The following is a 57,671-nucleotide window of genomic DNA, read 5'->3' on the forward strand; positions in this document are numbered from 1 at the left end:
ATGAAGGTGTGTTATTTGTAGAAAACACAAGTGGAGACTTCTCGTACAGCAAGGGATACGGTGGCAAGGAGTTAGACTCCCCTCTGCTTATGGCTAGCATCACGAAGCTGTTTACGACTACCTGCATATTGGCTTTACTAGAGCAGGGTAAGTTGTCACTTGATGATAAGGTTACAACGTATTTTGATCATTCTGTGTTAAGTGGCATTCATGTCTATGGTGGTGAGGAATATTCCTTTGACTTGACGATATCTGATTTACTATTTCAGATCAGCGGGTTACCGGATGTATTTGAAGAAGGAAAAGAGAGTGCTAAGATCCGTGGCATCAATGAAGATTTCTACACTACTTTCGACGACATGGTGGCTTTGGTAAGGAAGTTAAATCCTCACTTTGCACCGCGTACCACAAAAAAAGCTTACTATGCTGATATAAACTTCGACATGCTTGGTGAAATTATTGAAAAGGTAACGAATTTAACATTGGCAGAAGCATATAAACAATTTATTGTTGAACCACTAACACTTAAAAATACATATCTCCCTGAATGCGAAAATGATTTTGTACCGAATATCTATTATCAGAATAAAGCAATCTATCGTCCTAAATTCATTATGAGTAGTCGTGCAAGTGGAGGTTGTATCACTACCGCTCGTGAGTTGATGATATTTATGAAGGCTTTCTTTGGAGGTAATCTGTTTAATAAAGCTCTCTTTGAGAAGCTACCATTATACAACAAGCTGCAAGCTTCAATGGGACCTATTTATTATGGTAGCGGATATATGAGAATTCCTTTGAACGGCTTGATTACCCTCTTTATGGGTAAAGGTGAGTTAATGGGTCATTCTGGTTCAACCGGCTCGTTTGCTTTTTACTATCCTATCACAGATTTGTTTTTTGTAGGAGATCTCAACCAGATGGGAAACCCTGCACTTCCTATCAGATTATCCATGAAACTTGCTATGATGACGAAATAAATATAACTTCTCGTGTATGTGCAAGTAACCGATGAATCCCACCAGAAAAGCAACCTAGTAGATTATAAAAGAAAGATGTGAAATTCAATGAACTTAGATTCTCCATTAAGATCTTTAGTGATTATCCTTCACGAAATTTATGGTGTTAATGATCATATCCAATGTATCAGCGAGGTTATGATTAATGAAGGTTTTGATGTACTTACGCCTAATTTATTGAACAGGGATTCATTCTCTTATCATGAAGAAGATGCTGCATACCATTATTTTATGAATGAAGTAGGTTTCAATAAATCAATAGATGAAGTTAATCGAATAGTACAAGAAAACAGAGAGAAATATGAGCAAATATTTATTATTGGATTTAGTATTGGTGCAACAATGGCATGGATAAGTAGTGAATATGAAGTTGATGGAGTAATTGGATATTACGGTTCTAGAATTAGAAATCATGTGGAGATTGAGCCGAGATGTCCAAACTTATTATTCTTTGCAAGAAATGAGAAGTCATTTGATGTCTCAGATTTAGAAATGAAACTAAAGACTAAGAAGAATACTGTAATAGAGATTATTGAAGCCGAACATGGATTTATGAATCCATTTCACACAACCCATAAACCTAAAGAATATAGAGATTGTATAGAGGTTAGTATTGATTTTCTTAAGCGAATTGAAAAAGGTTAAGTCATCCGATAACAACGGAGGTTGGTATGATTAATCGAATACATATATTTGGTGCCTCAGGTTCCGGAGCGATGACACTTGGAAGTGAATTGTCTTTAGTGCTTCCTCATGTACTCTTTGATGGTGATGATTACTAAAGAAAGAGTGGACATTGTAATCAATTATTTGAATCCAAAAAAATTCGGAAATCGAGGTGTCAAGATTGATCATATGGATTAATGGAGCATTTGGCTCTGGAAAAACTCAAACTTCTAGTGAGTTATTTAGGAGAATTCCTAATTCGTTTATTTATGACCCTGAGAATACTGGATATTTCATTAGAAAGAACATTCCCAAACCAATACATAAAGGCGACTTTCAAGATTTCGTTATGTGGAGACAATTCAATTATTCTATGTTAAAAACAATACATGATGAATTTAGTGGAACGATTATTGTGCCTATGACAATAGTAAGTCCTGAGTATTTCAGTGAAATCGTTGATAGGTTACGAGAAGATGGGATAACGGTGAATCATTTTACGTTATGTGCTTCTAAGAATACTTTACTGAAGCGCTTGAGAAGTAGAGGTGAGGGTAAAAATTCATGGGCTGCTCGACAAATCGATAGATGTATTGCTGGATTATCTCATGAGGTTTTCCAGGATCATCTAGATACAGACGAAATGTCAATTGAAGATATCGTCGAACAGATCGCTGCCTTAACCAATAGTACACTATTACCTGATCGAAGAAGTAGATTGAGAAAAATGATAGATCGGTTTATCACGAAGTTAAAAGGATGAGGTGAAGGTATGGATAGAGTAGCGCATATTAGAACAGAAGAAAGGAAATATCATGATTTGTGTTTTGAGAATTATAAACTATTTGAACCTGGTTCTTGGTTGCACAAACCCGTTAAATCCGTAATGGATGTCTTGGAGAAATTCAACGACAGATAAAATATGAATGTGCTCGATCTGGGATGTGGAATTGGTAGGAATAGCATTCCAATGGCAGAAACACTGAAGAATAGAAATGGTAGAATCGTTTGCGTTGACTTATAGAATCAAATGTAGAATTGGATCCGATGTTTGAAGTGAATATAACCACCGATCATATGTTGGGAATATTGCATCAATAAGAAGTTCTTAGTAGTATTGTTAAACCATTGGAGTTCGACATTGATCGTAATGGTCTACCTGTAAAATTGAGTGCTGATTGTATAACATTTGAGGCGAGAAGAATTTAGAGTAATAGGGAACAAGCCAACCAAAGATAGGGATTGATACACGGAAAAGTAAGACAATAATTTAAGTTCAAAAAAGGATGTGAAAGATATGGGTTACATCATGGAATTAAGAGGATTAGTAGGCACGCGTCCTATAATTATGACAGGTGCTTGCGTTATTCTATTAGATTGTGATAATCGATTATTATTACAACAAAGAACGGATAATGGAATGTGGGGATTACCAGGAGGTTCTATGGAACCGGGGGAAGAAATGAAAGAAGTTGCAGGACGAGAGCTTTTTGAAGAGACAGGTTTAATAGCGCAAGAACTAGAATTGCTTGATATCTTCTCCGGACAGGAACTTTATTATCAATATCCTCATGGGGATGAGGTCTTTAATGTTGTTGTAGCTTATGTGTGTAGAGATTATGTTGGCGTCATTAAAGGTGATGATATGGAAGTGCAAGAAATTCGATTTTTTAATTTAGAAGAGATTCCAAACCAAATAAGTCCTCCAGATATTCCTGTAATAATAAGGTTTTTAAAAGAGATGAAACCAAAAGAAGATCATAACCAATAAGGATTAGGTTAGCATACTAAAGATTGGGAACATAAGATCAGATAAGTTAGATCGAACATGGGGTTAAAAGCACATATCAAAGTCTGAGAGAGGGGATTGTTCATGCTCACGAAAATAAAGGAAGAAGAACTAATGTATGATAATATCGCCTGGATTTGTATCATGCCATTCATACTTAAAATTCAAGGGAAGAGTATGGAAACTAAATTTGATCTGTATTGGAAATTAAATGATGGGCAAAGAGGGCTGTATATGTTTTATTCATATCATAATCATACCAAGTCTATCTTTGAGTTTTTTTGGTTTGCTTTTTATTTCATGAGTGAAGTTAGATCTTGGATTGGATTGAAGAACGGAATGAGCTTCTTCAATGAACCAGAGATCATTAACATTTATGAAGAATTAGAGACGCTGATTGAATCAAAGTACAAGAGCGTTGATGGAACTTGGTTAAAAGCATCGCCCTCTGATATAGAGAAGGATAAAGAACTATTTGTATCCGTAAATAAACTTTATATTAGATACAATACGCAGGTCCCTCATACAATTAAAGAAATGAATTCATACATTCGTAATCATAAAGAAGAATTTATTGAGTTTGAATGAGGCATCATTTATTCCTAATGGCCATAAAATATAGAGTAAAAAAACACCAAATTGTATAAAGTAATGGGTAAGAAAATCCAATAAAGAAATACTATTGCGAATTTATAGGCTAATATGCTATTATAAACGCAAGCAATTGGAAACGTTACCGATAACGCTACCGACTTTTAAGTAAGCGCTGTCATAATCTAACGAAGAAATTAGAAACCGTTTTCAAAAATGTTGTAAGGAAACAAATTTAAAGAAAAGAAGGGGAAACCAATGAACAATAAGTTAAAAAAAATGTTGGGACTCGTGCTTGTATCTACTATGGTTGTTGGATTGGTAACTGCATGTGGTAACAAAACAGAAGACACAAATTCGGCAGCAGGTAAAGGTGGAGAGATTTACTTCTTGAACTTTAAACCTGAAATTGCAGAGACATATGAGAAAATTGCTAAAGATTATGAAGCAGAGACAGGTGTTAAGGTTAAAGTTGTTACTGCAGCTGCAGGTACGTATGAAACTAAATTGAAGGCAGAAATTGCGAAATCTGATGCCCCTACAATTTTCCAAATGAATGGTCCAGTAGGTTATGAGTCTTGGAAAAATTATACTGCAGATTTGAAAGATACTAAATTGTATAGCTACTTGTCAGATAAAAGTTTAGCAGTAACAAGTGGTGAAGGCGTTTACGGTATTCCTTACGTCGTTGAAGGTTACGGTATCATTTATAACGAAGCTATTATGAAGAAATATTTTGCGTTAGCAGATAAAGCAGTAACCATTTCATCTACATCAGAAATCAACAATTACGCTACGCTTAAATCAGTAGTTGAAGATATGACTGCTAAGAAAGACCAACTAGGAATTAAAGGGGTATTCTCTTCCACTTCATTAGCTGCTGGTGAGCAATGGAGATGGCAAACTCACTTAGCTAACATTCCTTTGTTCTATGAATTCAAAGACAATACGAAATTTGATAACACGGTAATGGCTGGTTTAGATACCCAAGAAATTTCTTTCAAATACGGCGATAACTTCAAAAATATCTTTGATTTGTACATCAACAATTCTGTTTCAAAAGGTGCGCTTCTAGGTAGTAAAACGGTAACCGATTCTATGGCTGAATTTGCACTTGGTCAAACGGCAATGGTGCAAAATGGTAACTGGGCTTGGTCTCAAATTAGTGGAGTAGATGGTAACGTAGTAAAAGCAGAAGACATTAAGTTCATGCCTATCTACACAGGTGTTGCTGGTGAAGAAAAACAAGGTTTAGCTATTGGAACAGAAAACTATTTTGCTATAAATAGCAAAGTGTCCGCTGAGAAACAACAAGCATCTATTGCTTTCTTGGAATGGTTATTCTCCAGTGAAAAAGGTAAGAGTTACGTAACGAATGACCTAGGTTTCATTTCACCATTCAATACGTTTAAAGATAACGAAAAACCAGCTGATCCACTTGCTAAGGAAGTATTAGCATGGATGGAGAAAGATGGCGTATCATCCTTGGCTTGGACATTTGCAGCATTCCCAAGTGAAGAATTCAAAAATTACTTCGGTGATGCATTGTTAGAATATGCTCAAGGTAAGAAGACTTGGGATGAAGTTGCAACGATCGTTAAAGATTCTTGGAAAGCTGAAAAAACAAAATAATGATTCGTAATATAATTGAATGTAAGTAATAATACCTTCAATTATCATGAATAATATTTATGCCACTGCATACCGAATGGTACACAGTGGCTAAATATCATGGATGAGTGTTAACGTTGTCTGACTCATCATTTTTAGATACTCAGTTAGGAGAAGACAATATGGAGAAATCGATCAAAAAGTACTTTGCTCTGTTTGCATTACCAACTTTAATAGCTTTTTCAGTAGCATTTTTAATACCCTTTATATTAGGGATCATATTATCTTTCACAGAGTTTACGACCGTTACCGATGCAAAATGGGTAGGTTTAAGTAATTATATCAAAGCATTTTCTAACCAAGAATTTATAAATGCACTGTGGTTTACAGTTAAGTTCACTGTGCTATCCGTCATAACAATAAATGTATTTGCTTTCCTTCTTGCGACGTTATTAACCAGAGGAAAGAAAGGTACTAACATATTTAGAACAATATTTTTCATGCCTAACTTAATTGGTGGTATCGTATTAGGGTATATATGGCAACTGATTCTTAACGGTGTTTTGTACTACTTCGATGTTACGTTGACGTTTGATGCAAAGTATGGTTTCTGGGGTTTAATCATACTTATGAATTGGCAATTAATAGGGTATATGATGATTGTCTACATTGCAGGTATTCAGAATATTCCTAAGGATATAATTGAAGCAGCAAAAATTGATGGAGCTCCACGTTTCCAAATATTACGTAATGTGACCATCCCATTAGTGATGCCAGCCATTACAATATGTTTATTTTTAACATTGTCTAACTCATTCAAGCTCTTTGATCAGAACTTAGCTTTAACAGCGGGTGCCCCATCTAAGCAAACTACGATGTTAGCACTAGATATTTACAACTCTTTCTATAGTAAAACGGGTTGGGAAGGTGTAGGTCAGGCGAAGGCAGTCGTATTCTTTATTCTAGTCGCATTGATCGCATTGGTACAACTTGTCATTACTAGAAGAAAGGAGATTGAGAACTAATGGAGACTAAACCATCAAAGATTAAAGATAGTCTTAGTTTTATCGTTTTGTTTTTGTTATCTATTGCATTTTTGGCACCTATATTCATCGTTCTAATGAACTCGTTTAAAGGGAAATTTTATATTAGTGATACACCATTTCTATTTCCTAATAGTACGACATTTAGTGGTTTAGAAAACTATGTCGGTGGTATTGCGAAGACGGATTTCATGAGTGCATTTGGAATGTCAGTGTTCATCACAGTGTGTTCTGTTGCTGTAATTGTTTTATTTACTTCAATGACGGCATGGTATATTACACGTGTGAAGAGTAAATTTACAAGTATGTTATACTATGTGTTTGTATTTTCAATGATCGTACCATTCCAAATGGTTATGTTCACGATGTCTAAGGTAGCTAACATCATTCACCTGGATAATCCAATCGGGCTAATATTAATCTATCTAGGATTTGGATCTGGATTATCCGTGTTCTTGTTTAGTGGATTTGTCAAATCAATACCGATTGAGATCGAAGAAGCAGTTATGATGGATGGATGTAATCCAGTTCAAGCTTTCTTTTCAATCGTATTACCAATTCTTAAACCTACCGCAATGACAGTAGCTATTTTGAATGTCATGTGGGTATGGAATGACTATTTGTTGCCTGATTTAATTATAGGTACCGAGTACAAAACGATTCCTATTGCGATACAATATCTAAAAGGTGGATACGGCTCCATAGATATGGGCGCGATGATGGCAATGTTAGTATTAGCTATTGTGCCGATCGTAATATTCTACTTATCATGTCAAAAGTATATTATCGAAGGTGTTGTTGCAGGAGCTGTTAAGGGGTAGATTGATATTTCTTGCTAACAGACCCGCCATTCTCAGGATGCTATTCAAAGAGTAAGCTGATTTCTAGGTGACTTGGACACCCCGAGAATACTCTACTCTTTTTGTTTATCTGATTTTGTGTAAGAAACTTACATGCTAGTGTATAATTGAATTTGTTTAATAATTGTAAGTATTTACATGTAAATTCCCTTGTTTGATTGTCTTATGCAACATTAATTGCTATATTATGATAATTGCTTTGTTGTTTTATCTAAAGGCTTGCTGCACTCAATGAGAATGCCTTGTTAGTGAAATTAGATTTAGATTTCAAGGGATTTGTTAGATGAAACTACGGTGTAAGGGAAGAGTTTGATATGGAAAGAATTACAATTATTGATATTGCGAAAATGTGTGGCGTAGGTGTAACAAGGGTATCAAGAGCTATAAATAACCATCCTGATATCAATGAAGAAACAAAAACGATGATTATGCAGGTCATTAAAGAAAATCATTATATTCCCAACAACAGTGCTAGGAATCTAAAACGTGCTGCTTCAAAAACAATAGCTGTTTTGATCAAAGGGATTACCAATCCTTTTTTCAATCATATGATTAAAGTGTTTGAAGAAGAAATTAAAAGAAAAAAGTATTCGTTTTTTCTACAACGAGTTGATGAGAATCAGAATGAAATCGATGTTGCGATAGAACTAGAAAAAGAAAAGCGTTTAAAAGGGATTGTATTTCTAGGAGGATATTTCTCTCACTCTAAAGAAAAGCTAACACAATTAACGGTACCATTTGTCCTAAGTACGATAGGAATGGCAGAAGATGTTGAACCTAATGAGTATTCTTCTGTTTCCGTTGATGACTTTAAAGAAAGCTATAAATTAGTAGATTATTTATGTAATCTGGGACACACGAAGATTGCTACAATAACTGCAAATATGGAAGATGTAAGTATCGGGAAATTAAGGTTGGAAGGGTATAAAAAGGCTTTAGAAGCTCATGGATTGGACTATAATCCGAATTTGGTAAGGTATATGAAAGAAGAAATTGAGAGTTATACGATGGAAAATGGATATGAAGTTGCTAAAGAACTATTAGAATCCAAAGAAGAGTTTACAGCTATATATGCTATTTCCGATAGTCTGGCTATTGGAGCATGTAAAGCCATATTTGAAGCTGGCAAGCGAGTGCCAGAAGATTATTCAGTAGCTGGCTTTGATGGACTGGACATTTCATTCTACTATAATCCTTCGATAACTACGATAAAACAACCTGTGGGAGAAATTGCACAAGAGACCATTAGAATTCTCTTTGATTTGATCAATAAAAAAATTACACATGCACATAAAACGTTCCCAGCAGAATTAATCATTAGAGACTCTACTAGGCCCATATTAGTAAGTACCATTAACCATCAAGTGTGAAACCGCTTGATGGTTTTTTTTGTGTACAAAGGAAGTAATCTATTTACCTCTAATTCTTCTAATTGATATAATAGATAGAAATTGCTGAATAGGAGGCTACATCCATTGATTATTCTTGGGGATAATGAGATTAATATCAGACAACTCAGACCTGCAGATGCTAGCCTTTTGCTGAAATGGCTTTCTGATCCAAGGGTGTTGGAATATTATGAAGGTCGTGATCATCCACATGATATGGCATTAGTCCAAAAGCATTTTTACGAGAACAGAGAAGGCGTCACGTCTTGTATCATTCAATACAAGGGTAAAGAGATCGGTTATATTCAGTTCTACCTCATTGATGAAGAAGAGAAAGAAGAGTATGGGTATGAGGAATTTGATGGTAAAATCTATGGGATGGACCAATTCATAGGCGAAGTAGAGTATTGGAATCAAGGAATCGGTTCACTTATGATCAAAGAAACGCTAAGCTACCTTATTGCAAATAGAGAGGCAAAGAAGATCGTTATGGATCCGCAAACGTGGAATACAAGAGCACTGAGAGTATATGAAAAGAATGGGTTTATAAAGAAAAAGCTTCTAGAAAAACATGAATGGCATGAAGGAGAACTAAGGGATTGCTGGCTTATGGAATATGAGGAGAATAAAGTAGAAACGTAATGTCTGTGAGGGCGTTATTACGCGGAAGGGGTGATATTGTTGAAAGGAATTAATTATCTAACCATTGCTATCTTAAATTTCTTAGCGGCTATAGCTTTTGTAGTTACAGATGTGATCTCAGATCATAGTAATTGGAAAATAACTTATGGATTTGGTTTCGTTGCATTATTATTTGCCATAACTGGTGTAGCAAATACGGTAAATCACTTCAAGAAAAAATAAATGAATAGCGGTTATCAAGGAACTATTTCTGCAATACCTGTTTTTGGTATTAGTGAATCGCCAAGAAAGCGCCTTAGAGCTGGGAATATCGATCATTTGTTCACAAGCTTAGTCGTATCTGATGAAGTTGGGATTAGAAAACCACATAAAGAAATCTTTGATATGAAGATATTAAACCGAAATACACGGTCTCAAATCTTATGGATATTGTACATGTTGTGAGATTATAGCGATCAGGTAGAATTTAGTCGTAAGGATATATATAAAGAGCAGATGCCGTTATGGTAGCTGTTTTTATTTATTTTTATGTTGAATATACAATCATATTATTGTATATTTATTCATCATTATAAGCTTGAGGAGTGTTGTACGGATGAGCAAAACAATAGAAGAATACTCTTTAAATGCCTGGCCAGCAGTACAGACACTGACCCAAGATGGCTGGCTATTGCGATTTGCTGATGGCTACACGAAGAGGTCCAACTCTATTAATGCTATATATAAAGGAATAGACGATAATTTACATACGAAAATCAAGAATTGTGAAGAGATCTATTCAAGATCTAATCTAGACGTTGTTTTTAAAATAACACCCTTTGTACCAGATGCGTTAGATCAAGCATTGGACGATAGGGGTTATGGTATTGTAGACCCCTCAAGCGTACAAACATTAGAAAGCTTAACAGATATTAAAGTTCCTTTCGTTAAAGAAGTAGAGATTTCCGAATATTTGAACGATAAGTGGCTCGAAATCATGACAGAAATGAAGGGTCTCTCCGAGAGAAACAGGTTAATCACACAGAAGTTATTATCGGATTCTAAGCTAAGGCAAGCGTATTGCATTCTGTATGACAATGCTGTTCCAGTCGCATGTGGGCTAGGAGTAGTTGAAGGAGATTATGTAGGATTATATGATATTGTCACAGATAAACACTATAGAAATAAAGGGTATGGAGAACAAGTAGTTCTTCATATTTTACATTGGGCCAAGTCGATTGGAGCAACAAAAAGCTATATATTAGTTGTTAAGGGTAACGCGCCTGCAATCCAATGTTAAAAACTAAACTATAAAGAAAAATACTCATACTGGTATCGACATAAGAGTATGTTCTGATTGTAATGGCAGCTTGCTGATATGAAAAATTTATCATGTTTATAAGCACTAGCGATGATTTTATACACCAAATATGCAATTAGAACTGTCCTATGAGGAGAATTCATTTCATTATTTAGCTTGACAATCTGCGATGAACTTATGTTATATTGTACCAATCTAAAATAAGTTAAGCTCTGATCAAAGACATGATTTCCTTTTCCGGACTGCCCAGAGAGAGAAGTGATTGCTGCAAACTTCTACTGTACCGGTTGTGAGATGACCCCTTTGTAGCTGTGATGTTGAACCCGTGTGATCCTAATGATGGACTCACGGTTGTATATATCACCGTCTTATCTACGTTATAGGATACTAATTATTAATGAAGGACCTTGTTTCTAACATGTTGTGGCGAATAGCCCAGCTTGTGTTTGTGACGGGTTGAATTAGGGTGGAACCACGAGCTTAAACGCACTCGTCCCTTGGGGGATGTGATGCGTTTTTTTGCGTTCAAAAATATAGAAGAAACAACAACTTATAAGAAATGGAGGCTAATCATGATGAATGAGATTAACGTAACGCTGCAAGATGGAACAGTTAGGAGGTATCCGCAAGGCACCACAATATTAGAAGTAGCAGAATCAATTAGTACAGGATTGAAAAAGAACGCGGTGGCTGGAACAACGAACGGCACACTCGTTGATCTTAATCACTCGATTGAGCATGATTGCCTCGTTGAACTGGTTACATTGGATAGTAAGATAGGATTGAACATATATAGACATACTACTGCACATGTGATGGCACAAGCGATTAAACGTTTGTACGGTTCCAAATCCGTTAAACTTGGAATTGGACCTACTATCGAAGATGGATTCTATTATGATATCGATATGGAGCAACCATTTTCTATTGATGATCTTGCAGCGATAGAGACTGAGATGGAGAGAGTTATTCAAGAAAATCTACCTATTGTACGTCGAGAAGTAAGCCGAGAGGAAGCCTTCCGAATCTTCAAAGAGATGGAGGATCCATACAAGCTAGAACTGATCACAGACTTACCCGAAGATGCTGTTATTTCGCTTTATGAGCAAGGGGAATTTGTAGATTTATGCCGTGGACCCCACTTACCGTCTACGGGTCGAATTAAAGTGTTTAAGCTATTAAGCGTAGCGGGAGCATACTGGCGCGGGAACTCTGATAATAAAATGCTACAGCGTATCTACGGCACTTCTTTTGTGAAAAAGGCAGACCTCGTGGAACATCTGTATATGTTGGAGGAAGCGAAGAAACGAGATCACCGAAAGCTGGGTAAAGAACTCGAACTGTTCATGTTCTCTGAAGAAGCACCTGGAATGCCATTCTACCTACCTAAGGGTATGGCGATTCGTAATGGTCTTGAACAATTCTCTAGGGAGTTACAACGAAAATGGGGTTACGATGAGGTATTTACTCCACTGATGATGAACAACCGACTATGGGAGCAATCCGGACATTATGACCATTATCGAGAGAACATGTATTTTACGAATGTGGAAGATACTACATTTGCGCTCAAACCGATGAATTGTCCGGGGCATATGCTTATATTTAAAAATGGTCTGCATTCTTATCGTGATTTACCCATTCGTCTGTCTGAATTTGGTCAGGTACACCGCCACGAATATTCGGGGGCGCTAAATGGTATGATGCGAGTTCGTACATTTTGCCAAGATGATGCCCACATATTTGCACGTCCAGATCAGATTGAAGAGGAGATTGGTCGCGCAATTGCTTTGATTGATCACATCTATAACGTATTCGGGTTCGAATATAAGATTGAGCTATCCACTCGACCAGAAGATTACATGGGATCAGATGAACTGTGGGATATAGCTGAACAATCTTTACAAAATGTTCTAGATCAACGTGGCATTCATTATCGTGTGAATGAAGGGGATGGTGCTTTCTACGGTCCCAAAATAGACTTTCACATTCAGGATGCACTCAAACGAAGTTGGCAATGTGGAACGATTCAATTGGACTTCCAAATGCCAGAGAAATTCGATCTGTCATACGTAGGGGAGTATAACCAGAAGCATCGTCCTGTTGTCATACACCGAGCTATATTTGGCTCTGTTGAAAGGTTTATCGGTATTTTAACGGAGCATTATAGTGGTGCATTTCCAATATGGCTTGCTCCTGTACAGGCGAAGATCTTGCCCGTGTCCGAGAACTACAACGATTATGCCTTCCAGGTGAAGAAATCGTTAGAAGAGGCAGGAATTAGAGTAGAGTTGGATGTACGCAATGAGAAGCTTGGATACAAGATCCGTCAGGCACAGCTAGAGAAAGCACCTTACATGCTCGTACTTGGTGAGAATGAGAGGCATTCAGATAGCGTATCGGTACGTAAGCGCGGCGAAGGCGACCTTGGCATGAAGAGTGTGGCAGAATTCATTGCGTTAGCAAGCGAGGAATCCCACCACGAGCTAGACTAAAGGTATAGATCCAGCGATATTACAATATGAATCATAACTCACAACGAAGAGACCGCAGATGATTTGCTAGGAATATTAGCAAACCATCTGCGGTTTTTTGATGAATTGAAGTCGTTAGATGATGTACACAAATAGGATAATTTCCATTATTTGATTGACTGAATGATCGAGCCTATGCTATTTTTAAACAATGATAATGATTATCATTTTCGATGAAAACAATTAATTTTCATATATTGATTTACAAACCCAAAGGAGGGTCTTCATGCTTCCAGACAATGAAAATGAACTGCTTACGGAAATAGGTCTAGGCACGAAAGAGTCGCATCCTAAAAAGAGTCTGATTGAGATCAGAGAATTCATAAATCAGTACTATCACGAACCCCTTTCTATAAGACAATTAGCAGAAATGGCGGATATTAGTCCTAAATATTTTGGAGATCTTTTTAAGAGAACATTTGGCATGAGCGCTATGAATTATTTAACGAATATTCGAATCAATCATGCGAAGCGGTATTTAACTCAATCCAATGAGCTATTGCGGGATATCGCCTTAAAGGTGGGGTATGCCGATGAGTTTTATTTTAGCCGTATATTCAAGAAAGCGGTGGGAATGCCCCCATCGGATTATGTCAAAAATGCTAAGCAACGCATATCCTCATGCTCATCATCCGTTACGGGGCAACTGATTGCTCTAAATATCATACCGATATCAGCCCCTCTTGATCCGAAATGGACGGACTACTACTATAACGTTTATAGCACGCAAATTAAGTCACACCTAAATCTAAGTGATCCCTACATACGCTCTAAATTTGAAGCGAATCTGAAGAAATTAGCCCATGATCGACCTGACGTAATAATAGGTACGGATCAGTTCTGTCCCGCGGATAGGACACTATTGATGGAGATTGCTCCTTCTTTTTTTGTCCCGACGGAGAACGTTGGTTGGAGGGATCAATTGATGATGATTGCGCAATTTCTGGATCGGGAGGATAGGGCAAAATTATGGATACAACGGTATAACCATAAGGTTCAGACGGCTAAGGATCAGATTAGCCAAGCGTTAGGAAGTGATAGAATTCTAGTGTTACGAATCTATGGTAACAACATCCATATGTATTGGAATCGAGGATTAGAGGACGTGCTATATCAAGACCTGAATCTCGAAATACTTAAGCGGGGTGAGGGTTCATCTAACATAGTGGTAACGCTAGATGAATTGGCAGATCTCAACCCAGAACGTATTCTGCTGGTCGTGTGTCCCGAGGCTTCATCTAGGTCATATTGGTTAGCTCTACAACATTCAGTGGAATGGATTCAGTTGAAAGCAGTAAGACAGAGGCATGTATATCACATTCTTTCAGACCCATGGTTTGAATATTCAGCGGTTGCAACAATTCGAATGTTAGATGAAGCTTTACTCCTCTTTACGGGAAAATGTCCAAATGCATTTCAGGATAATGTCCATGGTGAATTCGATAGGATATAACATATAATAATTCTCAGTGATAATCATTATCAGAGGAGGAAGAAATTATGTTTCACATCAACACCAGATTGTACAAGGTTATGAGAAAGAGGACTTCTGTATTACTGTGCTTAGCGCTTGTAGGAAGCTTGCTAGCTGCCTGTGGTTCTAACAGTGTGGAAACGACAGCACAGAAAACTACTGAGCCAACAACAACGGAAGCACCTGTAGATGAGAAGAAAACGGTGGAACCGAACGCTGAACGTATTTTTAAAGATGATCTTGGCAACGAGGTGAAACTCCCTGCAACACCTCAGAAAGTGTTCGCACCCTATCTCGAGGATTCTCTTCTTAAGCTAGATGTAAAACCCGTGATTCAATGGTCGAATGGCAAAATGGCACATGAGTATTTGAAAGAGGAATTAAAAGATGTTCCGAAGCTTGATTTCTCAGGTGGACTGCCATCGCCAGAGGTGTTAATGTCCTTCAATCCCGATCTAATTATTCTGCACACAGCAAGTTATGCGAAAGATGGCATATACGAGAACTATGCTAAGATCGCACCGACGTATGTGTTTAGTAATGCCGCTGGAGATATAGAGAAGACACTTGGAACGCTCGGGGAATTGCTCGGGAAATCCACTGAAGCTGATGCTGCTTTGAAGGCCTATGACCAGAAAGTGAACGAGGCGAAGGAAAAGATAGCTGCATCAACTGGCGGTAAAAAGGTTGCTATTATCCGCTTTGCACCTAGAGGTGTTAGTTTGATGGGTGGAAATTATTTCTGTGGATATGTCTTGAACCAACAGTTAGGCATTGAGATGACCAAACTGACGGAAAAAGAGAATAGTCTAGATGTTTCGATGGAAGTGCTCCCTAAAATTGATGCAGACTACATATTTGTAATTAATGCTTATGATCAAGGTACAGAGCGTTTGAAGGAGATGACGGATAGCGCTATTTGGAAGAGTATCCCTGCCGTGAAGGAAGGACATGTGTATGAGGTGAACGATGAGTATTGGCTTGGAAGTGGACTCATTGCTTATGAAAAAATCATTGACGATACGGTCAAGATACTGACTAAATAATTGCAAATAAATCTTATCTTCTCCCTTAAAGGTGTACAGGTGAAATGGCATTGAAAAGATGACTTTATCATGTAGCTTTTAGGGGAGATTTTTTATACAGAAAAATAGGGTGGTGTTGGGTCATTGTGAGTATTCAGTTAAATAGACAAGATGGAATTACGATCCAAGACATCGCACGTAGTAGGGTTGATATTCCCCGTACCGAACAATGGGTTATGCAATCACGTGTAGAAAATCGTAAATATAAAATTATGGTGGCGATACCTTCCGAAGCTGCACCACCTTCGGGATATCCAGTTATTTATTTGCTAGATGGGAATTCAGTCTTCACAACGATGGTAGAGGCGTTACGAATGCAGTGTCATCGACCAGATAAGACGGGGGTTGTACCTGCAATCATCGTGGGCATCGGTTATCAGACGAATCGACCATTTGCTCCAGATCGATATTATGATTACACGCCAGTTCCATCGTTTGAATATCAGCATAAGTCTGACGGAACTCCTTTACCTGAACAAGGTGGAGCTCAAGCGTTCTTATCATTTATCGAAGAGGAATTGAAACCACACATCGAACAGGAATTCAATATCAACAGTAACAGACAAACGATATTTGGTCATTCTCTTGGAGGGCTTTTCGCGTTATACGTCCTGTTTACTAAGCCTGCTGCTTTCCAGCATTATATTGCTGGTAGCCCATCTATTCATTGGAATAAAGAATTTCTCCTTGAAGAAGAGCAGAGGTTTGTAGGTCGCTTAGAGCAGGAATCTATCAACGTTGAACTACTGATTGGGATGGGACAATTGGAGAATAGTCACGTTTCTCGTAATCTTTATCAAGCGAAGGAGCTATCAGATCGACTCTCTATTCACTCAGATCGAGGAGTAAATGTAACATTTACAGAGTTTGAGGATGAAGGGCATGTATCTGTATTGCCCGTGTTGATTAGTCGGGCTTTGCGGCTTGTGCTGAAACCTGAGAAGTAAACGATAAATGGATTATTGAGAAGTGAGAGGAAGATTCCAGGGCAATACATGTTTGCAAAGTAGGGGAGGGAAGGATCAGGTGCAATTTACGGGAATCGAAGGTAAGGTGGCTCTTGTGACTGGTGCTGCTCAGGGTATTGGAGAAGCCGTAGCACGGGCATTAGCTGAGCTGGGAGCTATAGTCGCAGCAGTGGATATGAATGTCGATGGACTTAAGGAATTGGTAACAGATTTGAGTAGTCATGATCATCATGCTAAGGAATATCCAGTAAACGTAGGTGACAGCTCAGCCGTCGAGGGGATTGTGGACCGAATCGAACGTGAGTTGGGACCGATAGAAATTCTGGTTAATGTGGCAGGAATTCTTAGGATCGACCCGATTGAATCTCTAAGTGATGAAGATTGGGCGGAAACGTTCAACGTGAACACGAATGGTGTCTTTTATGTATCTCGTTCTGTTGTAAAGCGTATGGTATCACGGAAGAAGGGGTCCATCGTGACAGTGGGTTCCAACGCAACACGAGTACCTCGAATGTACTTGTCAGCCTATGCCGCATCGAAGGCAGCGGCAACGATGTTCACCAAGTGCTTGGGGCTGGAACAGGCCCATAACCATATTCGATGTAATGTTGTATCCCCAGGTTCCACGGATACAGCTATGCAGAGAGCGTTATGGCACAGTGATGACGGAGCTCAAGCTGTCATCACGGGTTCAATTGATTCGCACCGGGTGGGAATCCCACTTGGCAGATTAGCGATGTCCTCGGACATTGCTGATGCAGTAGTTTACCTGCTTTCTGATCAGGCGAGGCATATTACGATGCAAGATCTATGTATTGACGGCGGCGCTACTTTGGGAAGCTGATAAATTAAAGGGAGATGACGATAACCATGTTGAAAAATGAAGTTGCTCCAGCGGTAGCGACACAACTTCTTGAAGATTACAGAGAAGGTTCTTCTTTTTTTTGGGCTTCGCCAGAGCGAACCCTTTTAGCAAGAGGTGTACATGCTAGATTAATATCGGATGGTGAATCCAATAACTTGGTAAATCTACCGGAGCGCGTTGCAAAACTTCTTGCTCACACGAAGAAATCTGGACATGAACTATCGGTAATTGTTGGTGCAATCCCATATGATCACACGAAACCAAGCGAACTTATTGTACCACTGACTGCCGAATGGGCTGGTCCATTAAATCTCAATTCAGAGATAAAGATGAATAGCCCACTTATTACTGACTATGAGGTTCAAGCGGTTCCAGAGGCTTCTGAATATGCCAAAGGCGTAAATAAGGTATTAATGCGTCTTGCACAAGGCGACGTTCAAAAAGTAGTTCTATCCAGATCCATTCATATTACGTTGCCGACGGTAGTGGATACGCATGGTTTACTTCGAAATTTGGCTCAGAACAATACGCATGGCTATACCTTTGGTATGAGTCTGTTGAAAGAAGGTGTGGATGATTCTTTAAATAGGGGATCGTCTGTGAATAAGGATCATCATACGTTGGTCGGTGCAAGCCCGGAATTGTTAGTGAAGAAGGCAGGTACCCAAATCATAGCTAACCCATTGGCGGGATCTGCTGCTCGTAGTGAAGATCCGATCGAAGATGAGCGGCGGGCGGTTGCGTTACTGGCTTCATCCAAGGATAGACATGAGCATGCTGTGGTCGTGGCCGCAGTGGCAGCAGCACTTCGTCCATATTGTACGACATTAGTCGTTCCAGATGAACCATCACTTGTGCAGACCAATACGATGTGGCATTTATCGACGGAAATTGTTGGTGAGCTTGCTGATATTCGTACTTCGGTTCTAGAGCTTGCTGTGGCGTTACATCCAACTCCCGCTGTCTGTGGTACACCCACGGATCTAGCAAGAGAAGTAATTAAGGAAATTGAGCCATTCGAACGGGGCTTCTTCACTGGATTGGTCGGCTGGTGTGATTCGAATGGGGATGGAGAATGGGCAGTTACCATCCGATGTGCTGAGGTAGCGGGTCGTACGCTTCGTCTGTTCGCAGGAGCGGGAATTGTAAGCGGATCGAGTGGAGAAGCAGAACTTGCGGAGACTTCAGCCAAGTTACAAACGTTGTTTTTGGCTATGGGTCTGAAGCAACAAGAAGATGAGATGGGGGAGTGATACATCATGTTGTCAGGATGCCCCACATGGCCTAAAGAGTTTGCAGAGCAATATCAGAATGAGGGGTGCTGGCGAGGCGAAACATTTGGTGGAATGCTTCGACAACGTGCAGCAGCATACGGAGAACGTATCGCAATTGCCAGTGGTGAACGCCGAATAAGCTATGCAGATTTAGATGCTAGGGTAGATCGATTGGTGCAAGGATTTCACAATTTGGGTATTCAGGCACATGATCGAGTCGTTGTACAGCTTCCCAACATCCCAGAGTTTCTAGAAGCTTGTTTTGCCTTGTTTCGCTTGGGAGCACTGCCCGTATTCGCATTACCGTTACATCGAAAGAGTGAGATTACCTATATATCCGAGTTTTCAGAGGCGGTTGCTTATATTATTGCGGATGTGGATTCTGGATTCGATTATCGGGATCTTGCCTTGCAAGTCAAAGCTAATGTTCCGACCTTGCAACATGTCATTGTGGCAGGCGAACCAGGCCCATTTATCGCGCTCAGTGATTTGTATACAGAACCAGTAAGTCAATGGCAAGAGCCAAGTTCAAGCGAGGTGGCATTCCTACAGTTATCAGGTGGGACGACAGGATTACCGAAACTAATTCCTCGCACACATGATGACTACATCTACAGTTTAAGGTTGAGTGCCGAAATATGCCTTTTGGATGAGAATACGGTTTATCTAGCGGTACTTCCCATTGCGCACAACTATCCGCTCAGTTCACCTGGCGTACTAGGGACGATGTATGCCGGCGGTCGCGTTGTTCTTGTCCGAGGTGCAAGTCCGGATGAAGTATTTCCGCTGATATCCAAAGAACAGGTAACCATTACGGCTGTCGTACCACCTATTGCTTTGATATGGCTTGATGCAGCAGTATCGAGACGTCCTGATCTATCCCATCTTCAGGTGTTGCAAGTTGGTGGAGCGAAGTTCAGTGCAGAGGTAGCAAGGCGAGTAAGATCAACGCTAGGATGTTCGCTCCAACAGGTATTTGGAATGGCTGAAGGACTTGTTAATTATACTCGGCTTGATGATCCAGAAGACATTATCGTGAATACACAGGGGCGACCGATGTCACCTTATGATGAGATACGCATCGTAGATGAAGAGGATCGTGAGGTTGAGTTAGGGAAAGTAGGACATCTGCTAACTCGTGGACCCTACACGATCCGTGGATATTATAAGGCGGAGGAACATAATGTAAAGTCGTTCACAACAGACGGATTTTACCGTACGGGAGACCTCGCGAGTCTAAATTCAAGCGGCTACTTAGTTGTAGAAGGTCGTGATAAAGACCAGATCAATCGAGGTGGAGATAAGGTCGCAGCTGAAGAGTTGGAGAATCATATCTTAGCACACCCCGGCGTGCACGATGTGGCAGTAGTGGCGATACCAGATGAATTTCTTGGTGAGCGTACGTGCGCATTCATTATTCCGCATGAATCATCTCTTACGGTCACTGAGATTAAAGTGTTTCTGAGAGAACGAGGATTAGCACCCTATAAGATTCCAGACAGAGTCGAGTTCATTGATACGTTTCCTAAGACCCGAGTAGGTAAGGTGAGTAAGAAGACACTTCGTGAACAAATAAGTCAGAAGCTCAGCTCTCTTTCGAATTCCTAATGATAATGAAATCACTATATTAATATTGAAAAGAGGAGATAACTTGGCTATTCCAAATATATTGCCATATCCAATGCCTGTAGAATCTGACTTACCAACAAACAAAGTAGGTTGGACGATCGATCCGAAGCGAGCGGTGTTACTCATTCATGATATGCAACAGTATTTCCTGGATGCGTTCGATGTTAAGAAATCCCCTGTTGTAGAGCTAATTGCGAACATCCAAAATCTCCGGAAGTATGCTACCGAGCTTGGAATACCTGTGATCTATTCGGCACAGCCTGGAGGGCAGACGCCTGAACAACGTGGATTGTTGCAGGATTTCTGGGGATCTGGTATTAATGGTGGCCCAGATCAGAAGCAAATCGTAGAAGAACTTTCACCAAGGCAAGATGATATTGTTCTGACGAAATGGAGATATAGTGCATTTCAGAAGACGGATCTGCTGAAGTTGATGGAGCAGCAAGGCCGAGATCAGCTTATCGTGTGTGGGATCTATGCCCACATCGGCTGTCTTTTAACTTCCTGCGAAGCATTCATGCAAGATATTCAACCCTTCTTCATCGCAGATGCAGTAGCAGATTTCTCATTGGAGAAGCACAGCATGGCAATGACCTATGCATCCGAGCGATGTGCAGTTACTATAACGACGCAACAACTGATTGAAGGGCTGAATCGGAAGCAGTTGACAGGGGATCTGAGTTCTGCGGACACCGAGATACAAGCGCCGATCACACTGGAGTCATTACGTGAAGAGGTAGCTAGGATCATTCAAGAGCAACCCAATCATATTGGAATACATGATGATTTGATCAACATATGGGGAATTGATTCAATTAGAATCATGAGTCTAGTTGAAGGGTGGCGCCGTAGGGGGATTGAGATTACTTTCGTAGAGTTGGCTGAGCAGCCGACGATATCCGATTGGTGGGCGTTGATGTCTTCAGAGGAGGACAGTAACTTGCCAAATGTAGATTATTTCAATGTATGAAAGTGGGGATGAAAAGGAGATTATGATCATGTCTGATGAAAGTATTCGATTTACTTTGACCGGAGCACAATCCGGTATATGGTTTGCTCAGCAGCTTGACCCGGATAATCCGATCTTCAACACTGGCGAATGGATTGAAATTCATGGTCCAGTAGACCCTGAACGATTCGAGCTTGCGTTGAGGCAAGTTGTGATGGAGGCAGAGACGTTACATCTTCGATTCGGGGAGGATCAAGATGGACCATGGCAGACAATTGATCCATCTATCGACTGGCATTTACATCTTATAGACGTTAGTGGGCAGAAGAATCCACACGAAATGGCAGAAGCTTGGATGAAAGAGGATATGAGCAAGCCAGTTGACCTGTACCGAGGCCCCTTGTTTACGGAAGCTTTATTTAGACTAGCTCCAGATCGGTTTTATTGGTATCAACGAATCCATCATATTGTCATTGATGGGTATGGATTCTCATTAATCGCACGAAGAGTGGCTCAAATCTATACAGCATTAGGACGGAACCTCTCTATTGATAAGGGAAGATTCGGAACATTACAGTCCATTATGGATGAAGAATCGAAATATCTTGGTTCGGAGCAAATTGAATCGGATCGTCAATTCTGGACATCACGCTTTGCTGACGAACCTGAGGTGGTAAGCCTAGCGAACAAGGCGTCGAGAACTTCACGAAGTTTTATACGACAGTCAGCGAAGCTAACCCCAGCGGGGATAAATGGTTTGCAAGTAGCAGCAAGTCAGACAGGATCAAGTTGGCCTGAGATTGTCATGGTAGCTACAGCCATTTACGTACATCGTTTGACTGGAGCAAGCGAAGTCATTCTTGGATTGCCAATGATGTGTCGTTTAGGTTCCGCTTCACTTCGCATTCCAGGAATGGTTATGAATTTGCTCCCACTTCGTGTGGTTGTCCGACCAGAAATGAGTCTGTCTGAACTCATACAACAAGTTATTAAGGAGATAGGTGAGATAAAGCGACATCAGGGATATCGACAACAGGATCTACGTCGAGACCTTAAATTGTTAGGAGACCAGCGAAGATTATTTGGACCTGTCATAAATGTGATGCCGTTTGACTATGACCTGAGTTTTGATGGGTATCGAGGAACAACAAGCAATCTTTCGGCTGGTCCTGTAGATGATTTGTTAATTAATGTATATAACAGATCCGATGGAAGTGGCCTACGAATCGACTTTGATGGTAATCCTGCAGTATACAGTACAGACGAGTTGGAATCTCATCATCGACGTTTCCTTTATCTCTTAGACAAAATTTCAGTTGCTGAAATCGACGAATCAATCTCACGAATCGACTACCTTCTATTAGAGGAACGTCAACAAGTGTTGACGAAGTGGAATGCAACCACTCATCCCGTGTCAGAGATCTATCCGTGCATTTTATTTGAGGAAAGAATGGCAGAAACACCAGATGCTACGGCTGTATTCCTTGAAAGGAAATCACTAAGCTATGCAGAGTTGAACAGACGAGCGAATCGTCTCGCTCATTTCATGATTGCACAAGGGGTTAGACCAGAAGGTATTGTTGCACTCGTACTGTCGCGTTCGATAGACATGATAGTCGCAATCTTAGCTGTCCACAAGGCGGGTGCTGCATATCTTCCAATAGATCCAGATTATCCAACGGATCGGATTGCTTATATGCTGGATGATGCTGCGCCTATGTATGTCATTACGGATTGTCTGGTTAGATCCAATCTGTCCGAACTGTATGTTGTGCCTACGCTCACAATAGATGAACCTGTTATCATAGATATTCTAATGCGGTACCCCGATCATAATCCTGACGATGCCGATCGCATAACCAATCTATCGCCTCTTAACCCTGCCTATATCATCTATACTTCAGGCTCAACCGGCAATCCGAAAGGAGTCATGGTAACCTTTGGTGGCCTGACTAATCTAATCATTGCGATGCAGGATCGGTTCCAGTTGAATGAAAAGGATCGATTGTTATCGGTTACCACCATTGCATTCGATATATCTGTTCTTGAAGTGTATCTTCCATTGACAACGGGAGCGAGTATGGACATCGCGACGAAAGATATGATTCTGGATCCGTCTGCACTTGCTAGGAGAATTAGAGAGAATGCTATAACCATAATGCAGGCAACCCCTACATTATGGCAGGCGTTTGTTGCAAGCAAGCCTGATAGATTCGATGGGCTTCGAATCATTACAGGTGGAGAGGCATTTCCGATTGGACTCAAGCTCGCTCTGCAAGAGCTTGGTTGTCAGGTCAACAATCAATATGGACCAACTGAAACAACTATATATTCAACAGCAGCACTTCTTGGGAATGAGCTTACACTTAAGCCTTCTATCGGTGGGCCAGTATGGAATACGCAATTGTATGTACTTGATGAATCGCTCCAACCCGTACCTCCAGGTATAGTAGGTGAATTATATATAGCTGGTGCGGGCTTGGGTCGCGGTTATTTACGTAGACCCGGACTAACGGCTGAGCGTTTCGTTGCTGATCCAATTGGCCCAGCAGGTACGCGCATGTATCGTACAGGTGACCTTGTGAGACATCTTGCAGATGGTACTATCGATTATTTGGGGCGAATGGATCACCAAATTAAGATTCGAGGATACCGGATTGAACTGGGAGAAATCATGTCTTTACTTTCACGGCATCCATCAGTTGAGCAAGTCGCAGTTGTTGCTAGGGAAGATGTGCCTGGGGATAAGCGTCTAATTGCTTACATTGTATTAGATTCTCCTGTTAGTGTGGATGCAGCTGAGCTTCGGCGTTATGTCGCCGATGAATTGCCCGATTATATGATTCCATCCGTATTTGTTGAATTATCAGAAATGCCTTTAACACCCAACAAGAAGATTGATCAAAAGGCATTACCAAGGCCAGAATATCATAGAACGAGTATAGGAGTGGGCCCACGAACACCACAGGAAGAAATATTATGTGATGTATTTGCAGAGATACTTGGCCTTGCACATGTGGGAATAGATGATGACTTTTTCCATCTAGGTGGTCATTCCTTGCTTGCAGGTAGGGTCATGGTGCGTATCCGGGATACATTCGGTGTTGAATTAGGAATGGGTAGTCTTTTTGAGGCCCCAACGGTAGCGGGGATCGCCAAATTATTAGATCATGGGCAAGTTGCAAGAACGGCCATAAGTCCGGTTATACGTCCAGAGATCGTTCCGCTTTCCTTTGCACAACGTCGTTTATGGTTCCTATACCGAATGGAAGGCCCAAGCCCAACATATAATATCCCGCTCGTAGCTCGTTTGTCTGGAGCATTAAACCTTGAATCGTTGGAGGCTGCTCTTGTTGATATGGTAAGTCGACATGAGACGCTTCGAACCGTGTTCCCTGATTCATGGGGTTCGTCGAGTCAACGGATTCTGGATGTCGAGGAAGCACGACCTGTGTTAATTCGGACAGAGACAAGTGAATCTTCGTTAGATGAGACTCTTGCGGAGGCAATTCGCTATAGCTTCGAGTTGTCATCAGAGCCCTCGCTCCGAGTACAATTGTTCATACTTGGTCCAGATGAATACGTGCTATTACTACTTCTTCATCATATAGCAGGTGATGGTTGGTCGTTGATTCCGTTATCACGAGATCTTTCTAATGCGTACGTTGCTCGATGTGCTGGTACAGCTCCGGCATGGTCACGGATGACAGTACAATATGCAGATTATGCGATCTGGCAAGATAATCTTCTGGGAAGTGAGCATGATTCGGATAGTCTTATTGCCACACAACTTGATTTCTGGACTAAGACGCTAAAGAATCTACCAGATCAGCTAGAGTTACCAACGGATTACCCAAGACCGGCAGCGGCGAGTTATCAAGGAGGCGTAGTCCCGTTTCAGATAAGTCCACAACTTCATGGGCAACTGTTGGAAATTGCCCGCGAGAGTAGAACGAGTCTGTTCATGGTGTTACAGTCCGCACTTGCTGTTCTTCTCACTCGCCTTGGAGCAGGAACCGATATTCCTATAGGCTGTCCAATCGCAGGGCGGAGTGACGATGCGCTTAATGGTCTAGTTGGATTGTTTATTAATACCTTAGTATTACGTACCGATACATCCGGAGATCCTAGCTTTCGAGAGCTACTTACGAGAGTCCGTGATGTGAATCTCGCTGCGTATGAGCATCAAGAGTTACCTTTCGAGCGTCTGGTTGAAGTTCTTAATCCTGTGCGGTCTAGATCCAGACATCCACTCTTTCAGATCATGCTAGTGTTACAGAATACGCCAGATGCAATGTTAGATTTCCCGGGTGTGACAAGTAGACTTCAGATTGAAGCTGTAGGTACAGCCAAGTTCGATCTTACGTTGGAATGTAATGAACGCCGCGCATCGGATGGCACGCCTGATGGTTTGGAAGGATTATTGGAATTTAGCACAGATTTATTCGAACGAAGTACGGTTGAAGTCATGACTACTCGGTTCTTACAGTTGTTGAATGCTGTGGTGAATGAACCAAATAAGGCCATTGGGCATCTTGATATACTATTAACTGAAGAGCGTCAAAGTATATTGACGAAATGGAGTGCGGATACTGAAAAGTTACCACAAGTCTGTCTACCAGACCTATTCGAGTCACAATGTGCTAAGAATGGAGAAGCTGTAGCTCTTGTCTTTGATGGTATTGCTCTTAGCTACAATGAGTTGAACAATCGTACGAACCAGCTCGCGTACTTGCTTATGGAAGAGGGAGTTGCTCCTGAACAGATGGTGGCGTTAGCGCTACCGAGATCATTGGATATGGTCGTTGGAATCCTAGCTATTTTGAAAGCGGGAGCCGCCTATTTGCCTGTGGACCCAGATTATCCTAGTGACAGAATCGCATATATGCTTGAGGATGCAGCGCCCGTTATGATGATTACGAATACTGAGGTAGCTTCTAGACTTTCTTGTGAGGGTGGACTTCCGATCATACTTCTGGATGACGCCGAAACTGCGGAAGAGCTACGGAAATATTCTTCTGGAAATCCAAGAGACTGTGACCGGAGGGGGCAGTTATCTCCACTTAGTCCAGCGTATATGATTTACACCTCAGGTTCTACAGGAAAACCGAAGGGGGTTGTCATTCCACATCAAAATGTAGTCCGACTGTTTGCTTCTACTGAGCATTGGTTCAGTTTCGGTTCTGATGATGTATGGACGTTATTTCATTCCTATGCATTTGACTTTTCGGTCTGGGAGTTATGGGGACCCCTCTTACACGGTGGGCGACTAGTGGTTGTTCCGCATACGATAAGTAGATCACCGATAGATTTTCTACAGCTTCTTGTACAAGAGAAAGTATCCGTTCTGAATCAGACGCCATCCGCATTCTATCAACTGATGCAAGCAGATCGAGAGAATCCTTCATTGGGACAAGAGCTCGCATTACGATATCTCATTTTCGGTGGTGAGGCGTTAGAACTTGGTAGATTGGATGATTGGTATGATCGCCATGGAGACGAGGCGCCGAGACTGATCAATATGTATGGTTTAACCGAGACAACTGTACATGTCAGTTACATGGAGCTTGACCGAAATAGCGCTCTTCACCGAGGTAATAGCCTCATCGGTCATTCTATTCCAGATCTTAGGGTGTATGTATTGGATGATGCATTACAGCCTGTCCCGACAGGAGTTACAGGAGAAATGTATGTTGCTGGACATGGATTAGCGAGAGGGTACTGGCAGAGACCAGGGTTGACGGCCGAACGATTTGTAGCTGATCCATATGGTCGACCAGGAACAAGAATGTATCGTACCGGAGATCTTGCCAAACGATTAAGTGATGGCTCGTTAGATTATCTGGGACGTGCTGACCAACAAGTGAAGATTCGAGGATTCCGTATTGAGCCAGGAGAGATTGAGGCCATACTTGGTAGACATCCCGAAATAGAACAAGTAGGGGTAGTGGTTCGTGAGGATCAGCCGGGAGACAAACGTCTTGTGGCATATGTAGTCTCAGCTGTAGGGACTGCAACGGATTCAGTTGAGCTACGCAGATATGTTGGAGCTATCCTTCCTGATTACATGGTTCCATCTGCAATTATAAGTATGGATGTTCTGCCACTCACGCCAAACGGTAAGTTAGATCGAAAAGCTTTACCAGCACCAGACTTCTCCTTAGTTCTTGATGGACGTGGACCTAGAACACCACAGGAGGAAGTGCTATGCGAATTATTTGCTGAGGTTCTTGGACTGAAGCGTGTAGGCATTGATGATGGATTCTTCGAGTTAGGTGGTCATTCATTATTAGCTGTGCGTCTAATGAGTCGTATTCGCGAGGCGTTGGGTCGAGATCCAGGTATCGGTATCCTATTTGAAGCGCCTACTGTTGCAACACTTGCTGAAAAGCTCGATATGGAGGAGGGGCATAGTAGTGCACTTCAGGTATTGCTTCCGCTTAGAACTCATGGCGATCAGTTACCGCTATTCTGTATTCATCCTGCGGGAGGGCTAAGTTGGTGTTATGCAGGGTTGATGAAGCATCTCAGTATGGATTATCCAATCTATGGCTTGCAGGCGCGTGGAATTGCGCAGTCTGAGGAATTTCCGAGGACACTTGAGGACATGACAGTCGACTATATAGAGCATGTCCGCTCGATACAACCTACAGGACCGTATCAGTTGCTTGGCTGGTCTCTGGGTGGTAATGTAGCCCAAGCGATGGCTGTGCAATTGCAATCAGAAGGGGAAGAGGTATCTTTTCTAGCTATGCTGGATGCTTTCCCAAGCCATTACTTGCCAATTCGAGGAGAGCCAGACGAAGAAGAAGCATTGGTCGCGCTATTGGCTTTAGGTGGATACGATCCGGACACAATGGGTGAAGGTCCCCTCGATATAGCAAGGGCCATTGAAATTCTTCGGAGTGATGGTAGTGCTTTAGCTAGCCTTGATGAAGCTATTATTATGAATCTTAAAGAAACCTATGAGAACTCTGTGCGTATACTAGGCGCATTTGTTCCTAAACGATTTAAGGGAGATCTTCTATTCTTCCATTCGACGATCATACCGGATTGGTTCGATCCTATAGAGCCAGAAATGTGGGAGCCCTTTATCGAGGGCAAGATTGAAAGACATGATATCGCTTGTCGACATAAAGATCTATGTCAACCTGGACCACTTTCTGAGATTGGGAAGATTATTTCACTGAAGCTTATGTCCAGTAGTCGGGCAGAGGTCAGAATTTAATATAACAGGAGGTAATATAAGTGACCAACCCATTTGAGCGTGCAGATACGACCTATCTAGTTCTGATGAACGACGAGAAGCAGTATTCTCTCTGGCCTAGTTACATTATCGTACCGGAAGGATGGACCGTCGTGGTGGCAGACCAGACCCGTGAGATTTGTACAGATTATATTAATGCGCAATGGACGGATATGAGACCGAGAAGTCTACAAGAGGTTGTCAATTAATTGATATAAAAGTAAGAAGATTTATATAAGAAATAGCCGGTTGCTAAAGCAATACGGCTATTTCTTATTTCAGTTGAGTTCACTCTCGTACAAGGAGGCATGTTGGATAATCAACAAGAGATAATTACATGATGCAAATATATGTTCTGTGTTAGAATAATAAATACGAATTTAAGAGAACGTTTGGATAGATATATTAGAATTAGTAGGATTACATAAGTAAAGAGTAATAAAAATAATTTTGCGTTAAAGGAAGTGACATCTATGAAAACACAGTTAAAGCAAATTCATCCTTTATCATGGACCATCATAATAGGGACAATTTTTGGTCGAATGGCAACGTCCATGAGTATCCCGTTTCTATCCATTTATTTGATTAAAACGATGGGTGCTACAGCGTCACAGACTGGAATTGTTGTTGCAGTCAGCTCCTTAATCGGAGTGTTTGCTTCTTTTTATGGAGGATATATATCTGATATAATTGGCCGGAAAAAGGTGCTGCTGATCTCCGTATTCGGCTGGGCACTAGTCTTTATAGGTTTTGCCGTTGCGGACAAAATTTGGATATTTTTTGTTATGAATGCACTTAACGGCTTGTGTCGTGCGATGTTTGAGCCGACTTCTCGTGCCTTACTTGCGGATATTACACCTCAGGAAAGTAAGTTACTTGTGTTTAATTTGCGTTATGCGGCAGTTAATCTTGGGGTCGTATTCGGACCCATCCTTGGACTGCAAATGGGAGCGTCTGGATCGAGCTGGTCATTTATCATTGCTGGTATCGTCTACGTTTTCTATGGTGTGACGTTGATTATTCAGTTTATCAGATATTCCGAATTGGGTTCTGCCACTAGTGTTAGTAGTGAACGAATTACACTAGTAGGTGCGTTTCGTGCGATTAGTGGGGACCGAGTATTCATTTATGTGCTGATGGGGATGATATTCTGTGTACTTGGATACGGACATTTCAGTTCTACTTTAGCGCAATTTATGGAGATGAGTCCACGTATTGAAGATGGTGCGACATGGTTTAGTTATATGTTATCACTCAATGCGATTGTGGTGTTGGCATGCCAGTTTCCTATAGTTAAATATGCCAGTAAATTACCACCCGTTATTCCGCTCATACTAGGTAGTATATTCGTATCTAGCAGTCTATTGATTTTTGGAATCTTTCAATCCTTCATTGGGTTAATGGTGGGTGTCATTCTGTTTACGATTGGAGAAGTTCTGATGTTTACTATGAATGATGTACTTATTGATCATATCGCCAAACCAGAACTGCGTGGGACATATTTTGGAATGATAGGCTTCAACAATTTAGGGAATGTAATGGCACCGTTGCTAGGAGGATTTCTCTTGGATGCGTTAGGCGCTGATTCATCCGTTATTATATTTACGATCATTGCTGTGACATCAGCATTTGGAATACCATTCTTACTTTCTGCAAATAGGATCATGACAAAACAATAATAGAACGAACGGAGAGACTACTAAATGTAACACCATATTGTGTTGAATTAATTACACTGATGAATGAATCAAAGCCCTCGATGTTCATCTCTTGTAAAAGGGGCGTGAAAAATCCGCCAGCGAGTGCTTCCGCTGACGGACCTTTTCTGTGCTACATTAAATTTGAGATTAAAATTACTTTTTAACAGGCCGAGTGTTCGAAGTTGTACGACGTTTTCTGTCGTCTCCGAAATGATCATCGTCACGGTGGCGGCGACGACAGCGTACTAACACATTCTCTCCTGGTCTTAAATTTATTATACGATCGATTTTAGGTTTTACGGGTTTTCCGTCGTTTCCGAAATCATCATCGTGACGGCGGCGACAACGCACGAGCGCCTCGTCTCCGCGTCTTAAATCTACTGTTGTACGATCTGTTTTCCGTGCTTTCTTCTGGATCATAACTTATCTCCTCCGTTAAATATATATTTTTAATACAATCACAATATATGAGAATTAAAGGAAGAGAGATTGTACTTTCTATTACTTTTTTAATAATGGGTAATTGAAAACTAAATGATAGGTTAACTTTCCTGATTTCAGGTGAGTACTATAAATTGACACCATGTGAAAAATTCATAATAATGAACAAAAACGATTCTAGACACATGTCTAAATGCATCCTGTTTATGTACCTATTTTTTGAAAAAAAGGTCGAATCTAAACTCATTTGAATCAAAAAACAATGAAAGAGGGGAGAACCAGCATGTCTGGTTCTCCCCTCTTTCATTGCGCATCATTTTATCGCCAATACGTTACTGATCCTATCGAACTTATCCTACATAAAGAGGTTATCTTACTCCTTATGAAGTAATTCTGCACCTGCGATACCTGGGTTCGTCATTTGATAGGGATCGAGTATGATATTCAGTTCCTCTTCTGTTAGAACATTATAAAGGAGACACAGACTACGTACCGACTTACCTGTATTAATGGCTTCACGAGCGATACGGGATACGACTTCATACCCTAAGTGAGGGTTAAGCGCTGTAATAATACCTACGCTATTCTCCACATATTCACGACAATGATCTACATTCGCTTGAATACCTTCGATGCAATGTTCTCTGAAGACGCGGAACCCCTGATTCATAATTTCTAGAGACTGAAGTAAGTTGTACACCAGTACCGGTTCCATAACGTTCAGTTCCAATTGGCCTGCTTCTGAAGCAAGGCAAATGGTGTGGTCATTACCGATGACTTGGAACGCAATCTGAGTGATGACTTCACACATCACAGGATTCACCTTACCTGGCATGATGGATGATCCTGGTTGGCGGGATGGAAGGGTGATTTCTCCCAATCCAGCTCTTGGTCCCGAAGCCATCAGACGAAGATCATTGGCGACTTTCGACATGTTCATCATGCAGATTTTCAGCGCTGCTGAAACTTCTGTATAGGCATCCGTGTTCTGCGTTGCATCTACTAGATGTTCGGCAGGCTCTAAAGGAAAGCCACTTAGTTCTGCAAGTATTACTGCTACCCGCTTAATATACGTTACATCTGCGTTAAGGCCAGTACCGACCGCGGTAGCTCCCATATTAATATCTAGTAGGTTAGTCTTGGTGGAAGTCAGTCGCTTTATATCTCGTTCAAGTACGCGAGCGTAGGCTTGGAACTCTTGTCCGAGACGGATAGGTACAGCGTCCTGTAGATGGGTTCGTCCCATTTTGATAACACCATCAAACTCCGTAGCTTTATCGCTGAACGCTTTATGTAAGTCTTTCATTGTCGTAAGTAGCTTCTCTATCATCGTCAGTACCGCTAAATGTACTGCAGTAGGGAATGAGTCATTTGTGGACTGGGCCATGTTAACATGATTGTTCGGACTGATGTTCTCGTAACTTCCTTTTTCCTTACCTATGAGTTCAAGGGCACGATTAGCGATGACCTCGTTAGTATTCATATTAATGGATGTTCCGGCACCACCCTGGATGGGATCAACAATAAATTGCTCGAACCATTTACCACCAATAATTTCATCAGCAGCTTGGACGATTGCATCTCCCTTAGAAGTGAGTAGTCGTTTGATCTCCATATTTGCCATAGCTGCGCCTTTCTTGACCATGGCCATAGCACGAATTAATTCGGGATGAATGCGTTGTCCAGTAATCGGGAAATTCTCCGCTGCTCTAATAGTTTGAATACCGTAATAAGCATCTGACGGAACATCTTTAGTACCAAGAAAGTCTTTTTCCAATCTCATAATAAACTTCTCCTCCGAGTGTAAAAAAGATAGTAAAATAATCACATTGTAAGCACTTTATTTTCCAGACTCGGTATCATTATAGTTCTTTCATGTGAGGTTTTCAATTGTAATTTTTTTTCTTCTCGTAAGAAGCCTGTTTAAGCCCGTGGAGTAAGGATAGTAACCCTTGCTTTGTCTCAGAATCCGTAATTTCCCCTTCATGATTAAGTTTCAAAGTGATATGCGGGATGATCATCGTTCCCCTTCTACAATTTCAGCATTGATCATTTTTAGCGTAAGTAGGAGAGAGGCATGCGCTTTATCTCCACCCATTGAAGTGGGTGAGGCACTGATTACCGCTGTAGGTTTATTTACAAACTCTCCTGAGGATACGATCCAATCTAAAGCATTCTTTAATACACAAGGAACACCGTTTCCATATTCGGGCGTACATATAAGCACAGCATCTGCCTCTTTAAGCTGTGTTCTTAGTTCATGGACAGGAACAGGTCCTTCGTCTAGGTCAATGTCAGGGTTGAAATGTGGTAGATCTCCCAACCCGTGATAAATGGTGAATGTCATGCTGTCGGGGGCTAATGCGATGATAGCATTCATTAATGCGGTATTGGAAGACTTCTGACGAAGACTCCCCGAAATAGCTAATACTTTAATTTTCTTTTCCATCTAACAGGTCATCTCATTTCTTCTGTTTTATTTTGCTATAGTTCATGTAAACAATGGTTTGTTTCATTCCAACGCCACACACATCGTAGACTATTTTAACATCATCGTCTTATTATTTGATATCACTTCACATTAGGCAAAAAGGGACTATCGACAAAGCTGTTAATGGCGGCTGGATCACTTTGTAAGAGATAAACATGAAAAAAGCTTCCCCATATTCAACGGGAAAGCCTATTTTACATTATAAGATGAACAAGTCAATAACTTGGGGCAAAGGATGGGTACCTACAAGGAATTAGGGATTTGAACATCAGGATTGACGTCAGCATCATAATCGACACCTTCGGTTTCAAAGCCAAACAGTTGGAAGAATTCGCGGGTATAGCCCTCGAGATCCGTAAGTTCTCTGATGTTCTCCGTCATAATCTGATTCCATATCTGAGTAACTTCAGCTTGCACATCTTCCCGTAACTCCCAATCATCTATGCGAATGCGACCTTTTTCATCAAGTGGTGTTCCATCGTCTGTATATAAGCGTTCTTTAAACAATCGATAGGTCTGCTCAATACATCCCTCGTGAAGACCTTTCTCTTTCATTACTTTATATAATGCAGAAATATATAACGGCACGACTGGAATAGCAGAGCTTGATTGCGTCACTAGCGCCTTGCTTACACATACATAAGCACGACCGCCACTTATGGCAAGTTGGTCATTCATTTTCAAAGCGGTTGCCTCAAGGTGATCCTTCGCTTGACCGATGGAACCATCTCTATACACCGCTTGCGTAATTTCTGATCCGATATATGAGTATGCGATAGTCGTGGCATGGTCAGCTAATACGCCTGCCTGGCGAAGTCCATTTATCCATAACTCCCAATCATCGCCACCCATCACGGTCACGGTATCACGTACTTCCTCGTCCGTAGCCTCTTCAATCGTTACCTGGGTAACTTCTCCAGTGTGGAAATTGACAGTTTGGTTGGTATAAGGTTTGCCTATAGGTTTAAGCACGGAATTGACCATTTCACCGGTCTGAGGGTTCTCTCTACGCGCAGAAGCCACGCTATATATGACCAGATCAACTTGGCCGAGTTCAGTACGAATAAGTTCGATCGTCTTGTCCTTTGTCTCTGTTGAGAAAGCATCTCCCGTTACGCTGAATGATTTGAGACCCGCAGATTGTGCTGCTTTCTCAAATGCAGCAGAATTGTACCAACCGGCTGAAGCGGTCCGTTTCTCACTACCACTACTTGGGCGGTAAACACCGACTGTATTTGCTTGCGCTCCAAAGGCAGCAACAATACGTGATGCCAGTCCATATCCAGTTGAGGCTCCAACTACTAATACATTGAGGGGGCCTTTTATTCCAGGGTTCGATTGTACATATTCTATTTGCTGGTGTACCTGACGTGCACAACCCTCTGGATGGGATGTAGTACATATAAATCCACGTGTTCTCGGTTTAATGATCATTGGTTTATTAATTCCTCTCTTTAACTGTCACTTGATTAATAACTTGCCTATGTAATCTACCCAATGTTGCTTTAGAAGCAATCTGGGTGGAATTCATGCTAAAGATACTTTTATATTTCGGCTTCAGCATTACTTTGTGTACGTCCATAAATCCGATAAAGGATAAGACCGAATATCATACCTACAAATGACATCACTGAGATCGATAGGAACAGCGTTTTACCACCGAAATATTCATACAAAGCTCCACCTGCATAAGAAGCGATGATGCCTGATACTCCAAAAAACAGTAGAGCAAGTACAGTCTGCCCAGTTGCACGCCATTCGACAGGTACGATTCGATAAAGGTATTGAATGGCTGCTGTATAGAATATTGGGAACGTAAGTATTTGAAGAACTTGTAAATATGCAAGCCAATGCGGATCAGTTATCCACGCAGAGATGAAGAATCGTATGAAATAAAAGCCGCAGGCGATCGTGATGAGGATAAGTTCCTTACCTTTACGCAACCACCAGAAGCTTAAAGCAAATACGACAATTTCACTTCCTGCTGCTAGAAACCAAGCTTGACCTACCAGTCCCGGACTTCCTCCGAGTTCAAGAATATAAACACCTAGAAAAGTATCGTTCATTCGCGCTGGAATGGAGCTAATGAAAACCAGCAACAAGAATAGAAGTGTTTCTTTTCCAGTTAGAAATTTCTTGAGACTCTTTAATGTAACGGGTTTAGCCGCTACAGGTGCATCCGGTATGGGAAGCATAACAATGAAACACAAGACCCCTACTGCAGCAAATAATAGTGCTAAGCTGTGAGCGCCATATTGAGTCATTAAGTAGCCTGTCAATAACGACATGACTGCATAGCCTAATGCCCCGAACGTACGAATGGAGCCGTAGTTAATGCCAGCTGATTCAGATATTCGGAAATTTAGACTTTCCGTTAAAGGATCAATGGGCATGAGGAAGAAATAAGTCAACATTGCGAATACAACTAACATTGTGTAACTGCCCGTATTGTATAAGAGATATCCGGTGATCGAAGCGAAAACAATGAGAAGTAATAATACTTTTCGAATCGTCTTTGTCCGGTCGCTGATCATTCCCCACATGGGCTGAGCAATAATTGTTATTATGCCCCCTGTACCAATGATGAACCCTATCTGCGATGGGCTTAGTCCCTGTGCATCGAAATAGACAGGTAGAAAAGGAATAAACATAGCCAGCAAAGCGAAATACAAGAAGTTAAAGGCTCTTAATGGTGTAGTCTGTTTCATAAGTTGTCATATTCCTCACGTAATTGTATTGTTGGACTCATTGCAGTCTTGCTATTGTACCATGAATGGGTAATCTGGGTAAGGTAGAGGACTGAAGTGTAAGGCAAGTTTTACCGTAAATCTGAGTAAAAATGAATCAGTTTATTCTGGAAGTGAATAGAGAGAACACATAACTGCAACAATATTATACTGAACCAAGTTAACCATCGAAGCCAAGGAGGAATGAAAAATGAGCCCAGATAAAAATTTGATCAATACGGTAAAGGATCTAGAAACTACGCCTGTGACAAGCCAGCAGGCACAACAATTTCAACAGAAGAAGAACGATCGGCGCAAAGAAATGCTACAAGATGATGCAAAAGAGTAGGAAATGACATGTCAAATGGATAACTGTTTTGCATGGTAGTACAGATGATTAGCTGAAAACATTCTCAATTGTACTCGCTTATTATAGTAGCATCGAAGAGTTGGTGGCGGATCGCAAGTGCTTAGAACGTAGCGATTCGGGCCCTATATAACGCAGGTTTTTCGTATATACAATTGGAGGATTCCACTTGGGGAATCCTCTGTGACAAGAACTAACTCAATATGTAGATATGAACCACATTTGCCTGAGTTCTCAATGCGGATTCGCCTCCACAGAGGAAGGGAATATCATTATTGAAGAGCAGCAATGGAACAAGCTTGCTTTCATCAAGGAGATTGCCGACGAAATTTGGAAGTAATCAAATGAAAATGAAATGATGAAACTTACATTCACTTGGAAGAATTCATCGGGTATGCACCGTAAAGTGTAGTAGACTAAAAAGGGATTCGATAAGAAGAGGGTTTTTCTTCTTATCGGGTCTTTTTTTGGTGATGTGACTATTCGTAGAATATATGGGTTAGGTGCAACAATACTGTTTGAACAAATTATTAGTGCATAATACCAAAATTAGTAGTAAAAACTATTGAATACATCGTAATTCAAGGAGGTATACAATGATACTCAATAAAGCTAGCATTCAGCGACGTATTCAGGCTTCACTTCTTCTCATCCTCTGTATCAGTATCTGCACGATGCTAAGTGGATGTTCTAATAAACAACCTAAATCAGAAGGAACGCCTCCTTCAACAGAAACCTCACCACCAGCGGAAAAGCCGAACACGAATAACACGAACAACACAACGGAACAACCGAATTCTAATTCGCAAACTGAATCAACAGTATCAGGGACAGAGGGAATTCCATCAGGTGTGACAATCAAAAAAGTACTCAAAGACGTGGAAGTGAAGAACAATTATCGTAAGAAAGTAGAATTGCTATCAGACGGTGGTAAGCGAGTAACCATTACTGATGCTAATCAAAAGATCGTCACGCAGCATATCGAATATGACGGAGTCATCGAATCAGTGGATGGCAAGAAGGTTACGGTCCAGGTGGAAAAGGGTGGAAAACAAACCTTGACTATTCCAAGCCATATCGTCATCGGAGATGAAGGGAATCTTGGGCTGAACAAAGGTGTTGAAATTGAATGGGAAGTGGATTCGCAAGGACAAATCCAAGATGTAGAGTTGGAAGATTAACGCATAGAATCAAAATAAGTCACTTCATCACGGAGTGACTTGTTTTGTTGCGTCTTACTATAAGAGAAGCAAATGGATAAAGTTAATACGCAGTGCTAATTACCTATAGTTTAAAACAATAGAGATATATTCGACAAAAATTGACTCAATTATTCATAAAATAGTATAATATACCTACGGAGATGATCAGACATGGATAATGGGTATTTTAAAGGATTTCAAAAAATGAGTCATGAAAATGAGATGCGGTCAGTACTTCTCATTCGTGGAGTCAAAAGGATTCTTGAAGCGAAGAAAGAAGAAAGCTTTATGAAAAAGATTTTCCGGAAGAAAAAAGATATAGAACCAAAAGCTTGGGAAAAAATTGTCTGATGGATTGAAACACGGGAACTTTGGCTAATAGGCCAGAGTTTTTTTTGTTAGAGCCTGACTTTAATTTGGCTATGTAGGTTCTTATGGTCAGCATATATAAGATCGTTACTTAGTTAAAAAACTGAATTGGCATATACAGTAGACATTTCTTTCGAATAGGATATTAAACATAATATTCTCGTTCGGGTCGTACGGGCTTTGAGTGAATGGGAAATGAATGTCCACTTCACAATATTGATCAGTTGCTATACTTTCATCGATATAGTCAAAATGAAAGGGTTCAGACTGATAGAAGCTTGGTTTATGTAAACGGACATAGTTGCTGATATGCTTTGTGATCTGTCTTAAATGCCGATTCGTCAATTGACTCGGATGAAATCTCCCAATGTACGTAAACCCCGCCTATTTGCTCCCAGGAAGCACGTTCTTCTCTATACCAAACGTAATGTCGTCGAATGAAGCCACTTGGATGGAAGGGAAGTAATAATTGTACGATTCTTCTTCCCACGATTCATACCTTGAAAGACCGATATATATATGTTCTTGGGTTTTATGTTTTATCGAATTTCGCTGATTCAATATAAAATTCGTTGGTAACAAGATTCACTGTGAAGTCCCGAGCATCGTCCGCCATATAAATTTTGTGTCTAGGACGGACCAAATGCATAGTTTCTGGATGTAGTGCCTATACCTTGAATCGAACACCAAAAAGCTGTAGATAATGCCCATGCGTTGCCTTTTCTAAATTCGCCTAGTGCTTGACCTTTTTCAATAAGAGTGATACTTCCTTTTATGATGTCTATTCGAGAGACCAGGACTTCCTTCTATATTATCCAAATTTAATTCTGTTCCTGAACATCCAATCTTAATAAGTTCCACATAAAGCTTTTCTTGAGATTTAAAAAAATGGAATACAGTCCCAAACTCATATTAGATTTTTTTGCAATATCCGCAATTTTAGTAGCACGGTAACCCTTCCGGATAAATAAATCTAATCCCGCTTCTAGAATATCAACTCTTCATTTTTCTTTATCTTTGCGTTTATTTATCATGATTTCACCTTTCGTTGAAAAAAATTCTTGTTCGTAGTAATAACTCATTTATTAGAAAGTAAAACGAAAACATGAATCAAAAAACGGCTATTGGTTAAGACAGTTTTTTGGTGTGTGATTTTATTTGAAAATCAAAGGTATTTGTCGGTTAATGTCGAATTGGATTAATAGAAAACAGTCAACATCATGAGAGGGGTTCATTATTTATGTGGTTAGAGCGATTGAAAAGATGGTCAAATTCTTTAAAGATCAAGTTTATGCTGTTTCTCTTGTTGCTTACTGTTATACCTGTTGTGTTAGTTGCGTCGATTCTAACCAACTTATTCACAGATAATGTGGAAAAGGAATTGAAAGAACAGCAAATGGTTATAGCGTCAGCGAATGCATTGAAGCTAAACTCATTCTTAGAAATGAAGGTTCAGTCGATAGAAAGCATGTTGAGTAGTTATCGGTCAGTATTTTTACATAGTGATACTAAGGAAATAGCTGAACTTCTGAAAGTAATGAAGGCTATGAGTCCCGATGTTCTCTCCTATGCGTATTCACCTAAATCTGGTCTATCCATAAGTGATACCAATAATGAACTTGATCTATCTAATTTCGAAAATTTCAAGCGCATGAAGGAGCAGAAGAAGGTAGCGATATCTGATATTTTACCAAGTGGGGGTAGTGGAGAGAATATAATCATTATCGATATCCCAATACTCGGCGATAGTAATGAGTTTCGTGGATTAGTTCAGGCTGTTGTTAGTCCTGGGAATATATTAGAGGATATAAACAGAAACAAAATGGGTGAGACTGGGTCTGCTTTTTTGCTTTCAAAAGACGGTAAATACCTTGCACACCACTCAGATGAGAGAATTGGTAAGGATGTCAAGGAATTTGAGAACGCAAAAACGGTTAGCGTGTATACAGAGACGATTTTGAAGGAAGATAAGGGAAATGTCATCTATGAAGTGAACGATGGCACGTCCAAATTAGCTTCCTTTGCTAAAGTTGATTCGACGGGTTGGAGAGTTGTTGTCTCGGGAAATGAAAATGAATTACTAAGTAGTGTCGAACAATCGAAAAATTCAGGCTTACTGGTCATTCTCCTGTGCGCTTTAGGCGTAGCTCTATTATCATATACCGTATCGGGATTTATATTGCGCCCTATTTATGCGATGACGAATCTTATGGGAAAAGTAGCTGACGGGGATTTGACTGAACGACTGCAAACAAAAGGCAATGACGAAATACAACAGTTGAAAGGTAATATTAATATGATGTTAGATTCGTTTAGTCTCACACTAAACAAACTGACAGATGCTATACAACATACAGCGGCCTCTTCTGAACAACTGACCGCTATTGCGTTGAACTCGGCTAGTACTTCAGAGGATACTGCGAATTCGGTGGAACGGATTAAGAATGGTGCTCAAGAGCAGTATAATGGATCTGAACAATCGGCTAATGCAATGGAGGAAATGTCATTGGGAATTCAGGAGATCGCCGAATCGTCAAGCATCGTTAACGAGAGGACTCAACAAGTGCACCGTCAAGTTACGCAAGGGGAGGTCGTCGTACAAGAAGCGATTCGACAAATCTCAAATGTTAACGTTGCAGTGGAAAAGTCCGCATCTATGATCCAAGCAATGGAATCGAAGTCATCTGAGATTAACGAGATTGTCAATTATATATCAGACATAGCGAAACAAACGAATATTTTATCCTTGAATGCTACGATTGAAGCAGCGCGTGCTGGTGAACATGGAAGAGGATTCGCTGTCGTTGCAGGAGAAGTGAAGAAATTGGCTGAACAGACGAGGCAGGCCACAGTGGGCATAGACGGGATATTGAGAGAAATTCAACACTCAACATCACACACCTCTAAATCCATATCGAAGGGAATTGAAGAGGTTGCCAAAAGTGTGAGCCAGATTGAGGCAGTTGGAGATATATTCGGGTCCATTGTATATGAAGTTGTTGAAGTATCAACTCAAATGGAAGGTATGTCTGCCGCTACAGAGCAATTATCTGCAAGCACGCAGGAAGTATCAGCATCTATGAATGAAATTGTGGGTATTTCTCGCATTTCATTAGAAGAGTTGAAGACAATTTCTAAATCGACTTCGGAACAACATCTGTCTATGGGGGAAATATCCACGTCATCGGAGTCATTAAGTCAAATGGCTATGGAACTTCAAGAAATGGTATCGAAGTTTAAAGTGAAGTAAGAAACAATGATAATAGTATCCAAAACGGCAGAGATGCCGTTTTTTTTGTTTTGATTTTGTTGCAACAGGTTAGACCTGTGGAGAAAAGCAACATTCGCTAAGTTGCTGGAAAAGGTGGGGTTATTTTATAATAGTCAGTAACAGGGAGGCGATAGGGATGGCAAATCACTTTGTCAGATTAAGTAACTACTCATGCAAAGCCTAATATTAGGGCGATACTTTGTATGGGGTGAACAGTTATCGTGAACATTGTCGCCCGAGAGCTTATATCGTTTCTAATAATGGACTTTGCACCTTATTATCTTTTTATTAAAAATAAGGAGCTGAAAAGCAATGTTCAAACCATTCATTAGAAACCATCAATATAACCTAATCAAGAAGCAGACCGGTCTACTGCAGCATGCCTGCAACACCGTTTCTGATCCGAAAGTGGTGGAAGCGGTAAGATATAGCGCGCAATCCAAAATTATGGAGGCGTTACCGGATGCGAATGAGCATCAAAAGCAGACGTTGGAGAAGGTTTCGACGTTAAATACGGCGGGAGAATTCCACCATTATTTGAGTTCGTTGGAACCTTATATGACGGAATTTGCGCATGTAACGGAAAAGCAGATTAAGAAGCTGTTCCCCAAAATTAAAAAATTGAAGATTCCCGAGTTAGCCGAAATCGATTCCCGTTATGTGACTTATCTTGGCTGGATCGATATCGCAACGAATAAATTGTTTTTAGTGTATCATCTGAACGGGCAGCTCGTCGGTGTAGAAGGAAAATATACCTTGGCGAATAAGAAAAGTTTTTGCTTATTATGTAATCGGCATGAAGAGGTTGCGTTTTATTTGGTGAATACGAAATCGAAACCAGCTAACGCTTCGCCTGATTATTATAAGGCGATCGGCAACTATTTGTGTGTGAACAGCGAGACATGCAACAAGAACATCACGGATGTTACCGCATTGGAGAAATTTATTCATGACGTGGGTTAAAGATCCTATATATCGTAAGTGGAACTGATGAACATCTCCGAATAGATATCGTCATCGCTGTTATCACATCTTAATTGAGGCGTTGAATCGGCGCGACATGCTGATTTGGGCTCCAACCTTTGGCATTACGTCGTGGTATAAATGAGACGTGCCTGAATGATCGCTATTAATGATCGGTCCAGTCACGTCTCATGCTTTTTAAATGCGCTTCTAAGCGTTTCAAATACAAGATTTATTGTATTTTTATAGAACTTAAATTTACATAAGAAGCATTGTATGTTGCGGAAATTATTAAACCGGCATAATTGGCTTATACTTGTAGTAATGCAATATAATTACATTGGTTATTAATTCTTTGTGAGTGCACAGATTTAATAATCCAGGATATTTCCTAGAAAGGATGGAGCGACTCCATGGATTATAAAGTCCATTGCTCTTGTCGCGCATATGCTATGCTGTTACGCACGTATATTCCACGAGCACCATTGTCAGGTTTTGTGGATTTTTTTTGGTATTTCGAAGGATATCATCCGCCTCATACGAGGGAGCTCACGCTACCTGATGGTTCAGTTGAACTCGTGTTTAACTTGAATGAAGATAAGATTAAATTGTTTGACCGAGAGAATAAGGGCTTGTTGTATGACAGGTCTGTCATTTGCGGACCGCATTCAGAATATTTCATCATTGATACTTCTGTAGAGACCACATCGTTGGGTATACATTTCAGACCGGGTGGTATTAATCCATTTCTTAAAATGCCAGTGAATGAATTACATAACAATAATGTATCCTTGGATACACTTTGGGGAACACGAGCCCATGATTTGCATGAGAAGATACTTCTTTCGAAAACGGTGGATGATAAGTTTCGAACACTTGAAGAAAGCCTAATGAAGCTGGCCTCCCGACCTCTGATACGTCATCCGGCAGTAAGCTTCGCACTTAACGAATTTCAGAGTTTGTCAGATAAGAGACCTCTCTCGGATGTGATCGGACAAATCGGTTTAAGCCAAAGGAGATTTATCCAGATCTTTAAAGAAGAAGTGGGGTTGACTCCCAAGCTCTTCTGTCGTCTTCGCCGCTTTCAGGAGGTATTGAACAGAATAGACCACACTAAGATCGTCAATTGGTTGGATGTCGCTATCGCTTGCGGATATTATGATCAGATGCATTTTATTAAAGATTTTCAGGCCTTCTCCAGTCTCAATCCAACTGATTATTTCTCGAGGCAAGGTAAGCATCACAATCACGTTGGGATCTATTAAATAAAGGTCAATTTTTTACTATACGCTCGTTTGGGGGTTGGTTAGTATATATAAATGAGGCGGGAATGTATCTATTGATACTACAAAGCTCATCAAATTTAGGGATAGAGGAAGGTGTATTTATATGATTAAAGCAACCCCGTTCCTATGGATCAAAAATACTGCGGAGGCGATCGAGTTCTACAAGAAGGCATTTGATGCAGAAGAGAAATATCGCTTGACGGAGCCGGGGGGGAAAGTGGCTCATGCTGAAATAACAATCGGCGGGGCCAAAATATCACTTGCAGGTGAATATCCTGAATATGGAATTTTGGGTCCAGAAACTATTGGCAATACTACGGTTGGTATCCAACTGCAGACCGACGATGCGGACAAGTTGTTCCAACAGGCGATTGCAGCTGGAGCAACAATCGTTAATCCGATGACGGATCAATTTTATGGGGATCGAGCGGGAAGTGTGAAGGATCCGTTCGGACATTATTGGATGATTTATACTACGATTGAAATCGTGGATCCGGAGGAAATGCAGAAGCGATTCCTTGCCTTGTTTGAGAGTTAAGCTAGTTTAAGGATTTAAGGGTTCGATCTTCCGTATTATCAACGATAAATAAACTACCTAACGCTTGGATTCCAAGCGTTTTTCTTGTGTACAAATGATTTCACAATTTCCTATCAATAGATACAGATATCTCATAGAGGGCTCGTACTACTTCAGGTATACTCTTTGGGATATTCAGTAATCTTAGTATAAATTTGGTGGTCAAAGGGAGTGATATGGACATGACTGCTCTGGAAATACAATCACTGAGTAAGAGTTTTGGGAGCAATAAAACCGTAGATAACTTGTCTATTTGTGTGGAACATGGTGAAATATTCAGCCTGCTCGGACCTAATGGAGCGGGGAAAACAACAACGATTAACATGATCACTGGCGTATTGGAAATGGACGAAGGGAATATCATCGTTAACGGTATATCCTATCAAAAGGGCAGTTCTGCTATGAGTAAGATAGGTGTATGTACACAGGATATACAGCTATGGCCGTTCATGACTTGCGAGGAACAGCTTCATTTTATGGGAAACCTTTATAAGATGGACAACAAAGTGATTAAAGAACGATCTCTCCACTTGCTAGAAAGAATCGGATTGGCGGACAAGAGAAAGGTATGGGCAAAGAAACTATCGGGTGGGATGCAGAGACGTCTGCATTTGATTATGTCGGTTATACATGATCCTGATCTTATTATTCTGGATGAACCCGAAGCTGGACTTGACCCCCAGAGCAGAATACTTGTAAGGGAGTTTATTAAGTCACTATCTGGTTCCAAAACATTCCTATTAACGACACATAACATGGATGAAGCGGAAAGGTTGTCTTCAAGGGTTGCTATAATGGACAAAGGGAGAATTCTGGTATGTGATACACCTGTCGCTCTACGCGAGAAATTCACGCCCGAAGAAACCCTTGAATTCTTGTATCCAGAGCCAATCGTAATGACACAGCAATGGGAGTCTTCCTCCTATCGTGTTCATATGGACGGTAAATCCATAAGGGTCATCGGTTATCAATTAACACTTGCCGTACCGGATATACTCAGTAAAGTTGTATCTCAGTTTGGTCACCCGATGACCTTCAGTTTAAGACAAAGTACCCTTGAGGATGTTTTTATTAAGCTGACTGGAAGGAGCCTGAGGCAATGAGGTTGTTGGTCGTTTTTAAGAAAAGTATAATAGAGCAGTTTAGGGATTCAAAAGCACTGATATTGACGATACTCTCACCAATCATTTTTATCATTATTTTTGGTTTGGCTTTTGGTCAAGGGTTCTACACTTATTCTTTAGGAATATCTAACGATGATACAGGGGCTTTAGGTGGGAAGTTGGTCCAAGAAATTCAGAACAGCATTTATCCCAACGGAAATAAAATGTATGATATTGTGTTAGTCGATTTCGATCATGAGCAGGTTAAGAACGACATTACAAGCCGAAATTATGACGCTCACCTTTACATCCCACCACATTTCAGTCAATCCATCCAACAAGAGTTGTCACAAGTCCGAGTACCCATCACAGGCAATCCCGCTAACCTTTCATACAACTTTATTAGCAGTTTCGTGGAGAATTTTATTCATAATTTTATATGGAATAACGGCATGATGACTAATCCAATTGAGATTGTGTACGAGGAGACTGAGCTCACGCAAGTAAAGTCTGAATTCGATGTCATGGCTCCCGGTTTGATCGTGTTCTCTGTATTTTTCCTGTTAATTCAAAGTGCTATGGTTGTGACGAAGGAAGTGGAAAGCAGGACGATTCAAAGAATTGTCTTGTCCAAGGTGAAATCTTTCGAAATATGCGGAGGAATAAGCTTATCTCAACTGATGTTGGCAGCCATCATGATTCCCCTTGTGTTTGCGACAAGTCTTATGCTCGAATTTACGTCATCGGGTTCTTTTGGACTGGCTTTTGTGATCAGTTTGATTGCGACATTCTCGGCGATTGGTATTGGCCTGATTATTGCATCTTTCTGCAAAACGTCATTGGAAGCATTCATTATTGGTAATGTTGTTGTTACGCCAATGTTGTTCTTGGCAGGTATTTTCTTTGAAGTTCCATCCGCGAATCTATTTACCATAATGGGGAAAGAGATTGATGTACTAACATTCATTCCAACAGTGGATGCAGTCAGTGCCATGAACAAGATCCTGATTAATAATGCTGATTTCTCAGACATCCTGCCTGAATTCATCGTGCTAACCATACTATCAACTGGATATTTTGTTGTGGGAGTGTACCTATTTAGTCGACGTTATATGATAAGAGCATAAATGCTTGTGAGAACTATATTCTCCCATCAAGATTGACTCGATAAAGATAGTCCATCTGGTGTTCCACCAAGATAGGGGGCATCAATGGAAATATTGCGTTTCTAAGTGAAACCGCGACTCTTCCTTCCAACTGGGCTAACTTACCAACCCTGTTGGACATTGTAGTAATCTTGCCCGTACGCTTGACCCGATCGTGGTTATAACGTTCTAAGGCTTCCAAGACATTGGAAGATCGTTTGATGTGACCTGCTAGAATAACTGAATCTTCGATCGCTTGTCCTGCTCCTTGTCCCATATTCGGAGTTGTTGCATGGGCCGCATCACCGAGGAGCGCTATTCGTCCAAACGAATAGCGGGAAAGTGGTGGAAGGTACATGATGTCGTGGTGAAGAAGTTGTTCGTTCTGAGAAAGCGCCAGTACTTGCGGTATTGGATTATGGTATTCTTGAAACCGTCGTTGTAAATTTTTAACTGTGAAGTTGTTAAATTGAGGGTCTGATTGAATGGCATTCAGGCAGGCGAACCAGTAAATGTGATCATTGGTCAGTGGAACGATCCCGAAACGTCCGTTACTTCCCCATGACTCCGTAAATACGTTTGGATCGTAACCAAGCAGCAGTTCAGGATCGATTTGAACGACAGATCTCCAACATGTGTATCCAGCATACTTCGGTACAGCATGTGGGAGAAGCTCCCCTCGGATGACGGAACTAATTCCGTCGGCTGCAATGAGTAAATCTCCTTCTTCTTTCGATCCGTCCTCGAACCATACGGTAACACCGGATGGTTGCTGTTCGAACCGTGTACATGTCTTACTACACTGTATGGGGTGCTCTGTTCCCAAAGCTTTTAATAGAATCTCAAGGAGCATCGATCGGAGAATAGTCACATTATCTGTTCCGTATTTTTTACTTATTGTAGACGTTTCCGTATGACTGAGTTGTTTGCCGGTATCTGTCATGATCTGAAGGCTGTGAAGAAGCTTTCCGGCTTGAAGTACTTCGTCTCCTACACCAAGTAACTGCAATGCACGCACAGCGTTTGCACCAATACCGAGAGCTGCACCGCCTATAGATACTTGAGACTTTTTTTCGAAAACGGTCGTGTGTATACCTATCTTGCGTAAGGCAAGAGCAACACATAATCCACCAATTCCTGCTCCAATAACGATTACCTTCACGTCACACCATCCTATTAATTTCATTTTTAGAAACTATATCCAGATTAGCTTCTATTATAACGAAAATGACTTAATCCGCCTATTAGATTTGTAGCCTAACATTTGATCCGGTATAAATATTCACTTTCCATGCGTGTTACTTTTTTTCTTGATCGCCCATGTGAGACGTGTGTCTTTGGCGTATTTTGTTGTACCGGGATTGCCTTCTGATCTTACAATGGTTAAGTCGTTCAGACGTACAATAAATGACCATAAGCTATCAAATTTTAGTTCCTTCTTATATTGGCAAACAAATCCTAGCTTTCCTGATAAAATCTGTTGGGCGAATAATATAGAATCGGGATAATTCTGGGTCATCCGTAAAGCTTGCTGAGCAGTGTGATAACGCGTCTCTGATAAATACCAGTTCTGTTCTGGTTTTCCGTCATATTTCAGTATCGTTGGTTCGATAAAGTGGTTCGTTGCAACTAGAAATTGTTCCTCTCCTGTAGGCTTTCTTACAACTATTAATTCTGAGCAGCATTCAACGACAGCCATATCACCATACCGGTCAGCTAAGATTATGTTCTGCGAAGTACAGATGGGTAAGTTATGCAAAAGTGCGATAGCTTCCTCTACATTTTTACTTTTTTCCAGCAAGTAACGGACGATGAATAAGAAGTTAAATCCTGGTTTGGTGTGATTAACTGCTACAAAAGTCATTCCTACAGCAAGTCCATGCTCGTTAACCCCATCTTCTTTACCGACTAAGGCATCACCTTGACCTACAAATGTATACCCGGCAGTTGGACGTACGAGGCAACTTTCTGTCACTTTTTTGAACCTTGAGAACATATCGTGGTTTCTAGCGAATATTAGATCTGTACCATCCTTAAAACAAATGCAGGTACATCCATAATTTTCACCAAATACTCCCATATTCAACAGAAAACAGGCAAATGGTTCGAAAGGATATTGGAGCCCGTCAGACATTCCTCGTATTTCATCAATGATTTCTGGATAATGCAAGTGATAGAGGGACAACGATTGAAGGCCGAAGGCCTGTTGTTCTTCCGATAATTGAATGATGTTGTCAAATCGGATACCATTACGGTATAAGAGTGTGCCGTACTTTAATCCCATTTCATAATGAGTACCTTGTAGTCTTGGGTGATACATGGCTAATCACTTCCTTTTAATTAATATTGAATATAGCTTTACCTTATCGTAGAAGAATAGGGAACTATTTTCTTGATGAAAAATGCTAGTATCAGCGGATGGAGCGAGAAAAAGTGGACTATTTAAATCGTGTACGTGAAGCAGTTCTATATATTGAAGATCATTTGCAGAGGAAATTGACCATAGATGATGTTGCCTCCACAGTCGGCTATTCCAAATTCCATTTTCAACGACTGTTTCATCATGTGTCGAAACAAACGATTGGACAGTATATCTTGAGTCGAAAGCTAACGGAAGCGGCGCGAGTGTTATGGGAAGAACAGTCTAAAGTTGTTGAAATAGCCTATGAGTATGGATTTGAATCGCACGAAACCTTTACAAGGGCTTTTAAGAATAGATTCGGGATGTCCCCATTTGCGTTTAAGAGGGTAGGGAAAGTGCCTAATCATCTGCTGAACAAAAGACTTGAACTTGATTATTTAACTCATATTAACGATGATGTGATCAGTTCCATTGAGGTAGTGAATCTCGGCGAATTGAACCTAAGAGGATATAAAGCAGAGAGTGGGAAGACGAAGGATATTCATCAAGCCTGGAGAAAGCTGCTTCTGAAACAGAGGAATAGTCACGAAGGGAGCAAATTTGCGAAGTATGGACTGATTCAATATTCTGAGATTGATGAGCTGGAACTGAATTATTCATATCTAGCTGCTACAACAATGGACGGGATTGAGCGAGAAGAAAATCAACAGGAATTGGTCATATCTCCGTCTAAGTATGTCGTTTTTGATCATAAGGGTGATGCAGATCGATTACCGCTTACGTATCAATATATATATGGCACTTGGTTTTCTGAGAATCCATATAGCTTGGTTGAATCGTATGATTTTGAGTTTTATGGTGAGAGCTTCTCAGAAGTGTCCAGTCGTGACTCTATTATTCGGATTTTTATTCCGGTGAATGATTAGTATTTAAGAAGTTATTGGTTTGACATATAGGTCATCTATAATACTCAAACAGGGGAGGTATAACATAGTGGATAAAATCATTAGTGAAATACCAGATGCTTGTACATGGAACATCGTTCAGGCAGTTCATAAAGGTTGGTCAAAAGATAAGAAATATTACATAAAAGCGATAGATGGCAGAGAACTGTTACTTAGATTGGCTGACATATCTCAATTTGATAAGAAGAAGTGGGAATTTGAATCTGTAGAGAAGTTTGATCATATCGATTGTTTAATGTCTCGACCGATTGATTTTGGGATTTGTAATAACGGTCAGTCTGTATATTCCTTATTCACGTGGGTTGAAGGTGAGGATGCTAATCAGGTTATCCCTACGCTAAGTGCTAAAGAACAATATCGACTTGGTGTCAGAGCAGGAGAGATATTAAGAGAAATGCATGAGATTCCTTCAGAGAACAATCCAATTCCATGGTCAGAAACGTATAATCTCAAAATCAATAAATATATATCGAATTATAAAGCATGCGGTATTCATTTAAAGGGTGCAGATACCATCATCAACTATGTTGAAAGCAAACGATATCTATTAGAAAACCGCTTGGAGTCTATTCAACATGGTGATTATCATGTGGGGAATATGATTGTGACAAAGGATGTTGAACTGGGGATTATTGATTTTAACAGGCTTAGTTATGGAGATCCGTGGGAGGAATTCAATCGTATTACTTGGGATGCAAGCCTAAGTGGATTATTCGCATCGGGTCGTATTAATGGATATTTCAATAACGATGTACCTGATCAATTTTTCAGAGTAATGGCTTTATATATTACAAGCAACCAACTTTCAAGCATTCACTGGGCGATTCCATTTGGACAAGAAGATGTTGATATTATGCTTGCACGAGCCGGAGATGTGTTGGATTGGTACGACGAATTTCAGACTTACGTACCGAGTTGGTATGTACCGAACTACAGTGAATAATCAGGGATTAGTCACTGAACCCCACAAATACGATATCTTCGGGTATGTCTATAAACTTTTTTATACCGGGTGAATCCGTAGCTTTATAATTCTAATTACCATTAAACATAAAATGCCAGAGTCCTTGATAAATCAAGAACTTTGGCATTTATTATGAGCTGTTTAAAGAAGAATATGAACATTATTTAATATAACAATAAAAAGTAAATCTTGTATACAAAAATCAAATTAGTATAATTTCAGGAACCACAATGCAGCGTCTATAAGACATTGAAGCCTGATCGAAGAATTGGATCAAGAAATAGGTGACCAGCTAAATTTTGTTAGCTTCAACTTAGCAGGAAATTTAAAAACTTCAAATGATGTTTATAGATGGTAAACCAGTTGAAAAATTAAATGGTTATTATTCAAAAGAAGCTTTGTCTACTTTGGTGAACAAGTATTTAGTTCATCAAGCTAGCTATCTAAATAACATGAGCTGAACACCGAATTCTTTCTCCAAATTCCGAATATGAATATTATTAAATCCCGGTTATTGCCTATCAGCTTGTTTCATTCGATATGTATATTTAACCAGATCCATTTGATGTAATTCTATCTGCTTGATTTGCTTCTGTATTCCTTGATAAAAAGGTACCAGTCTATTTCGTAGTTCATCAGCTGATTGACCTTTCCAATCACTTATACCACCGATGATTGTTTTGACATGTAGTTCATTCTGTTGTAATTTTTGAATTAATCCGTGGAGTTCCCTTTCCGCTTTCATGAGATCTGCCACTTCGATTACGATTTTGCTAATCATCATTAGTCCCTCCTTAGATTATCCTTTATCTGCCTGAATAAAAGCTTCAGCTTTTTTATTAATGAAGTCTGCTATTTCTTTCGCATTACTGCCATACCAACGATTAAAGTTGTTTAGATCTGAAAACATTTTTTGGGCGATAGGTTGAAGGGAACTGCTTCGGCTCGATTGTATCAAGTGTTGAATCGTATTGATTGCTCTTGGTAATTCAATTTGAAATTCCTGAACATGTCTTCTCATCGTTTGTCCTGCTGCTTGTAATGCTTCGGGTCTTAATTGAATGGTAGTCCCCATTGCCGCGGCAGCAATTTGTCCTATAGAACCTAATGATCCACCATATTGATGCAGGAGATCTGAGACAAGATCTTTTAAAGCAGCTTGAGCCTCCTCATATGTTCGTACACGTGGAAGTTCTGAAACAAATTGACCATCTGTCGTATATAGCTGATTGGAAATATTCCCAGTCTGATTATCAAATTTAAAATTGACCAGAGCATGATTTCCGTCTTTTTTTAAGAAATCCTTGATTTTATTTATAGCTCCATGTCCATACTCTGGTACATCTATAGTTACATCATCAAACTGGATATATGGCCAACCCATGGAATTTATTTGAACAGAAGGTATAGATAAAAGAGCTATTCTGTTTGTAGGATCTTGGTATTTCTCATTTGCAGTTGCATAGTTATTATCAACATAATAGGTACTTCCAACATGTTCCCAAGGCTTGAAAGGACCACCTCCGACGGGATCTTCAGGCTTTACATAAGAAATATTTGTTTTTAGGAAAGCACCTTGTTTGATTTGCTCAACTAGATCATCTGAAAGTGTAGGTAAGATGCTTGGTGCGTTATAACTGACAGATGAGATACCATTACGCACGGCAACATATTCTGCCAGACCGCCACCAAGGGAATGACCCGTTGTAGATATTTGGGCACCAGGGTACTCTTCTTTTATTGTTCTATATAATTCTTCAGCTTGACGAAATTGATTGGATTTATAAGACTCTCTTAAATCACGCTGTTCATTAAGTTGATAGCTGGTTTTAGGCGGCCATAAGCTAGGTTTTTCAAACCACTCAGGATGCAACTGCTTTTGCTCTTCGAGTTTTTTAATACGCCCACCAACTACGTCGAAAGTATCCGCATCAAGATCTTTAACCTTCCCCCAGTTGTAACCAGGCTCCGTACCTCTGTAACCAATGATCACTTGATCAGTCTTAGAATTATAATAGACAATTGCATCAAATCCTGAACCGTTTGTATCGTGAAGTAAGGCACCTTCGGGTTCTATTGTTTTCCATTCTGGTGATGTCTTTAGTTCGATTTCTTTGGGAATATTTTCATATGAATCAAATGATATTCTATGATATATTTCATCACTTATATACTTCATATTATTTCTCCGTTCTTTTATAGATTGTTAACAGAAGTGCTATTCTATGAAAAAACAATTTTCGGACACAACTCTGCTAGAATGAGCAGAGTTATTTGTCATCTATCAATAATTAGGTGGCTATCTTCACTTAGTTAAATATATCTACACAGAATAGGATGAATAAGTAATCCATTTATACCATAATTCAGATAATAATAGAACCTAAAGTAATAAAATGTTTAAATGGGTAATTGATCCTTCTGGATTATTAAGGTATAAATGAATTAGAACTTGGAGGTACCCTAGGTTTATGGGAACCAATGATATGGAAATGAGGTCGTACAAGTGAAAAAAGTACTATATATATTAATATTTATTATAATCCTCATATTCGGAGGATGTAGCTTGCTGAATGCAGAAAGTGCTTTGGACAAAGCAATTGTGAAGCAAGCGACACAGGTGGGTGTGGACTATTACCATGAACAGTATGATACGGATGTAGTATTTACAAGCCATAAAATAATACCTTCTAATATTGCTAGTGCAGTTTTTCTACATGGTCATGTAGAGGGTGAAAAGAATAATTTGATATTTATATCAATGGATTATATAAATTACAAAATTAATTCATTTAAGCGACCTGATGGATTTAAATAAAGATAGCTGGAAATGAGGCTGTACAGGTGAAAAAAGTACTATATATATTAATATTTATTATAATCCTGATATTTGGAGGATGCAGCTTGTTGAATGCAGAAATTGCTTTGGACAAAGCAATTGTGAAGCAAGCGACACAGGTGGGTGTGGACTATTACCATGAACAGTATGATACGGATGTAGTATTTACAAGCCATAAAATAATACCTTCTAATATTGCTAGTGCAGTTTTTCTGGATGGCCATGTAAAGGGTGAAAAGGATAATTTGATATCTATATCAATGGATTATAGAACTTATGAGATTAAGGGATATATGCCACCAGAAGGATATGAATAAAGAATAACTGATAGCTGGAAATGAGGTCGTACAAGTGAAAAAAGTACTATATATATTAATATTTATTATAATCCTCATATTCGGAGGATGTAGCTTGCTGAATGCAGAAAGTGCTTTGGACAAAGCAATTGTGAAGCAAGCGACACAGGTGGGTGTGGACTATTACCATGAACAGTATGATACAGATGTAGTATTTACAAGCCATCAAATAATACCTTCTTATATTAACCATTCAATTGTATTAAATGGTCACGTAGAAGGAGAAGTGAGAAACCTAATACAGGTATCGATAAATTATGTAACTTATGAGATTACGGGATATAAGCCACCTGAAGGATTTAAATAAAGATACCTAGAAATGAGGTCCTGCAGGTGAAAAAAGTACTATATGTTCTAATATTTATTATAATCCTCATATTCGGAGGATGTAGCTTGCTGAATGCAGAAAGTGCTTTGGACAAAGCAATTGTGAAGCAAGCGACACAGGTGGGTGTCGACTATTTCCTTGAAAAGTATGATACGGATGTAGTATTTACAAGCCATCAAATAATACCTTCTTATATTGATAGTTCAATTGCTTTAAATGGCCACGTGAAGGGAGAAAAGAATAATATAATATCTATATCAATGGATTATAGAACTTATAAGATTACGGGACATAAGCGACCTGAAGGATTTTAATAAAGATACCTAGAAATGAGGTCGTACACGTGAAAAAAGTACTATATGTATTAATATTTATTATAATCCTCATATTTGGAGGATGTAGCTTGCTGAATGCAGAAAGTGCTTTGGACAAAGCAATTGTGAAGCAAGCAACACAGGTGGGTGTGGACTATTACCATGAACAGTATGCTACGGATGTAGTATTTACAAGCCATCAAATAATGCCTTCTTATATTTCTAATACAATTTTTCTGCATGGCCATGTAAAGGGTGAAAAGGATAATTTGATATTTATATCAATAGATTATGAAACTTATGAGATTACATAAGCGACCTTAAGGATATGAATAAAAAATAACTTTAGGGAACAGATCAGATAGGGTAAGTAGACCTTTTAATTTCCTGGTTTATAATAAAGTATTCAAGATGATTGTATAGAAGTAATACAAACTAAGGAAATGGGGACGATCAGGTGAAAAAAATGTTATATGTCTTTATATTTATTATAATCATCATATTTGGAGGATGCAGCTTGTTGAAATTAGAAAGTGCTGATGACAAAGCTATTGTGAGGAAGGCTACACAAATGGGTGTGGAATACTTCCAAGAACATTATGATACCGATGTAGAATTTACTACCCATCGACTTATTACGGATTCAGATCATCCAAACATCGGTCTGTATGGCTACGTGATGGGAGATAAGAAAAATTTAGTATATATATTATTAGACTATAGAAATGGTGAAATGATTGCTTCAAGCCACCACTTGAAGGATATGAATAAAGAATGATTCTAGTACTAACTCTGATTGAAAAAAATGGACGCTCACTAGGTGAATTTTTCACACGAATAGCTGTATATTGAACAATTTGATCATTGTATACAGGTCGAAATCAAAAAGCTATTCGGTAAGCATCAAATCAGTAGAACATAGCGAACAGCAAGCTTTCCAACAAGGCGAATACTTCAGAGGAAGGGCAAAAGAACGCTATAAATATAGAAGTGACTTTTTATTCGATTCTGAATGAAAAGTCGCTTTTGTTTATTTGTATTTATTTTACAATTCAAAAAAACATAAGTTATTCAATCGCCTCGCACTAGGTGCGGGTACCTGAGAGCGGGGGAAAAGGTCTTGAAACCAGAGGATGCAAACCGCAAGGGGATGAAAGAACATTTGATGGGTATATGAAGAAAAACGTTCCTGCTAATAAAGAAACAACACTTCATACACAATCAAAGGAATTTAATAACAATTCGAAGGGTACTAATCCTGAAAGACAGTTCAAAAGATATGGAGTTGAATCGCACGCAGGTCTATCACTTCACGTTCACCAACCGACAAGAAATAAGAACAAAGAAGATATTAGTCAACTTTACGACTATTTGAAAAACGGAAAGTACCGAGAATAGTAATATGACTTTAAATATGGGTTGGCTAAATTGCTATCCCTATGGGGTGAGATAATGGCGGAAGTTATATTTGACTGCACCCAGTTCTTTTCATTTGATATGGATGAAAATTCTGATGTGCCTTACTTACTAACGGTTTTTGGAGAAACGAATAGCTTCGAAGTTTTACCAGGACATGAAATACAGGCAGAGAAGATATCTCATCTTAATCGATTTATAGATTCCACTACTTTTGAACTTCAAAATCAAGAATTTCTAGGTGAATTTGATGAGTGGTTTGAACTTGAGAAGGTTCCAAGTGAAATTGTAAAATTCGGTCATAATGTACAGGAATTGTGCCGCAACAAGCACTTCAAGAATCTAACTATTATACTGGTTCGATACGCGTATAGCGAGAAGGATGATGACAATGTCTTTGTCGGAGAGTTCCATAGAGATAATATCTTCGAAGGATTGTACCATGCTTCGGTTTTTGGAAACTCAGGAAACATAGTTGTACTGCGGCTACGTAATCACATTTAATTTTTATGGTGGGTATATCGAGTGCAAAATTAATCCATCATTCAACTAATAACATTCATATCCGACATAATAATGACAATATTTATTATAAATATCATATAATAATACATATTACGACAAATAATTCAAACGAACTATTGTAGAATTGAAAAGATGTGAAAAAAGGACTAGATTGTGATTGTTCGAGGAAACCAGTATGACTAGTCATCTAGTACAATTAGATGATATGAATGAGATTTGTAAATTTAAGGAGGAACAAAAATGAAAAAAGTATAGACAGTTCTATTGTAAGGATGGTAGTCAATTTTGGCTATACATGCTACTTTTCGCTAAATGAAATAAAATCCGATAAGAAGTTCGTAATACGATTAGCATTAAGTTAACCGGGGTTATTCCTTTATTTTTTGACAATCGAAACAATCATCGTCAAATAGTAATGATCTAATCTATTTCAACTGAATTATGAAGAGGAAGATGGATGGACAAACAGAATCCAGTAATATTTCAATGATGATTACCTAGTTTTTATTAAATAATGAATAGGAGAGTGAATGCAAATGAAAAAGATGATCATTACGCTAATGGTTATTGTTACAGGTGTTAGTTCGGCTATGATTCCGAATCAAGTTGCTGCGTCACAGAGTAGTATTGCAGTGTTGCTAAATGGAAAAACAATTCGTTTTTCGGATGAACGGCCTTTTCAGGATAGTCAGGGTAGCGTGATGGTGCCGATCCGTTCCATTTCAAATGCACTAGGTGCGGAGATTATTTGGGCGAAGAAGAACGGGAATACAACCCTAGACATTCGTGATGGTAACAATACTGTCAGTATGACGGTAGGTCAGACTGCGGCAGTAGTGAATGGTAAGACGAAAGATTATGGAACGAAAATAATAGTGATGAACAATCGAACGTTCGTGCCGTTACGAGTGGTTGGTGAAGGGTTTGGTCAAGAAGTGAAATGGAGCGCTGTCGATCGTATAGCTTATATCACTTCGCCTGGAAGTAAAGTAACTGCACCTAATAACGAATTAGGAGAGAAAGATCGATTT

52 protein-coding genes and 3 pseudogenes (2 of these 55 running past the window's edge) are annotated in these 57,671 nt (G+C 39.9%); 45 read left to right on the top strand and 10 right to left on the bottom strand.

What is annotated here, in order from left to right; translation table 11 throughout:
- The 24 genes and pseudogenes from PGLA_RS20015 to PGLA_RS20130 all read left to right on the top strand — a co-directional run.
- Nucleotides 1-977, top strand: the 3' portion of a protein-coding gene (locus tag PGLA_RS20015) for a serine hydrolase domain-containing protein (RefSeq protein WP_068536241.1). Its footprint begins 67 nt before the window's first position; 977 of the gene's 1,044 nt are visible here — the last part of the coding sequence; the start codon falls outside the window, past its left edge; the stop codon is at nt 975-977.
- 87 nt (nt 978-1,064) lie between these two features.
- Nucleotides 1,065-1,661 (top strand): dienelactone hydrolase family protein, encoded by a 597-nt coding sequence (locus PGLA_RS20020; protein WP_068536242.1) that lies wholly within the window; start codon nt 1,065-1,067, stop codon nt 1,659-1,661.
- Between the two features lie 202 nt (nt 1,662-1,863).
- Entirely contained in the window at nt 1,864-2,445 is a 582-nt protein-coding gene (locus tag PGLA_RS20025; protein ID WP_161487968.1) for an AAA family ATPase, read from the top strand.
- Between the two features lie 9 nt (nt 2,446-2,454).
- A pseudogene (locus PGLA_RS29610) lies at nt 2,455-2,703 on the top strand (class I SAM-dependent methyltransferase); the annotation flags it as partial.
- A 276-nt stretch (nt 2,704-2,979) separates the two neighbouring features.
- Nucleotides 2,980-3,453 (top strand): NUDIX hydrolase, encoded by a 474-nt coding sequence (locus PGLA_RS20030; protein WP_068536247.1) that lies wholly within the window; start codon nt 2,980-2,982, stop codon nt 3,451-3,453.
- 102 nt (nt 3,454-3,555) lie between these two features.
- Nucleotides 3,556-4,059 carry a hypothetical protein gene (locus PGLA_RS20035; RefSeq protein WP_068536250.1) on the top strand — a complete coding sequence of 168 codons (504 nt, stop codon included), beginning with the start codon at nt 3,556-3,558 and terminating at the stop codon, nt 4,057-4,059.
- 261 nt (nt 4,060-4,320) lie between these two features.
- Entirely contained in the window at nt 4,321-5,694 is a 1,374-nt protein-coding gene (locus PGLA_RS20040; RefSeq protein WP_068536252.1) for an ABC transporter substrate-binding protein, read from the top strand.
- 161 nt (nt 5,695-5,855) lie between these two features.
- On the top strand, nt 5,856-6,698 hold the full coding sequence (locus tag PGLA_RS20045) for a carbohydrate ABC transporter permease (protein ID WP_068536254.1): 843 nt from the start codon (nt 5,856-5,858) through the stop codon (nt 6,696-6,698).
- Nucleotides 6,698-7,537: a carbohydrate ABC transporter permease gene (locus PGLA_RS20050; protein ID WP_068536256.1), complete on the top strand. Its 840-nt coding sequence runs from the start codon at nt 6,698-6,700 to the stop codon at nt 7,535-7,537. Before PGLA_RS20045 ends, PGLA_RS20050 begins: the two co-directional genes overlap by 1 nt.
- A 353-nt stretch (nt 7,538-7,890) precedes the next feature.
- Entirely contained in the window at nt 7,891-8,946 is a 1,056-nt protein-coding gene (locus tag PGLA_RS20055; protein ID WP_068536258.1) for a LacI family DNA-binding transcriptional regulator, read from the top strand.
- Between the two features lie 105 nt (nt 8,947-9,051).
- Nucleotides 9,052-9,606, top strand: a complete 555-nt coding sequence (locus PGLA_RS20060) for a GNAT family N-acetyltransferase (RefSeq protein WP_084411320.1) — start codon at nt 9,052-9,054, stop codon at nt 9,604-9,606.
- A gap of 30 nt (nt 9,607-9,636) precedes the next feature.
- A complete protein-coding gene (locus tag PGLA_RS20065) occupies nt 9,637-9,828 on the top strand; it encodes a hypothetical protein (protein WP_245700193.1) in 192 nt (63 codons plus the stop codon).
- 373 nt (nt 9,829-10,201) lie between these two features.
- Complete coding sequence (locus PGLA_RS20075; RefSeq protein ID WP_068536265.1) at nt 10,202-10,885, top strand: GNAT family N-acetyltransferase; 684 nt, start codon at nt 10,202-10,204, stop codon at nt 10,883-10,885.
- A 593-nt stretch (nt 10,886-11,478) separates the two neighbouring features.
- Entirely contained in the window at nt 11,479-13,401 is a 1,923-nt protein-coding gene (gene thrS, locus PGLA_RS20080; RefSeq protein ID WP_425415409.1) for a threonine--tRNA ligase, read from the top strand.
- 265 nt (nt 13,402-13,666) lie between these two features.
- A complete protein-coding gene (locus tag PGLA_RS20085; protein WP_068536266.1) occupies nt 13,667-14,893 on the top strand; it encodes a helix-turn-helix domain-containing protein in 1,227 nt (408 codons plus the stop codon).
- Between the two features lie 47 nt (nt 14,894-14,940).
- A complete protein-coding gene (locus PGLA_RS20090) occupies nt 14,941-15,960 on the top strand; it encodes an ABC transporter substrate-binding protein (RefSeq protein ID WP_068536268.1) in 1,020 nt (339 codons plus the stop codon).
- 131 nt (nt 15,961-16,091) lie between these two features.
- Complete coding sequence (locus tag PGLA_RS20095) at nt 16,092-16,946, top strand: alpha/beta hydrolase (RefSeq protein WP_245700197.1); 855 nt, start codon at nt 16,092-16,094, stop codon at nt 16,944-16,946.
- Nucleotides 16,947-17,025: 79 nt separating this feature from the next.
- A complete protein-coding gene (locus PGLA_RS20100; RefSeq protein WP_068536270.1) occupies nt 17,026-17,811 on the top strand; it encodes a 2,3-dihydro-2,3-dihydroxybenzoate dehydrogenase in 786 nt (261 codons plus the stop codon).
- A gap of 26 nt (nt 17,812-17,837) precedes the next feature.
- Complete coding sequence (dhbC, locus tag PGLA_RS20105; protein ID WP_068536273.1) at nt 17,838-19,085, top strand: isochorismate synthase DhbC; 1,248 nt, start codon at nt 17,838-17,840, stop codon at nt 19,083-19,085.
- A gap of 6 nt (nt 19,086-19,091) precedes the next feature.
- A complete protein-coding gene (locus PGLA_RS20110; protein ID WP_068536275.1) occupies nt 19,092-20,714 on the top strand; it encodes a (2,3-dihydroxybenzoyl)adenylate synthase in 1,623 nt (540 codons plus the stop codon).
- 43 nt (nt 20,715-20,757) lie between these two features.
- Nucleotides 20,758-21,705: an isochorismatase gene (locus PGLA_RS20115; RefSeq protein WP_068536277.1), complete on the top strand. Its 948-nt coding sequence runs from the start codon at nt 20,758-20,760 to the stop codon at nt 21,703-21,705.
- A gap of 28 nt (nt 21,706-21,733) precedes the next feature.
- A complete protein-coding gene (locus PGLA_RS20120; protein WP_068536416.1) occupies nt 21,734-28,912 on the top strand; it encodes an amino acid adenylation domain-containing protein in 7,179 nt (2,392 codons plus the stop codon).
- A gap of 20 nt (nt 28,913-28,932) precedes the next feature.
- Nucleotides 28,933-29,139: an MbtH family protein gene (locus tag PGLA_RS20125; RefSeq protein ID WP_068536279.1), complete on the top strand. Its 207-nt coding sequence runs from the start codon at nt 28,933-28,935 to the stop codon at nt 29,137-29,139.
- A 264-nt stretch (nt 29,140-29,403) separates the two neighbouring features.
- Entirely contained in the window at nt 29,404-30,609 is a 1,206-nt protein-coding gene (locus PGLA_RS20130; protein ID WP_068536281.1) for an MDR family MFS transporter, read from the top strand.
- 835 nt (nt 30,610-31,444) lie between these two features.
- On the opposite strand, the gene aspA is transcribed toward PGLA_RS20130, so the two are convergent.
- The 4 genes and pseudogenes from aspA to PGLA_RS20155 all read right to left on the bottom strand — a co-directional run bounded on the left by aspA (nt 31,445) and on the right by PGLA_RS20155 (nt 36,270).
- On the bottom strand, nt 31,445-32,854 hold the full coding sequence (gene aspA, locus PGLA_RS20140; RefSeq protein ID WP_068536285.1) for an aspartate ammonia-lyase: 1,410 nt from the start codon (nt 32,852-32,854) through the stop codon (nt 31,445-31,447).
- 103 nt (nt 32,855-32,957) lie between these two features.
- Nucleotides 32,958-33,520 (bottom strand): annotated as a pseudogene (locus PGLA_RS20145) (NADPH-dependent FMN reductase).
- A gap of 285 nt (nt 33,521-33,805) precedes the next feature.
- Entirely contained in the window at nt 33,806-34,996 is a 1,191-nt protein-coding gene (gene fabV, locus PGLA_RS20150; RefSeq protein WP_068536286.1) for an enoyl-ACP reductase FabV, read from the bottom strand.
- A gap of 110 nt (nt 34,997-35,106) precedes the next feature.
- The gene (locus PGLA_RS20155; protein ID WP_068536288.1) at nt 35,107-36,270 is read right to left on the bottom strand and encodes an MFS transporter; all 1,164 of its coding nucleotides are present in this window, start codon (nt 36,268-36,270) and stop codon (nt 35,107-35,109) included.
- A gap of 229 nt (nt 36,271-36,499) precedes the next feature.
- Between PGLA_RS20155 and PGLA_RS28420 the strand changes: the two genes are divergently transcribed.
- The 4 genes and pseudogenes from PGLA_RS28420 (at nt 36,500) to PGLA_RS20165 (ending at nt 38,208) form a co-directional block, all read left to right on the top strand.
- Nucleotides 36,500-36,637 (top strand): hypothetical protein, encoded by a 138-nt coding sequence (locus tag PGLA_RS28420; protein WP_169810204.1) that lies wholly within the window; start codon nt 36,500-36,502, stop codon nt 36,635-36,637.
- Between the two features lie 205 nt (nt 36,638-36,842).
- Nucleotides 36,843-36,995 (top strand): annotated as a pseudogene (locus tag PGLA_RS27605) (5-methyltetrahydropteroyltriglutamate--homocysteine methyltransferase); the annotation flags it as partial.
- Nucleotides 36,996-37,251: 256 nt separating this feature from the next.
- Nucleotides 37,252-37,836 carry a lipoprotein gene (locus PGLA_RS20160; RefSeq protein WP_068536291.1) on the top strand — a complete coding sequence of 195 codons (585 nt, stop codon included), beginning with the start codon at nt 37,252-37,254 and terminating at the stop codon, nt 37,834-37,836.
- 192 nt (nt 37,837-38,028) lie between these two features.
- Entirely contained in the window at nt 38,029-38,208 is a 180-nt protein-coding gene (locus PGLA_RS20165; RefSeq protein ID WP_068536294.1) for a hypothetical protein, read from the top strand.
- A 402-nt stretch (nt 38,209-38,610) separates the two neighbouring features.
- Here the strand turns inward: PGLA_RS20165 and PGLA_RS28195 are convergent, their stop codons facing one another.
- Nucleotides 38,611-38,808, bottom strand: a complete 198-nt coding sequence (locus PGLA_RS28195) for a hypothetical protein (RefSeq protein ID WP_161487969.1) — start codon at nt 38,806-38,808, stop codon at nt 38,611-38,613.
- A 239-nt stretch (nt 38,809-39,047) separates the two neighbouring features.
- Nucleotides 39,048-39,218, bottom strand: a complete 171-nt coding sequence (locus PGLA_RS29830) for a TetR/AcrR family transcriptional regulator (protein ID WP_084411322.1) — start codon at nt 39,216-39,218, stop codon at nt 39,048-39,050.
- A gap of 248 nt (nt 39,219-39,466) precedes the next feature.
- On the opposite strand from PGLA_RS29830, the gene PGLA_RS20170 reads away from it, so the two are divergent.
- The 6 genes from PGLA_RS20170 (at nt 39,467) to PGLA_RS20195 (ending at nt 46,553) form a co-directional block, all read left to right on the top strand.
- On the top strand, nt 39,467-41,476 hold the full coding sequence (locus PGLA_RS20170) for a methyl-accepting chemotaxis protein (protein ID WP_068536296.1): 2,010 nt from the start codon (nt 39,467-39,469) through the stop codon (nt 41,474-41,476).
- A gap of 333 nt (nt 41,477-41,809) precedes the next feature.
- Nucleotides 41,810-42,460, top strand: a complete 651-nt coding sequence (locus PGLA_RS20175; protein WP_068536299.1) for a FusB/FusC family EF-G-binding protein — start codon at nt 41,810-41,812, stop codon at nt 42,458-42,460.
- Between the two features lie 413 nt (nt 42,461-42,873).
- A complete protein-coding gene (locus tag PGLA_RS20180) occupies nt 42,874-43,725 on the top strand; it encodes a helix-turn-helix domain-containing protein (protein WP_084411324.1) in 852 nt (283 codons plus the stop codon).
- A 124-nt stretch (nt 43,726-43,849) separates the two neighbouring features.
- Nucleotides 43,850-44,284: a VOC family protein gene (locus tag PGLA_RS20185; RefSeq protein ID WP_068536301.1), complete on the top strand. Its 435-nt coding sequence runs from the start codon at nt 43,850-43,852 to the stop codon at nt 44,282-44,284.
- A gap of 221 nt (nt 44,285-44,505) precedes the next feature.
- Nucleotides 44,506-45,426, top strand: coding sequence for an ABC transporter ATP-binding protein (locus tag PGLA_RS20190; protein ID WP_161487970.1), 921 nt, complete (start codon nt 44,506-44,508; stop codon nt 45,424-45,426).
- A complete protein-coding gene (locus PGLA_RS20195) occupies nt 45,423-46,553 on the top strand; it encodes an ABC transporter permease (RefSeq protein ID WP_068536305.1) in 1,131 nt (376 codons plus the stop codon). The genes PGLA_RS20190 and PGLA_RS20195 overlap by 4 nt, the downstream gene beginning before the upstream one ends.
- A 13-nt stretch (nt 46,554-46,566) precedes the next feature.
- Here the strand turns inward: PGLA_RS20195 and PGLA_RS20200 are convergent, their stop codons facing one another.
- Together PGLA_RS20200 and PGLA_RS20205 are read right to left on the bottom strand one after the other, a co-directional pair.
- Nucleotides 46,567-47,733 (bottom strand): FAD-dependent monooxygenase, encoded by a 1,167-nt coding sequence (locus PGLA_RS20200; RefSeq protein ID WP_068536307.1) that lies wholly within the window; start codon nt 47,731-47,733, stop codon nt 46,567-46,569.
- 120 nt (nt 47,734-47,853) lie between these two features.
- The gene (locus PGLA_RS20205; protein ID WP_068536309.1) at nt 47,854-48,891 is read right to left on the bottom strand and encodes a C45 family autoproteolytic acyltransferase/hydrolase; all 1,038 of its coding nucleotides are present in this window, start codon (nt 48,889-48,891) and stop codon (nt 47,854-47,856) included.
- Between the two features lie 98 nt (nt 48,892-48,989).
- On the opposite strand from PGLA_RS20205, the gene PGLA_RS20210 reads away from it, so the two are divergent.
- Together PGLA_RS20210 and PGLA_RS20215 are read left to right on the top strand one after the other, a co-directional pair.
- Complete coding sequence (locus tag PGLA_RS20210; protein ID WP_084411328.1) at nt 48,990-49,859, top strand: AraC family transcriptional regulator; 870 nt, start codon at nt 48,990-48,992, stop codon at nt 49,857-49,859.
- 67 nt (nt 49,860-49,926) lie between these two features.
- On the top strand, nt 49,927-50,841 hold the full coding sequence (locus tag PGLA_RS20215; protein ID WP_068536313.1) for an aminoglycoside phosphotransferase family protein: 915 nt from the start codon (nt 49,927-49,929) through the stop codon (nt 50,839-50,841).
- Between the two features lie 532 nt (nt 50,842-51,373).
- Here PGLA_RS20215 and PGLA_RS20220 read toward each other — a convergent pair.
- Both PGLA_RS20220 and PGLA_RS20225 read right to left on the bottom strand, forming a co-directional pair.
- Nucleotides 51,374-51,646 carry a hypothetical protein gene (locus PGLA_RS20220; RefSeq protein ID WP_145939622.1) on the bottom strand — a complete coding sequence of 91 codons (273 nt, stop codon included), beginning with the start codon at nt 51,644-51,646 and terminating at the stop codon, nt 51,374-51,376.
- A gap of 15 nt (nt 51,647-51,661) precedes the next feature.
- On the bottom strand, nt 51,662-53,041 hold the full coding sequence (locus PGLA_RS20225) for a Tle-like phospholipase domain-containing protein (RefSeq protein WP_068536320.1): 1,380 nt from the start codon (nt 53,039-53,041) through the stop codon (nt 51,662-51,664).
- 387 nt (nt 53,042-53,428) lie between these two features.
- On the opposite strand from PGLA_RS20225, the gene PGLA_RS20230 reads away from it, so the two are divergent.
- The 9 genes from PGLA_RS20230 to PGLA_RS20270 form a co-directional block, all read left to right on the top strand.
- Nucleotides 53,429-53,680, top strand: coding sequence for a hypothetical protein (locus PGLA_RS20230; protein WP_068536322.1), 252 nt, complete (start codon nt 53,429-53,431; stop codon nt 53,678-53,680).
- Between the two features lie 86 nt (nt 53,681-53,766).
- Entirely contained in the window at nt 53,767-54,018 is a 252-nt protein-coding gene (locus tag PGLA_RS20235) for a hypothetical protein (protein ID WP_068536324.1), read from the top strand.
- Nucleotides 54,019-54,112: 94 nt separating this feature from the next.
- Complete coding sequence (locus tag PGLA_RS20240; protein WP_068536326.1) at nt 54,113-54,364, top strand: hypothetical protein; 252 nt, start codon at nt 54,113-54,115, stop codon at nt 54,362-54,364.
- A gap of 26 nt (nt 54,365-54,390) precedes the next feature.
- Complete coding sequence (locus PGLA_RS20245) at nt 54,391-54,699, top strand: hypothetical protein (RefSeq protein WP_145939624.1); 309 nt, start codon at nt 54,391-54,393, stop codon at nt 54,697-54,699.
- An 89-nt stretch (nt 54,700-54,788) separates the two neighbouring features.
- Entirely contained in the window at nt 54,789-55,013 is a 225-nt protein-coding gene (locus tag PGLA_RS20250; RefSeq protein ID WP_068536330.1) for a hypothetical protein, read from the top strand.
- 203 nt (nt 55,014-55,216) lie between these two features.
- The gene (locus tag PGLA_RS20255; RefSeq protein WP_068536332.1) at nt 55,217-55,477 is read left to right on the top strand and encodes a hypothetical protein; all 261 of its coding nucleotides are present in this window, start codon (nt 55,217-55,219) and stop codon (nt 55,475-55,477) included.
- Between the two features lie 395 nt (nt 55,478-55,872).
- Nucleotides 55,873-56,097 carry a hypothetical protein gene (locus PGLA_RS28200; RefSeq protein ID WP_068536334.1) on the top strand — a complete coding sequence of 75 codons (225 nt, stop codon included), beginning with the start codon at nt 55,873-55,875 and terminating at the stop codon, nt 56,095-56,097.
- Nucleotides 56,098-56,151: 54 nt separating this feature from the next.
- Nucleotides 56,152-56,619 carry a hypothetical protein gene (locus tag PGLA_RS20265; protein ID WP_068536336.1) on the top strand — a complete coding sequence of 156 codons (468 nt, stop codon included), beginning with the start codon at nt 56,152-56,154 and terminating at the stop codon, nt 56,617-56,619.
- A gap of 557 nt (nt 56,620-57,176) precedes the next feature.
- Nucleotides 57,177-57,671, top strand: partial view of a copper amine oxidase N-terminal domain-containing protein gene (locus PGLA_RS20270; protein WP_068536338.1) — the beginning only. The gene runs 624 nt beyond the window's last position; 495 of the gene's 1,119 nt are visible here — the first part of the coding sequence; the start codon lies at nt 57,177-57,179; its stop codon lies beyond the right edge, outside the window.

This window comes from Paenibacillus glacialis (genome assembly GCF_001637205.1).
GTDB classification, from domain to species: domain Bacteria; phylum Bacillota; class Bacilli; order Paenibacillales; family Paenibacillaceae; genus Paenibacillus_AQ; species Paenibacillus_AQ glacialis.

Bases quoted from the DNA above. Each gene is read 5' to 3' on its own strand.
- PGLA_RS20090 (WP_068536268.1), top strand. From the start codon at position 14,941: ATGTTTCACATCAACACCAGATTGTACAAGGTTATGAGAAAGAGGACT.
- PGLA_RS20195 (WP_068536305.1), top strand. From the start codon at position 45,423: ATGAGGTTGTTGGTCGTTTTTAAGAAAAGTATAATAGAGCAGTTTAGG.
- PGLA_RS20185 (WP_068536301.1), top strand. From the start codon at position 43,850: ATGATTAAAGCAACCCCGTTCCTATGGATCAAAAATACTGCGGAGGCG.
- PGLA_RS20020 (WP_068536242.1), top strand. From the start codon at position 1,065: ATGAACTTAGATTCTCCATTAAGATCTTTAGTGATTATCCTTCACGAA.
- PGLA_RS20210 (WP_084411328.1), top strand. From the start codon at position 48,990: ATGGAGCGAGAAAAAGTGGACTATTTAAATCGTGTACGTGAAGCAGTT.
- PGLA_RS20265 (WP_068536336.1), top strand. From the start codon at position 56,152: ATGGCGGAAGTTATATTTGACTGCACCCAGTTCTTTTCATTTGATATG.
- PGLA_RS20110 (WP_068536275.1), top strand. From the start codon at position 19,092: ATGTTGTCAGGATGCCCCACATGGCCTAAAGAGTTTGCAGAGCAATAT.
- PGLA_RS20040 (WP_068536252.1), top strand. From the start codon at position 4,321: ATGAACAATAAGTTAAAAAAAATGTTGGGACTCGTGCTTGTATCTACT.
- PGLA_RS20165 (WP_068536294.1), top strand. From the start codon at position 38,029: ATGGATAATGGGTATTTTAAAGGATTTCAAAAAATGAGTCATGAAAAT.
- PGLA_RS20155 (WP_068536288.1), bottom strand. From the start codon at position 36,270: ATGAAACAGACTACACCATTAAGAGCCTTTAACTTCTTGTATTTCGCT.
- PGLA_RS20120 (WP_068536416.1), top strand. From the start codon at position 21,734: ATGTCTGATGAAAGTATTCGATTTACTTTGACCGGAGCACAATCCGGT.
- PGLA_RS20220 (WP_145939622.1), bottom strand. From the start codon at position 51,646: ATGATGATTAGCAAAATCGTAATCGAAGTGGCAGATCTCATGAAAGCG.
- dhbC (WP_068536273.1), top strand. From the start codon at position 17,838: ATGTTGAAAAATGAAGTTGCTCCAGCGGTAGCGACACAACTTCTTGAA.
- PGLA_RS20045 (WP_068536254.1), top strand. From the start codon at position 5,856: ATGGAGAAATCGATCAAAAAGTACTTTGCTCTGTTTGCATTACCAACT.
- PGLA_RS20035 (WP_068536250.1), top strand. From the start codon at position 3,556: ATGCTCACGAAAATAAAGGAAGAAGAACTAATGTATGATAATATCGCC.
- aspA (WP_068536285.1), bottom strand. From the start codon at position 32,854: ATGAGATTGGAAAAAGACTTTCTTGGTACTAAAGATGTTCCGTCAGAT.
- PGLA_RS20225 (WP_068536320.1), bottom strand. From the start codon at position 53,041: ATGAAGTATATAAGTGATGAAATATATCATAGAATATCATTTGATTCA.
- PGLA_RS20160 (WP_068536291.1), top strand. From the start codon at position 37,252: ATGATACTCAATAAAGCTAGCATTCAGCGACGTATTCAGGCTTCACTT.
- PGLA_RS20130 (WP_068536281.1), top strand. From the start codon at position 29,404: ATGAAAACACAGTTAAAGCAAATTCATCCTTTATCATGGACCATCATA.
- PGLA_RS28200 (WP_068536334.1), top strand. From the start codon at position 55,873: ATGAAGAAAAACGTTCCTGCTAATAAAGAAACAACACTTCATACACAA.
- PGLA_RS20050 (WP_068536256.1), top strand. From the start codon at position 6,698: ATGGAGACTAAACCATCAAAGATTAAAGATAGTCTTAGTTTTATCGTT.
- PGLA_RS20030 (WP_068536247.1), top strand. From the start codon at position 2,980: ATGGGTTACATCATGGAATTAAGAGGATTAGTAGGCACGCGTCCTATA.
- PGLA_RS20075 (WP_068536265.1), top strand. From the start codon at position 10,202: ATGAGCAAAACAATAGAAGAATACTCTTTAAATGCCTGGCCAGCAGTA.
- PGLA_RS20085 (WP_068536266.1), top strand. From the start codon at position 13,667: ATGCTTCCAGACAATGAAAATGAACTGCTTACGGAAATAGGTCTAGGC.
- fabV (WP_068536286.1), bottom strand. From the start codon at position 34,996: ATGATCATTAAACCGAGAACACGTGGATTTATATGTACTACATCCCAT.
- PGLA_RS20180 (WP_084411324.1), top strand. From the start codon at position 42,874: ATGGATTATAAAGTCCATTGCTCTTGTCGCGCATATGCTATGCTGTTA.
- PGLA_RS28420 (WP_169810204.1), top strand. From the start codon at position 36,500: ATGAGCCCAGATAAAAATTTGATCAATACGGTAAAGGATCTAGAAACT.
- thrS (WP_425415409.1), top strand. From the start codon at position 11,479: ATGATGAATGAGATTAACGTAACGCTGCAAGATGGAACAGTTAGGAGG.
- PGLA_RS20170 (WP_068536296.1), top strand. From the start codon at position 39,467: ATGTGGTTAGAGCGATTGAAAAGATGGTCAAATTCTTTAAAGATCAAG.
- PGLA_RS20190 (WP_161487970.1), top strand. From the start codon at position 44,506: ATGACTGCTCTGGAAATACAATCACTGAGTAAGAGTTTTGGGAGCAAT.
- PGLA_RS20205 (WP_068536309.1), bottom strand. From the start codon at position 48,891: ATGTATCACCCAAGACTACAAGGTACTCATTATGAAATGGGATTAAAG.
- PGLA_RS20175 (WP_068536299.1), top strand. From the start codon at position 41,810: ATGTTCAAACCATTCATTAGAAACCATCAATATAACCTAATCAAGAAG.
- PGLA_RS20055 (WP_068536258.1), top strand. From the start codon at position 7,891: ATGGAAAGAATTACAATTATTGATATTGCGAAAATGTGTGGCGTAGGT.